56 protein-coding genes and 1 tRNA gene (2 of these 57 cut by a window edge) are annotated in these 54,367 nt (G+C 66.9%); 35 read left to right on the forward strand and 22 right to left on the reverse strand.

The window, feature by feature from the left end; all coding sequences use genetic code 11:
• Positions 1–451 carry the 3' portion of a haloacid dehalogenase type II gene (locus AC3RCC_RS11010; RefSeq protein ID WP_492258430.1) on the forward strand. It extends 275 nt beyond the left edge of the window, so only the last 451 of its 726 coding nucleotides appear in the window; its start codon lies off the left edge, out of view; it ends in the stop codon at positions 449–451.
• Positions 452–454: 3 nt separating this feature from the next.
• Here the strand turns inward: AC3RCC_RS11010 and AC3RCC_RS11015 are convergent, their stop codons facing one another.
• On the reverse strand, positions 455–1,000 hold the full coding sequence (locus tag AC3RCC_RS11015; RefSeq protein ID WP_291635892.1) for a DUF924 family protein: 546 nt from the start codon (positions 998–1,000) through the stop codon (positions 455–457).
• A gap of 161 nt (positions 1,001–1,161) precedes the next feature.
• On the opposite strand from AC3RCC_RS11015, the gene AC3RCC_RS11020 reads away from it, so the two are divergent.
• From AC3RCC_RS11020 to AC3RCC_RS11030, 3 genes are all read left to right on the forward strand, one after another.
• Positions 1,162–1,812, forward strand: coding sequence for a TetR/AcrR family transcriptional regulator C-terminal domain-containing protein (locus AC3RCC_RS11020; protein ID WP_492258431.1), 651 nt, complete (start codon positions 1,162–1,164; stop codon positions 1,810–1,812).
• Between the two features lie 34 nt (positions 1,813–1,846).
• Positions 1,847–2,866 (forward strand): ketol-acid reductoisomerase, encoded by a 1,020-nt coding sequence (gene ilvC, locus AC3RCC_RS11025; protein WP_291635896.1) that lies wholly within the window; start codon positions 1,847–1,849, stop codon positions 2,864–2,866.
• 161 nt (positions 2,867–3,027) lie between these two features.
• Positions 3,028–3,216 carry a hypothetical protein gene (locus tag AC3RCC_RS11030; RefSeq protein WP_291635898.1) on the forward strand — a complete coding sequence of 63 codons (189 nt, stop codon included), beginning with the start codon at positions 3,028–3,030 and terminating at the stop codon, positions 3,214–3,216.
• A 263-nt stretch (positions 3,217–3,479) separates the two neighbouring features.
• Here the strand turns inward: AC3RCC_RS11030 and AC3RCC_RS11035 are convergent, their stop codons facing one another.
• Both AC3RCC_RS11035 and AC3RCC_RS11040 read right to left on the reverse strand, forming a co-directional pair.
• Entirely contained in the window at positions 3,480–3,842 is a 363-nt protein-coding gene (locus AC3RCC_RS11035; RefSeq protein WP_492258432.1) for a ComEA family DNA-binding protein, read from the reverse strand.
• A gap of 201 nt (positions 3,843–4,043) precedes the next feature.
• On the reverse strand, positions 4,044–4,583 hold the full coding sequence (locus tag AC3RCC_RS11040; RefSeq protein WP_291635902.1) for a DedA family protein: 540 nt from the start codon (positions 4,581–4,583) through the stop codon (positions 4,044–4,046).
• 212 nt (positions 4,584–4,795) lie between these two features.
• Between AC3RCC_RS11040 and AC3RCC_RS11045 the strand changes: the two genes are divergently transcribed.
• From AC3RCC_RS11045 to AC3RCC_RS11090, 10 genes are all read left to right on the forward strand, one after another.
• Positions 4,796–5,671: an ABC transporter ATP-binding protein gene (locus tag AC3RCC_RS11045; protein WP_492258433.1), complete on the forward strand. Its 876-nt coding sequence runs from the start codon at positions 4,796–4,798 to the stop codon at positions 5,669–5,671.
• A complete protein-coding gene (locus tag AC3RCC_RS11050) occupies positions 5,668–6,456 on the forward strand; it encodes an ABC transporter permease (RefSeq protein WP_291635906.1) in 789 nt (262 codons plus the stop codon). The genes AC3RCC_RS11045 and AC3RCC_RS11050 overlap by 4 nt, the downstream gene beginning before the upstream one ends.
• Positions 6,457–6,594: 138 nt before the next feature.
• The gene (locus AC3RCC_RS11055) at positions 6,595–7,611 is read left to right on the forward strand and encodes an ABC transporter substrate-binding protein (RefSeq protein WP_492258434.1); all 1,017 of its coding nucleotides are present in this window, start codon (positions 6,595–6,597) and stop codon (positions 7,609–7,611) included.
• Positions 7,612–7,767: 156 nt separating this feature from the next.
• Entirely contained in the window at positions 7,768–8,820 is a 1,053-nt protein-coding gene (locus AC3RCC_RS11060) for a sensor histidine kinase (RefSeq protein WP_492258435.1), read from the forward strand.
• Between the two features lie 92 nt (positions 8,821–8,912).
• Complete coding sequence (locus tag AC3RCC_RS11065; protein ID WP_492258436.1) at positions 8,913–9,317, forward strand: nuclear transport factor 2 family protein; 405 nt, start codon at positions 8,913–8,915, stop codon at positions 9,315–9,317.
• A 94-nt stretch (positions 9,318–9,411) separates the two neighbouring features.
• Complete coding sequence (gene pdxY, locus AC3RCC_RS11070) at positions 9,412–10,260, forward strand: pyridoxal kinase PdxY (RefSeq protein ID WP_291647044.1); 849 nt, start codon at positions 9,412–9,414, stop codon at positions 10,258–10,260.
• Positions 10,261–10,264: 4 nt separating this feature from the next.
• On the forward strand, positions 10,265–11,392 hold the full coding sequence (locus tag AC3RCC_RS11075) for an endonuclease/exonuclease/phosphatase family protein (protein WP_291635913.1): 1,128 nt from the start codon (positions 10,265–10,267) through the stop codon (positions 11,390–11,392).
• Positions 11,389–12,294: a PhzF family phenazine biosynthesis protein gene (locus AC3RCC_RS11080; RefSeq protein ID WP_492258437.1), complete on the forward strand. Its 906-nt coding sequence runs from the start codon at positions 11,389–11,391 to the stop codon at positions 12,292–12,294. Before AC3RCC_RS11075 ends, AC3RCC_RS11080 begins: the two co-directional genes overlap by 4 nt.
• A gap of 13 nt (positions 12,295–12,307) precedes the next feature.
• Complete coding sequence (locus AC3RCC_RS11085) at positions 12,308–13,027, forward strand: NUDIX hydrolase (RefSeq protein WP_492258438.1); 720 nt, start codon at positions 12,308–12,310, stop codon at positions 13,025–13,027.
• Between the two features lie 80 nt (positions 13,028–13,107).
• Positions 13,108–15,180, forward strand: coding sequence for a M3 family metallopeptidase (locus AC3RCC_RS11090; protein WP_492258439.1), 2,073 nt, complete (start codon positions 13,108–13,110; stop codon positions 15,178–15,180).
• A gap of 117 nt (positions 15,181–15,297) precedes the next feature.
• Here AC3RCC_RS11090 and AC3RCC_RS11095 read toward each other — a convergent pair whose 3' ends face one another.
• Complete coding sequence (locus AC3RCC_RS11095; RefSeq protein ID WP_291635917.1) at positions 15,298–15,627, reverse strand: hypothetical protein; 330 nt, start codon at positions 15,625–15,627, stop codon at positions 15,298–15,300.
• Between the two features lie 111 nt (positions 15,628–15,738).
• Between AC3RCC_RS11095 and AC3RCC_RS11100 the strand changes: the two genes are divergently transcribed.
• From AC3RCC_RS11100 to AC3RCC_RS11110, 3 genes are all read left to right on the forward strand, one after another.
• The gene (locus AC3RCC_RS11100) at positions 15,739–16,221 is read left to right on the forward strand and encodes a hypothetical protein (RefSeq protein ID WP_492258440.1); all 483 of its coding nucleotides are present in this window, start codon (positions 15,739–15,741) and stop codon (positions 16,219–16,221) included.
• A gap of 285 nt (positions 16,222–16,506) precedes the next feature.
• The gene (locus AC3RCC_RS11105) at positions 16,507–18,069 is read left to right on the forward strand and encodes a 2-isopropylmalate synthase (protein WP_291635919.1); all 1,563 of its coding nucleotides are present in this window, start codon (positions 16,507–16,509) and stop codon (positions 18,067–18,069) included.
• Between the two features lie 159 nt (positions 18,070–18,228).
• Entirely contained in the window at positions 18,229–20,739 is a 2,511-nt protein-coding gene (locus tag AC3RCC_RS11110) for a tetratricopeptide repeat protein (protein ID WP_492258441.1), read from the forward strand.
• Between the two features lie 25 nt (positions 20,740–20,764).
• Here the strand turns inward: AC3RCC_RS11110 and AC3RCC_RS11115 are convergent, their stop codons facing one another.
• A complete protein-coding gene (locus AC3RCC_RS11115; RefSeq protein ID WP_291635921.1) occupies positions 20,765–21,247 on the reverse strand; it encodes an Lrp/AsnC family transcriptional regulator in 483 nt (160 codons plus the stop codon).
• Between the two features lie 122 nt (positions 21,248–21,369).
• Here AC3RCC_RS11115 and phhA point away from each other — a divergent pair, with 122 nt between their 5' ends.
• From phhA to AC3RCC_RS11130, 3 genes are all read left to right on the forward strand, one after another.
• Positions 21,370–22,233, forward strand: a complete 864-nt coding sequence (gene phhA, locus AC3RCC_RS11120; protein WP_492258442.1) for a phenylalanine 4-monooxygenase — start codon at positions 21,370–21,372, stop codon at positions 22,231–22,233.
• 381 nt (positions 22,234–22,614) lie between these two features.
• A complete protein-coding gene (locus AC3RCC_RS11125) occupies positions 22,615–23,892 on the forward strand; it encodes a solute carrier family 23 protein (protein ID WP_492258443.1) in 1,278 nt (425 codons plus the stop codon).
• Between the two features lie 201 nt (positions 23,893–24,093).
• Positions 24,094–24,169 (forward strand) — tRNA-Lys (locus tag AC3RCC_RS11130).
• A gap of 609 nt (positions 24,170–24,778) precedes the next feature.
• Here AC3RCC_RS11130 and AC3RCC_RS11135 read toward each other — a convergent pair.
• Complete coding sequence (locus tag AC3RCC_RS11135; protein ID WP_291635925.1) at positions 24,779–24,943, reverse strand: hypothetical protein; 165 nt, start codon at positions 24,941–24,943, stop codon at positions 24,779–24,781.
• A gap of 524 nt (positions 24,944–25,467) precedes the next feature.
• Between AC3RCC_RS11135 and AC3RCC_RS11140 the strand changes: the two genes are divergently transcribed.
• The gene (locus AC3RCC_RS11140; RefSeq protein ID WP_492258444.1) at positions 25,468–27,048 is read left to right on the forward strand and encodes an aldehyde dehydrogenase family protein; all 1,581 of its coding nucleotides are present in this window, start codon (positions 25,468–25,470) and stop codon (positions 27,046–27,048) included.
• A gap of 156 nt (positions 27,049–27,204) precedes the next feature.
• Here AC3RCC_RS11140 and AC3RCC_RS11145 read toward each other — a convergent pair whose 3' ends face one another.
• From AC3RCC_RS11145 to soxY, 8 genes are all read right to left on the reverse strand, one after another.
• Entirely contained in the window at positions 27,205–27,591 is a 387-nt protein-coding gene (locus tag AC3RCC_RS11145) for a c-type cytochrome (RefSeq protein ID WP_291635929.1), read from the reverse strand.
• Positions 27,592–27,689: 98 nt separating this feature from the next.
• Positions 27,690–28,967 carry an NAD(P)/FAD-dependent oxidoreductase gene (locus tag AC3RCC_RS11150; protein WP_291646884.1) on the reverse strand — a complete coding sequence of 426 codons (1,278 nt, stop codon included), beginning with the start codon at positions 28,965–28,967 and terminating at the stop codon, positions 27,690–27,692.
• A gap of 125 nt (positions 28,968–29,092) precedes the next feature.
• Positions 29,093–29,422 (reverse strand): c-type cytochrome, encoded by a 330-nt coding sequence (locus AC3RCC_RS11155; protein ID WP_291635933.1) that lies wholly within the window; start codon positions 29,420–29,422, stop codon positions 29,093–29,095.
• Positions 29,422–30,147 (reverse strand): c-type cytochrome, encoded by a 726-nt coding sequence (locus tag AC3RCC_RS11160; RefSeq protein WP_291635935.1) that lies wholly within the window; start codon positions 30,145–30,147, stop codon positions 29,422–29,424. The genes AC3RCC_RS11155 and AC3RCC_RS11160 overlap by 1 nt, the downstream gene beginning before the upstream one ends.
• On the reverse strand, positions 30,131–31,408 hold the full coding sequence (gene soxC, locus AC3RCC_RS11165; RefSeq protein WP_291646882.1) for a sulfite dehydrogenase: 1,278 nt from the start codon (positions 31,406–31,408) through the stop codon (positions 30,131–30,133). The genes AC3RCC_RS11160 and soxC overlap by 17 nt, the downstream gene beginning before the upstream one ends.
• Positions 31,409–31,455: 47 nt before the next feature.
• On the reverse strand, positions 31,456–33,153 hold the full coding sequence (soxB, locus tag AC3RCC_RS11170; RefSeq protein WP_492258445.1) for a thiosulfohydrolase SoxB: 1,698 nt from the start codon (positions 33,151–33,153) through the stop codon (positions 31,456–31,458).
• Between the two features lie 155 nt (positions 33,154–33,308).
• Complete coding sequence (gene soxZ / locus AC3RCC_RS11175; RefSeq protein ID WP_291635940.1) at positions 33,309–33,638, reverse strand: thiosulfate oxidation carrier complex protein SoxZ; 330 nt, start codon at positions 33,636–33,638, stop codon at positions 33,309–33,311.
• A gap of 52 nt (positions 33,639–33,690) precedes the next feature.
• Positions 33,691–34,146, reverse strand: a complete 456-nt coding sequence (soxY, locus tag AC3RCC_RS11180) for a thiosulfate oxidation carrier protein SoxY (protein ID WP_291635942.1) — start codon at positions 34,144–34,146, stop codon at positions 33,691–33,693.
• A 214-nt stretch (positions 34,147–34,360) separates the two neighbouring features.
• On the opposite strand from soxY, the gene soxA reads away from it, so the two are divergent.
• Both soxA and soxX read left to right on the forward strand, forming a co-directional pair.
• Positions 34,361–35,152, forward strand: a complete 792-nt coding sequence (gene soxA, locus AC3RCC_RS11185) for a sulfur oxidation c-type cytochrome SoxA (RefSeq protein ID WP_452117950.1) — start codon at positions 34,361–34,363, stop codon at positions 35,150–35,152.
• A gap of 14 nt (positions 35,153–35,166) precedes the next feature.
• Complete coding sequence (gene soxX, locus AC3RCC_RS11190) at positions 35,167–35,772, forward strand: sulfur oxidation c-type cytochrome SoxX (protein WP_492258775.1); 606 nt, start codon at positions 35,167–35,169, stop codon at positions 35,770–35,772.
• Between the two features lie 91 nt (positions 35,773–35,863).
• On the opposite strand, the gene AC3RCC_RS11195 is transcribed toward soxX, so the two are convergent.
• A complete protein-coding gene (locus AC3RCC_RS11195) occupies positions 35,864–36,436 on the reverse strand; it encodes a SoxW family protein (protein WP_291635944.1) in 573 nt (190 codons plus the stop codon).
• Positions 36,437–36,446: 10 nt separating this feature from the next.
• On the reverse strand, positions 36,447–37,157 hold the full coding sequence (locus AC3RCC_RS11200) for a cytochrome c biogenesis CcdA family protein (RefSeq protein ID WP_291647041.1): 711 nt from the start codon (positions 37,155–37,157) through the stop codon (positions 36,447–36,449).
• 81 nt (positions 37,158–37,238) lie between these two features.
• Between AC3RCC_RS11200 and AC3RCC_RS11205 the strand changes: the two genes are divergently transcribed.
• From AC3RCC_RS11205 to AC3RCC_RS11225, 5 genes are all read left to right on the forward strand, one after another.
• Positions 37,239–37,649 (forward strand): thioredoxin fold domain-containing protein, encoded by a 411-nt coding sequence (locus AC3RCC_RS11205; protein WP_492258446.1) that lies wholly within the window; start codon positions 37,239–37,241, stop codon positions 37,647–37,649.
• Positions 37,646–38,023, forward strand: a complete 378-nt coding sequence (locus tag AC3RCC_RS11210; RefSeq protein ID WP_291635949.1) for an ArsR/SmtB family transcription factor — start codon at positions 37,646–37,648, stop codon at positions 38,021–38,023. The genes AC3RCC_RS11205 and AC3RCC_RS11210 overlap by 4 nt, the downstream gene beginning before the upstream one ends.
• 35 nt (positions 38,024–38,058) lie before the next feature.
• Positions 38,059–39,135 (forward strand): YeeE/YedE family protein, encoded by a 1,077-nt coding sequence (locus tag AC3RCC_RS11215; RefSeq protein ID WP_492258447.1) that lies wholly within the window; start codon positions 38,059–38,061, stop codon positions 39,133–39,135.
• A 276-nt stretch (positions 39,136–39,411) separates the two neighbouring features.
• Positions 39,412–39,633, forward strand: a complete 222-nt coding sequence (locus AC3RCC_RS11220; RefSeq protein ID WP_291635953.1) for a YgaP family membrane protein — start codon at positions 39,412–39,414, stop codon at positions 39,631–39,633.
• 40 nt (positions 39,634–39,673) lie between these two features.
• A complete protein-coding gene (locus tag AC3RCC_RS11225; protein ID WP_492258448.1) occupies positions 39,674–40,300 on the forward strand; it encodes a rhodanese-like domain-containing protein in 627 nt (208 codons plus the stop codon).
• Positions 40,301–40,351: 51 nt separating this feature from the next.
• Here the strand turns inward: AC3RCC_RS11225 and AC3RCC_RS11230 are convergent, their stop codons facing one another.
• Positions 40,352–41,254, reverse strand: coding sequence for an MBL fold metallo-hydrolase (locus tag AC3RCC_RS11230; RefSeq protein WP_492258449.1), 903 nt, complete (start codon positions 41,252–41,254; stop codon positions 40,352–40,354).
• A gap of 217 nt (positions 41,255–41,471) precedes the next feature.
• Here AC3RCC_RS11230 and ybaK point away from each other — a divergent pair, with 217 nt between their 5' ends.
• The 5 genes from ybaK (at position 41,472) to AC3RCC_RS11255 (ending at position 46,257) form a co-directional block, all read left to right on the forward strand.
• Positions 41,472–41,945, forward strand: a complete 474-nt coding sequence (gene ybaK, locus AC3RCC_RS11235; protein WP_291635959.1) for a Cys-tRNA(Pro) deacylase — start codon at positions 41,472–41,474, stop codon at positions 41,943–41,945.
• 170 nt (positions 41,946–42,115) lie between these two features.
• Positions 42,116–43,105 (forward strand): TRAP transporter substrate-binding protein, encoded by a 990-nt coding sequence (locus AC3RCC_RS11240; RefSeq protein ID WP_291635961.1) that lies wholly within the window; start codon positions 42,116–42,118, stop codon positions 43,103–43,105.
• A gap of 93 nt (positions 43,106–43,198) precedes the next feature.
• Complete coding sequence (locus tag AC3RCC_RS11245) at positions 43,199–43,702, forward strand: TRAP transporter small permease (RefSeq protein ID WP_492258450.1); 504 nt, start codon at positions 43,199–43,201, stop codon at positions 43,700–43,702.
• On the forward strand, positions 43,699–44,985 hold the full coding sequence (locus tag AC3RCC_RS11250; protein WP_492258451.1) for a TRAP transporter large permease: 1,287 nt from the start codon (positions 43,699–43,701) through the stop codon (positions 44,983–44,985). Before AC3RCC_RS11245 ends, AC3RCC_RS11250 begins: the two co-directional genes overlap by 4 nt.
• Before the next feature lie 27 nt (positions 44,986–45,012).
• Positions 45,013–46,257, forward strand: a complete 1,245-nt coding sequence (locus AC3RCC_RS11255) for a Zn-dependent hydrolase (protein WP_492258452.1) — start codon at positions 45,013–45,015, stop codon at positions 46,255–46,257.
• Positions 46,258–46,437: 180 nt separating this feature from the next.
• On the opposite strand, the gene AC3RCC_RS11260 is transcribed toward AC3RCC_RS11255, so the two are convergent.
• Positions 46,438–47,475, reverse strand: a complete 1,038-nt coding sequence (locus AC3RCC_RS11260) for an L-idonate 5-dehydrogenase (protein WP_492258453.1) — start codon at positions 47,473–47,475, stop codon at positions 46,438–46,440.
• Positions 47,476–47,587: 112 nt separating this feature from the next.
• Between AC3RCC_RS11260 and AC3RCC_RS11265 the strand changes: the two genes are divergently transcribed.
• Positions 47,588–48,355, forward strand: a complete 768-nt coding sequence (locus tag AC3RCC_RS11265; protein ID WP_492258454.1) for an SDR family oxidoreductase — start codon at positions 47,588–47,590, stop codon at positions 48,353–48,355.
• An 18-nt stretch (positions 48,356–48,373) separates the two neighbouring features.
• Here the strand turns inward: AC3RCC_RS11265 and AC3RCC_RS11270 are convergent, their stop codons facing one another.
• Positions 48,374–49,114, reverse strand: coding sequence for a haloacid dehalogenase type II (locus AC3RCC_RS11270; RefSeq protein WP_492258455.1), 741 nt, complete (start codon positions 49,112–49,114; stop codon positions 48,374–48,376).
• A 103-nt stretch (positions 49,115–49,217) separates the two neighbouring features.
• Here AC3RCC_RS11270 and gpmI point away from each other — a divergent pair, with 103 nt between their 5' ends.
• Positions 49,218–50,732, forward strand: a complete 1,515-nt coding sequence (gene gpmI / locus AC3RCC_RS11275) for a 2,3-bisphosphoglycerate-independent phosphoglycerate mutase (RefSeq protein ID WP_492258456.1) — start codon at positions 49,218–49,220, stop codon at positions 50,730–50,732.
• Positions 50,733–50,755: 23 nt separating this feature from the next.
• On the opposite strand, the gene AC3RCC_RS11280 is transcribed toward gpmI, so the two are convergent.
• The 3 genes from AC3RCC_RS11280 to AC3RCC_RS11290 form a co-directional block, all read right to left on the reverse strand.
• Positions 50,756–52,705, reverse strand: a complete 1,950-nt coding sequence (locus AC3RCC_RS11280; RefSeq protein ID WP_492258457.1) for an FUSC family protein — start codon at positions 52,703–52,705, stop codon at positions 50,756–50,758.
• Positions 52,706–52,829: 124 nt separating this feature from the next.
• Complete coding sequence (locus AC3RCC_RS11285) at positions 52,830–53,729, reverse strand: DUF6662 family protein (protein ID WP_492258458.1); 900 nt, start codon at positions 53,727–53,729, stop codon at positions 52,830–52,832.
• A gap of 157 nt (positions 53,730–53,886) precedes the next feature.
• Positions 53,887–54,367: the 3' portion of an NUDIX hydrolase gene (locus tag AC3RCC_RS11290; protein WP_492258459.1), read on the reverse strand. Its footprint extends 92 nt past the window's final position; the window shows 481 of its 573 coding nt (coding positions 93–573); its start codon lies beyond the right edge, outside the window; it ends in the stop codon at positions 53,887–53,889.

The following is a 54,367-nucleotide window of genomic DNA, read 5'->3' on the forward strand; positions in this document are numbered from 1 at the left end:
CGGCTCGGTGCCGGACTGGCCGGCCTTCCCGGATTCCGCCGAGGCGCTCGCCTATCTCAAGCGGCATTACCGGCTGGTGATCCTCTCCAATGTCGACCGGGCGAGCTTCGCGGCCAGCAATCGCAAGCTCGGCGTCGCATTCGATGCGATCTACACTGCCGAGGATATCGGCTCCTACAAGCCCGATCCACGCAACTTCGCCCATCTGCTCGCGCATCTGGAGGCCGATCTCGGCCTTGAGGCCGGGGAGGTGCTGCACACCGCGCAGAGCCTGTTCCACGACCATGTCCCGGCGGAGCGGGCCGGGCTGGCGCGCGCCTGGATCGACCGGCGCTTCGGCATGGTGGGCAGCGGCGCGACGCAAGATCCCGCGACGCGGCCGCATGTCGACTTCCACTTCAAGAGCCTGGCCGAGCTGGCGCAGGCGCATCGCGAGGAGATGGGCGGCTGAGCTTCAGCCGCTGAAGCCGCCATCGTCGAGGAAGCGCCGCTCCTCGGCCGAGCTCTGCCGGCCGAGGACGGGGTTACGATGCGGAAAACGGCCGAAATCGCGGATGATGTCGCGATGGATCTCGGCGAATTTCACGCCTTCCGGGTCGTCGGCCGCCTCGCAGAGCGCGATGCAGCGCTGCTGGTCGGCGAGGTCCTCCGAATGCATGAACGGCATGTAGATGAAGCGTCGTTCCGGGTTCTCGAAAGCCTGGTCGAAGCCGCGCGCTATGGCGCGCTCGGCCACTGCGAGAGCCAGCGGGTCGGCGGCGAAGGCCTGCGACGAGCCGCGATAGAGATTGCGTGGGAACTGGTCGAGCAGGAGCAGCAGGGCATAGACGCCTTCCGGCGTCTCTTCCCAGGCGTTCAGCTCGCCGCGGGCGGCGGCCTCGACCTCGGCGAGGAAGCGCCGGCGGATCAGCGCGTCGAAGGCATCGTCCTTGGCGAACCATTTCTCCGGGCCGGCCTCGCGCCAGAAATCGAGGATCGCGGTGGCGGCGGGCGGGGTCATCGGCAGGCTCCGTCGGGTTTCGGCAATGTGGTTGGCTCTGCGCCTATATAGGCCGTGCCGCGCCGCAGGGTAGGCCGGCATCCCCCCGCCGCTTTCCGCTTGCACGCCCGCGGGCCCTGGGATAGATCACGGAACCGTAACGTACGGTACTGTTCCGGACCATGGTCGATTCCGCCACCGAAAACCAGGCAGAGGCTCTGACACCGCGACAGCTCGCGGTGCTCGATGCCGTGCTCGGGCTGATGGTGGAGAAGGGCGACCAGCTGACCATGGCCGCCGTGGCGCGGCGGGCGAGCTGCTCGAAGGAGACGCTCTACAAATGGTTCGGCGACCGCGACGGCCTCCTGACCGCGACGGTGCAATGGCAGGCCTCCAAGGTCCGCGCCGGCAATTACGACCGCCAGAAGCTCGACGCGCTGTCGCTGCGCGACAGCCTGATCAGCTTCGCCGCCAACTGGCTGCAAGTGATTTCGAGCCCGACCTCGATCGCCCTCAACCGGCTCGCCATCAGCCATGCCGCGACGCATGAGAGCAATCTCGGCGGCATCGTGCTCGCCAATGGGCGTTTCGCGATCGGCGAGCGGCTGCGGCCGTTGCTGGAGGACGGGCGTGCGACCGGACTGCTCGATTTCGACGATGCCGAGACGGCATTCCGGACCTTTTTCGGCCTGGTCGGCCGCGATGTGCAGATTCGCCTGCTGCTCGGCGACGCGTTGAAGCTCAGTGTCACCGAGATCGAGCGCGATGCGGCGCGTGCCGCCGACCAGTTCCTCGCACTTCACGGGCGGGCGAAACCCGCACCGAAAGCCTGAAGCAAAGAACCCAACCCAAGGAAGGACGCATCCAATGCGCGTTTATTACGACCGTGACGCCGACATCAATCTGATCAAGGGCAAGAAGGTCTGCATCGTCGGCTACGGCTCGCAGGGCCATGCGCACGCGCTCAACCTGCGCGATTCCGGCGTCAAGGAGATCATCATCGCCCTGAAGGCCGGCTCGGCCACCCGCAAGAAGGCCGAGGATGCCGGCTTCAAGGTCATGACCCCGTCCGAGGCCGCCAAGGTCTCCGACATCATGATGATGCTGACCCCCGACGAGCTGCAGGGCGACATCTATCGCGACGAGCTGCATGGCAACATGAAGGAGGGCGCCGCCCTTCTGTTCGCGCACGGCCTCAACGTCCATTTCAACCTGATCGAGCCGCGCAAGGACCTCGACGTGCTGATGGTCGCCCCGAAGGGCCCCGGCCACACCGTCCGTTCCGAGTATCAGCGCGGCGGCGGCGTGCCGACCCTGATCGCCATCCACCAGGACGCGACCGGCAACGCTCATGACCTCGGCCTCTCCTACGCCTCGGCCAATGGCGGCGGCCGCGCCGGCATCATCGAGACCACCTTCAAGGAAGAGTGCGAGACCGACCTGTTCGGTGAGCAGGTCGTGCTCTGCGGCGGCCTGGTCGAGCTGATCAAGGCTGGCTACGAGACCCTGACCGAGGCCGGCTACGCCCCGGAAATGGCCTATTTCGAGTGCCTGCACGAAGTGAAGCTGATCGTCGACCTGATCTATGAGGGCGGCATCGCGAACATGAACTACTCGATCTCGAACACCGCCGAGTATGGCGAGTACGTCACCGGCCCGCGGATCATCACCGACGAGACCAAGGCCGAGATGAAGCGCGTGCTGGCCGACATCCAGTCGGGCAAGTTCACCCGCGACTGGATGCTGGAGAACAAGGTCAACCAGACCTCGTTCAAGGCGACCCGCGCCCGCTATGCCGCGCATCCGATCGAGGAAGTCGGCGCCAAGCTCCGCGACATGATGCCGTGGATCAAGGCCAAGGCCCTGGTCGACAAGACCAAGAACTGATCCGGAGGAGGGTGGCGGGGCCGATCGCGGCTTCGTCTCCAGCCCATGGAAAATCAGGAACGGGCGCCCGCGAGGGCGCCCGTTTTACGTTTCGGGAGCGTCTCTGGAACCGGGCTGCCTCGCCGGCGTTGATGCTGCAGTCACAACAGCAGGAGCGTCCGATGATCCACGAGGAGACGCTGACGCAGCGGGCCGCCAGGCACGGCCGCCGACACCACCATGCGGGCCATGGGAGTTCCCATGCCGCGCATCCGATCTCGCGGCAGGAGCGGCTTTTTCTCGCTCTGCTCGGCGGCTGTCTCGGGCTCACCCTGCTCGCCAGCGCGATGCTGCAGCTGGTGAACGGCTGAACGCGCCCCGGCTGATCGCGGCCTGAGAAAAGAAGCGGAGATACGGCGAACGAAACGGCTTTCAACAGATGGAGGCGACCATGGAACCGGTGAGAACGCTGCATGAGTCACATGGCCTTCAACTCGGCCTTTCGCATCTGGCGCTGGGTGCCTCTTTCGCCCTGCTCCTGCTGATCGTGATCGGTCTGCTGTAGAAGGCCAATTCTCAGGTATCGGAGAAGCAGGAGGCCGGCCGCTTTCGCAGCGGCCGGCCTCGCTCAGTTTCAGAAAGTGATCTTGTCCTTGATGTCGGCCTCGACATTGGCCGGCAGGACGTTGCGCTTCACCAGATCGTCGAAATTCTTGAACTTCGCCTTGGCGCGCTCCTCGATGATCTTCTTCGAGCGGGCCTCGCCAATGCCCTTCAGCGTGTCGAGCTCGGCGGCGCTGGCGGTGTTGATGTTGATCTTCTTGGCCTGGGCCTGCGTCGCGGCGGGCGCTGCGGGTTTCGCGGCCGGAGCGGCGGGTGTCGTCATCGGGGCCGCCGGCTTGGCCGGGGTCGCAGGTTGGGTCGCGGTCTGCGCGAGGGCCGGGCCGGCGGCGAGGGCGAGCGCGGCGAGGCCGATGGCGAAGCGGGAGATGGTCATGGCATGGACTCCTGTTAAGTCCTGCCCGGAGGATTTCGAGCCGCGCGGATGCCGGGCCTTCCGCGCCGCCGCGTCGGTTGCGAACCGGGGGCCGGTTTCGACGCGATGGCCGGACTTTCGGCCGGCCAGCCTGAACGCGATCTGAGGGGGTCGTTCAGCTGGCGTTGTGTTTCGGCGGAACGTCTCGGAGGGGCGCCGTCGCTATTTGCCGGTGAACTGCATCATCATCTCCGTCGCGCGTCCGGCGCCATAGAGCAGGCCGAAGCCCCAGGCGAAGGAGGCGACGAAATTGGCGAGCTGGAAGAGCCAGAACGGCATCTGCACGATGCCGGCGACCAGCGCGATCACCGCCCGCACGGGCCCGACGAAGTGGCCGATGATGATGCCGAGAAAACCCCATTTCTCGAAGAAGTCGTGGCCCTTGCGCAGCAGATTGGGATTGTCGCGCAGCGGCCAGTAGTCGTCGACACGCGGGCCGAGCCGGAGGCCGACCCAATAGGACAGCCAGAAGCCGAAGGCCGCGCCGAGCGAGGCGGCGAACGAAAGCGGGATCAGGTCGAGGCCGGAGGCGCCGGCGACCGCGCCGAAGGCGGTGAAGAAGAGCGTGGCCGGCACCAGCCAGGAAAAGATCGCGACACATTCGGCGAAGGCGACAAAGAAGACGATCGGCAGCGCCCATTGCTGGTTGGTGCGCATGAACTCGACGAGAGCCTGAATCCATAGGTCGAGTTGCGCGGTCACCGGCCGGTCTCCTTCGAGGGAATGCAGCGATACAACAGAAGCTTCGGCGTTTCGCTAGCTGGCCGGCGTTAAAAAACTGCCGCGGCGCTCTGCTATCGTACGGGTTGCCTTCGCCGGATGATCGCCTACTCTCGCCGCCGACGGGAAAAATCGACCGGGGCAGCCGGTGCCTGCAAGGCGCGGCGCTGTACTCGGCGGGGGAAACGACACTGATGCAGTCTGAAGACAGCCCGCCGGGTGCGGCGGGCGCGGGGAGTGCCGCCTCGGCACCAGCGGTCCGCCTGAGCGGGCTGGACATCACCTTCCATCTCAAGGGCGGGACGCGCTACCAGGCGGTGAAGGCGATCGACCTCAGCGTCGCCAGCGGCGAGTTCGTCTCGGTGGTCGGACCGACCGGCTGCGGCAAGTCGACCCTGCTCAACGCCGCTGCCGGGCTGCTGACCCCCTCCGCCGGCAAGGTCGACATCTTCGGCAAGTCGCTCGTCGGGCTCAACCGGCGCGCCGGCTATCTCTTCCAACAGGACGCGCTGATGCCGTGGAAGACGGCGCTCGACAACGTCAAGGTGGCGCTGGAGCCGATGGGCGTCTCCGACGCCGAAGCCGACAAGCGGGCCCGCGACTGGCTGGCCCGCGTCGGCCTGCGCGCCTTCACCGAGCGCTACCCGCACATGTTGTCGGGAGGCCAGCGCAAGCGCGTGGCGCTGGCGCAGATGCTGATCCGCGACCCCGAGATCCTCTTGATGGACGAGCCGTTCGGCCCGCTCGATGCGCAGACCCGCCAGATCATGGGCAACCTCCTGCTCGACCTCTGGTCGCGGGATCGCAAGGCGCTGATCTTCGTCACCCACGATCTCGAGGAGGCGATCGCGCTTTCCGACCGGGTCGTGGTGATGTCGGCCGGCCCTGCCGCCGGCATCGTCGCCGACTACAAGGTGCCGCTGCCGCGGCCGCGCGACATCGCCGAGATCAGGCTGGAGAAGGCCTTCCATGAGATCCATCGCGACATCTGGTCGTCGCTGAGGATCGAGGTGCAGAAAGCCTATGCCATGGGCGAGGGCAAGGAACTGGTCGGGGAGGGAAACCCGTGAGCCGACTCAAGCTGCTCTTGCTGCAGATCCTGGTGATGGTCGTCGTCCTGGCGATCTGGCACGTGATCAGCAATTTCCCGATCTTCGGCGACGTCAAGACGATCCGCTTCTTCTTTTCGACGCCGTTCGACGTGCTGGCGCGGACCTGGAAGCAGCTCACCGGCGCCGAGATCTACTGGCATCTCAGCATCACCCTGACCGAGACCGTGCTCGCCTTCGTCATCGGCTCGGCCGCCGGCGTCTTCTTCGGCTTCGCCTTCGCCAGGAATGCGCTGCTGGCGGCGGTGTTCGATCCCTATATCAAGGCGGCGAACGCCCTGCCGCGCGTCGTGCTGGCGCCGATCTTCGCGCTCTGGTTCGGGCTCGGCATCTGGTCGAAGGTGGCGCTCGGCTTCACGCTGGTGTTCTTCATCGTCTTCTTCAACGTCTACCAGGGCGTGAAGGAGGTCTCACCGACCGTGCTCGCCAATGCCCGCATGCTCGGCATGAACGAGCGCCAGCTCTTCCGCCATGTCTATTGGCCCTCGGCCCTGACCTGGATGTTCTCCTCCCTGCACACCTCGGTCGGCTTCGCGCTGGTCGGCGCGGTGGTCGGCGAATATCTCGGCTCCTCGGCCGGGCTCGGCTACAAGATCCACGAGGCCGAGAGCGTCTTCGACGTCACCGGGGTGTTCTCGGGCATGCTGATCCTGGCGCTGTTCGTGATCCTGATCGACTCGCTGGTGACCATGGTCGAGAACCGGCTCCTGGTCTGGCGCCCCGGGCAGAGTTCGACGACGACCTGAACGGAGACGGAGGCGAGACGAAGGGCCGGTGGCCTTCGGGAATTGCACGCTGCGTGACCGCGGCCTAGGTTTTGGACAAGGGGCGGGGTCGCAAAAAGCTCCGGCCGGACAAGAAGATTTGGCAGGGAAGGAAACCAAATGAACCGCAGACATCTGATCGCTGCCGGCCTGGCACTGGCGGTATTCTCCACGCCGGCCTTCGCCCAGAACGCCGAGAAGCCGAAGCTGACGCTCGGCGTCGGCGGCAAGCCGCTGCTCTATTATCTGCCGCTGACGGTGGCCGAGAAGAAGGGCTACTTCAAGGAGCAGGGGCTCGACGTCGAGATCAATGATTTCGGCGGCGGTGCCAAGTCGCTGCAGGCCCTGGTCGGCGGCTCGGTCGACGTCGTCACCGGCGCGTATGAGCATACCATCCGGATGCAGGCCAAGGGCCAGGACATCCGCGCGGTGATCGAACTCGGCCGCTTCCCGGGCATCGTCATCGCGGCGCGCAAGGACCTGGCCGGCAAGGTCAAGTCGGCCGCCGATTTCAAGGGCCTGAAGATCGGCGTCACCGCGCCGGGGTCCTCGACGGCGCTGACCGCGCAATACGCCATGGTCAAGGCCGGGCTGAAGGCGACGGATGCGCCGATCATCGGTGTCGGCGGTGGCGCCAGCGCGGTCGCGGCGATGAAGCAGGGACAGGTCGACCTGATCTCGCATCTCGACCCGGTGATCTCCAAGCTGGAGGCCGATGGCGACATCACGACGCTGATCGATACGCGCACCGAGGCCGGCACGAAGGGCCTGTTCGGCGGCGCCAATCCGGCCGCGGTGCTCTATCTCAAGGCCGACTTCGCCGAGAAGAACCCGGTGACCACGCAGAAGCTGGTCAACGCGCTGATGAAGTCGCTGAAATGGCTGGAGACGGCTAAGCCCGAGGACGTCGCCGATCTCGTCCCGGCCGAATACCATCTCGGCGACAAGCCGCTCTATCTGCGCGCGGTCAAGAACTCGCTGGAGAGCTATTCGCGCACCGGCATCTCGACGCCTGATGCGATGAAGAGCATGTATGATTCGCTCAAGCTGCTCGATCCCGAGCTGGCGAAGTCGGATGTCGACCTGAACAAGACCTTCATCGACAGCTTCGCCAAGAAGGCCGGGGCGGGTTCCTGATCCGATAGGCATCGTCACCGGCGGCGAGCGGGAAGTCGCTTGCCGCCGGTCACGCGATGCTTTCAATAGGGAAGAAGCTCTCCCTTCGGCGACGCAGGTCGCCGCTCCAGGTGATATTTGAACAGCGGCACGCGGTTTCTCGATGGTGGCGGCGCGATGGCGGCGGCCATCGCAGCTCATGACTGGACGACGACGCTCGGGCCGCCGGAGAACTGGCCCGCCGCATTGCGGGTGGCGGTCGGGATGATGGTCAATTCGCATTTCCCGAAATGCATCGTCTGGGGTCCCGACCTCATCACCATCTACAACGACGCCTTCCGGCCGATCCTGGGGGATAAGCCGCCGGCGCTCGGCAAGCCGTTCAGCGAGGTCTGGGCCGAGGTCTGGCCGCAGATCGGTCCACTGGTCGAAAAGGCCTATGCTGGCGAGGCGACTTTCATCGAGGATTTCCCGCTCGTCATCGACCGTTATGGTCATCCCGAGCGCGCCTGGTTCACCTTCTGCTACAGCCCGATCCGCGACGAGAACGGCGCTGTCCTCGGGATGATCGATACGGTCGTCGAGACCACCGCCAAGATGCAGTCGGAGCGCAATTCGCGCCTGCTCAACGCCGAGCTGGCTCACCGGATGAAGAATGTGCTGGCGATGATCGGTGCGGTCGCCAACCAGACCTTCCGCTCGGCGAGCTCGCTCGACGAGGCGCAGGTAACCTTCGGCGAGCGGGTCGCCGCGCTCGGCGAAGCGCATACGATCCTGACCCAGTCGAGCTGGAGCGGCGCGCCGATCCGCGCGGTGATCGAAGGCGCCCTGGCGCCGCACCGCATCGCTGCAGGGCGCGTCCTGCTCAGCGGCCCGGCCCTGGAGCTCGGGGCCAAGCAGTCCCTGACGCTGGCGCTGGCGATCAACGAACTCGCGACCAATGCCATCAAATACGGTGCACTGTCGGGTGAGGGCGGCCAGGTCGCGATCTCCTGGCGAATCGGTTCGCCGGAAAGCGAGGAGCTTTTCGCCTTCGGGTGGAGCGAGAGCGGCGGGCCACCGGTGAATGCGCCGGCACGCAAGGGCTTCGGGTCGCGGCTGCTCGAGCGGGTGGTGGCGCTGGATTTCCAGGGCAGGGTCTCGCTGGATTATCGGCAGGAGGGCCTGCGCTACGCGCTGGAGACGACGATGTCGGCGATCGCAAATGCCGAGCCGGTCCACGCGAACTGAGCGGGTGGCAGCGCTGTCCCGGCGCCGGACCCGGAACTGGACTCTCCGCGGCGCTCGGAGCAGAGTATCGTCCTGACGTTTGGGAATGTGCCATGGGCGAGCACGCCGCCGTCGCCGAACTGATCAGAAGCGCTTACGCGGCCCGCCATCGCGGCGACCTCGATGAGCTGATGGGCTATTTCCACGAGCAGTGCAGCTATCGCCTCGCGGGCGGCCCCACCGCTTCCGACGTCTTCGTCCAGCCGCAGGGGCATGCCGCCGTACGTGCGCAGATGGCCGCGCTGATCGCCACCTATGTCTTCAGCAACATCGAGGAGCTCGCGCTGATGGTCGACGGCGATCGGGCAACGCTGCACTGGCGGGCCGATGTCCGATGCCTGCCGAGCGGCCGCACCGGCTCCTTCGAGATCATCGACCTGTTCACTTTCGCCGACGGCAAGCTGACCAGCGTGACGCAGTTCACCGACACGGCCGGCGTGGCCAGATTGTCGGCGTGAGGGGCGTGCAGGCACCCGCAAGATCGCTTTCGATTTGCGACGGGGCCGGGGAAGGCGCTAGACCATGCCCTCCTGCCACGAACCTGTCGTGCCCATGAACATCCTCTCGATCCAGTCGCATGTCGCCTATGGCCATGTCGGCAACGCCTCCGCCGCCTTCTGCATGCAGCGCCTCGGCGTCGAGGTCTGGCCGATCCATACCGTGCAGTTCTCGAACCATACCGGCTACGGCGACTGGAAGGGCCGGGTCTTCGATGGCGGCATGATCGACGAGGTGGTCGAGGGAATCGCCGAGCGCGGCGTGCTGCCCACCTGCGATGGCGTGCTCTCCGGCTATATGGGCTCGGCCGATATCGGCCATGCCATCCTCTCGGCCGTCGAGCGCGTGCGGGTCGCCAATCCCAAGGCGATGTATTGCTGCGATCCGGTGATCGGCGATGTCGGGCGCGGCATCTTCGTGCGGCCGGGGATTCCCGAATTCATGCGCGAGCAGGCGGTGCCGGCCGCCGATATCGTGACCCCGAACCAGTTCGAGCTGGAATTGCTGACCGATGTCGAGGTTCGCAATATCGGCGACGCCCACCGTGCCGTCGAGGCGCTGCGCGATGCCGGGCCGAAGGTCGTGCTGGTCACCTCGCTGATCACCGACGAGACACCGGACGATGCGATCGACCTGATGGCCGCCGATGCGCAGGGGGCGTTCCGGGTGCGCACGCCGAAGATCGACATCAGCGTCAACGGCGCCGGCGATGCCATCGCGGCCTTGTTCTATGTCCACTATCTGCGCGACGGCTCGGCGGCGAGCGCGCTCGCCAAGGCCTCGTCCTCGATCTACGGGCTGCTCAAGCGCACCAAGGATGCCGGCTCGCGCGAGATCCTGACAGTCGCGGCGCAGGACGAGTTCGTGGCGCCCTCGCACCAGTTCACGCCCGAGGCGGTCTGAACGCATGCGGCTTCGCCTCGGCACCTTCAACGTCGAGAACCTGCTGACGCGCCACCGCTTCGAGGCTGGCGGCCGCACCGAGACGGCGGCGGCGATGTCCTTGTTCAATTTCCCGCGTGCCGATGAGCGCGATGCGGTCGAGCGTTCGCTCGCGGTCGCGCTGGAAGACGACAAGCGCCAGATGACGGCGCTCGCCCTCGCCGAGGCCAATGCCGATCTCTGGATGCTGCAGGAGGTCGATTCGCTCGCCAGCCTGCAGGCCTTCTTCGCCAACTATGTCCATCGCATCGCCGATCACCGCTATGGGCATTTCACGCTGATCGACGGCAATGACCGCCGCAGCATCGATATCGGCTTCGCCGCCCGGCGCGACCTGTTGGCGCCCTCGCAGGTTTCGGTCCACTCCTATCGCGAGCTCAGCTTCGCCGAGGCCGGGGCCTTTTCGCCGGCGGTCGCGGCTTTCGGCATCCGCCCGGGCGATCGGGTCTTCGCGCGCGATTGCCTGGTGATCGCGCTCGATTTCGGCGACCGCGAACTGACCCTGTTCGGCTGCCATTTCAAGTCGATGAACAATGGCCGCGACGATGGCAGGCAAGCGACGCTGCCGATCCGCCGGGCTGAAGCGCTGGCGGTGCGGCGCCTCGTGCAGGAGCGTTTCGGCGCCGGCTGGCGGCAGGCGAATTGGGCGATCCTCGGCGATCTCAACGGCTATCGCATCGGGCTCGGGCCTTTGGCGGAGCCGGTCGACGAGGGCGATAGCGGTCTCGAGCCGCTGCTGGAGGATTTCGCCGTCGATCCGATGACGAGCCTGCCCGAGCATGAGCGCTGGACGCATTTCCGGCGCTACTGGTCGGACGCGCAGCAGAAGCTGCTCGAGAGCCACATGCCGCTCGACCATATCCTGCTGTCGCCGGCCTTGGCCGCGGCCAATCCGAAGCCCGTCATCCAGCTGATCCGGCGCGGCCTGCCTTATCGTGTGCCGCTCGACCCGCGCGAGGCCGATCGTTCGATGGGCAAGCTGGCCCTGACCAATGATCGCTATCCGCGCGTCGGCTGGGATCGGCCCAAGGCCTCGGATCATTGTCCCCTGACGATCGAGCTGACGATCCCGAAAGCCCAAGGAAGGTCATGATGCAGCGCCGCTTCGTCACGCTCGACGTCTTCGCTGCTCGCCCGCATGCCGGCAATCCGCTGGCGGTCGTGCTCGACGCCGACGGACTCGACGTCGCGGCGATGCAGGCGATCGCGCGCGAGTTCAATCTTTCGGAGACGGTCTTCGTCCTGCCGCCGACCGATCCTGCGCACCGGGCTGCGCTGCGCATCTTCACGCCGGAGCGCGAGCTGCCCTTCGCCGGACATCCGACCGTCGGCACCGCGGTGCTGCTGGCCCTGCGTGACGCTGCCGAGGGCCGACCCGCGGCGCTGCTCGTTCTGGAGGAGAAGGTCGGTGTCGTGCCCTGCGCCGTGGGCTGCGGTACGGCGCGCTCGGGCTACGCCACCTTCACCTTGCCGCGCCTGCCGGAGGAGGTCGAGTCGGCCGCGGCCCTGCCGCTGCTCGCCGGAGCGCTGGGGCTCGACCGGCGCGATATCGGCTTCGACGCGCATGTGCCCAGTGTGTTCTCGGCCGGGCTCGGCTTCACATTGGTGCCGGTGGCGACCCGCAAGGCGCTCGCGGAAATCCGCCTCGATACCAGCCTCTGGTCGCAGGCGATGCGACCGGTGGGCCAAGAGAACGCCTTCGCCTATTGCCGCGAGACGGCCGAAGCGGGCCATCATTTCCATGCGCGCATGTTCGCACCAGGCATGGGGGTCGTCGAGGATCCGGCCACCGGCTCGGCCGTCGCTGCATTCGCAGGGGCGGTGATGCGCTTCGAGAGGCCGGGGGATGGCGAGCATCGCCTGGTGATCGAGCAGGGCTATGAGATCGGCCGACCCTCGCAGATCGAGCTCGGGTTGACGGTCGTCGACGGCACGCTGGTCTCGGCGACGATCGGCGGGATGGCGGTGGTGATGAGCGAGGGACAGCTGCTGTGAGGAGACCGGGGCGGTGAACGGCGTCGAGGATGGCAATATTATCGCGCTCCGGGGGGTCGAAGCCCGGGTAGAGCCCTATGAATGGAGCTTCGCCAGCGAGCGAGCCGCCGAGATCGCCGAGCATTGGCGCAGTCTGAGCGCGGACAAGCCGGCGATGTTCAATGGCCGCGTCCTGCTGCAGCATCGCGGCGCGATCGAGGACGGGGTCTTCCATGCCGGCTATTTCGGTGCCGATTATGCGGCGCTCCTGGCCTGGCGGAGCTTCGGACTGCCGCCTCCGGCGGTCCGTAACGGTTTCGGCATGGCGGCGCTGCGCGCGGCCGATGGCGGCTTCCTCCTCGGCCGGATGGGCGAGCACACCGCCAATGCCGGCAAGGTCTACTTCGCGGCCGGCACGCCCGATGCGGACGACATCCTGCCCGATGGCACGCTCGATCTCGCCGGCAGCGTCACCCGCGAGCTCTGCGAGGAGACCGGGCTTTCGCTTGACGAGATCGCGGTGGCGGAGAGCTGGGACGCGGTGATCGTGCCCGGCCGCGTCGCCTTCATGCGCCCGGTTCGGATCGATCTGCCGGCCGAGGCGGCACGGGCGCTGATCTTGGAGCGCATCGCCGCGCAGCAGGAGCCGGAGCTCGCCGACATGGTGATCGTCCGCGAACTGGCCGATTGCGGCGAGCATGACATGCCCCCCTTCATGATCGCCTATCTCGCCCATATCTTCGGGCGGGACTGATCCGCCCTGGGAGGCGCGGCCCTGCCGCGCCCGGGCGAGCTTTCCTTTCGATCGATGCAGAAGCGCTGAAAGACCCGTTCATGACCGCATCCGAAGCCCTGAACCTGCCGGCCGGCAATCCCTTCGCGCAGGTCTGGGAGACGCCTTTCGGTTTGCCGCCCTTCGCCGAGATCCGCCCGGAGCATATCCATGAGGCCTATCCGGCGGCACTGGACAGGCACCGGGCCGAGATCGAGGCGATCAAGGCCGAGAAGGCGGAACCCGATTTCGCGAATACGATCGAGGCGCTGGAGCGTTCGGCCCGCGGGCTGAGCCGGCTCGGCGGCGTCTTCTACAATCTCGCCGGGGCGGACACGAACGAGGCTTTGCAGGCGATCGAACGCGAGATGTCGCCGGTGATGTCGCGTCACTGGTCCATGATCATGATGGACGAGGGGCTGTTCGCGCGGGTCGAGGCGGTTTTCCGTCGGCGCGAGAGCCTCGGCCTCGACGCCGAGCAGATGCGCTTGCTGGAGCGCACGCATCGCGGCTTCGTCCGCGCCGGCGCGCAGCTCGGGCCCGAGGACAAGGCGCGGCTCGCGGCGATCAACGAGCGGCTCGCCATGCTGGGCACCAGCTTCGGCCAGAACCTGCTCAAGGACGAGGCGGGCTATGCGCTGGTGCTGGAGAACGAGGCCGATCTCGTCGGTCTGCCGCCCTTCGTCGTCGCGGCGATGGCCCGGGCCGCGACCGATCGCGGCGAGGCAGGCAAGCATGCGGTGACCTTGTCACGTTCGGTGATCGAGCCTTTCCTGACCTTCTCGAAGCGACGTGATCTGCGCGAGGAGAGCTTCGCCGCCTGGAGCAGGCGCGGCGAGAATGGCGGCGAGACCGACAACCGCGCCATCGTCGCCGAGATGGTCAAGCTGCGGGCCGCGAAGGCGCGCCTGCTCGGCTTTGCCACCTTCGCCGATTTCAAGCTCGACGACAGCATGGCGAAGACGCCGGCGCGCGTGCGCGAACTGCTGGAGCTGGTCTGGAAACCGGCCAAGGCGCGCGCCGCGCAGGAGGCCGCCGACCTCGCGGCACTCGCCCGGGAGGAGGGCGAGAACGGCCCGATCCGCCCTTCGGACTGGCGCTATTACTCGGAGAAGGTGCGGCAGAAGACCTATGCGCTCGACGAGGCGGTGCTGAAACCCTATCTCCAGCTCGACCGCATCATCGCCGCGGCCTTCGACACCGCCGGCAAGCTCTTCGGGCTCGCCTTCGCCGAGCGCAAGGACCTCGCCGGCTACCATCCCGACGTCCGCATCTGGGATGTCACGGAGGCGGCGAGCGGCCGGCATATCGGGCTCTTCCTCGGCGATTATTTCGCCCGTGCCTCGAAGCGTTCGGGCGCCTGGATGAGCGCCTATCGCGGCCAGCGCAATCTCGACGGCGAGGTCCGGCCGATCATCGTCAATGTCTGCAATTTCGCCAAGCCGGCGGAGGGCAAGCCGGCGCTGCTCTCGATCGACGACGCCCGCACGCTGTTCCACGAGTTCGGGCACGCTTTGCACGGCCTGCTCTCGGACGTGACCTATGGCTCGCTGGCGGGAACCTCGGTCTCCCGCGATTTCGTCGAACTGCCCTCGCAGCTCTATGAGCATTGGTTCCTGACCAGAGAGGTGATGCAGCGCTTCTGCCTGCATGCCGAGACCGGCGAGCCGATCCCCGACGCGCTGATCGAAAGGATCCGGAAGGCTCAAACCTTCAACCAGGGCTTCGCCACGGTGGAATACACCTCGTCGGCGCTGGTCGACCTCGCCTTCCACTCGCTGGAGCTGCCGGCAGAGGTCGATCCGCTCGCCTTCGAGGCGGCAGAGCTTGCCCGGATCGGCATGCCCGGCGAGATCACCATGCGCCACCGCACCCCGCATTTCAGCCATGTCTTCTCGGGCGACGGCTATTCGGCGGGCTATTACAGCTATCTCTGGTCCGAGGTGATGGACGCTGACGCCTTCAACGCCTTCATCGAGGCGGGCGATGTCTTCGCGCCGGAAGTGGCCGGGAAGCTGCGGCGCTACATCTATTCGGCCGGCGATACGCGCGACCCGGCCGAGGCCTACACGCTGTTCCGGGGCCGGCTGCCGACGCCGGACGCCCTGCTCGAGAAGCGCGGACTGGCGGGATAGTCGGGAACTCGGGGCGTCATGGTCGGGCTTGTCCCGACCATCCGCGTCTTTGCTGGTCGCGTGTCGCTGCTCAAGCCGTCATGCTCGCCGCACGGGCGAGCATGACGGCGGGTGTTCTCACGGATAGCCGAATTTCGACTTGGTCGCGCGCAGCTGGGACAGCGCCCCGGCCTCGTTGCCGCCCGAACAGGTGGCGCGGGCCTTCTCGATCTCGGCGCTGACGCGGACATGGACGTTGCGGGTGGTGTGGCCGGTCTGGACGTCGTTGTCGACCACCGCCTGGAAGCGCTCGATCTCGCCGCCGCAGCCGCTGCCGGTCGGCATGCGGAAGGTGTTCGGGGTCACGCCGGTCGGCGCCTGCTCCGGCGAGGGGGCCGGCGGCGGGCCGGCGCTCTGGCAGGCGGCGAGCGCTAGGCAAAGGGCGGTTGCGAGAAGTCCAGCGCGCATGGTCGGCTCCGAAGCGGGATCGGCCGCGAGCATGACCGATTCCGTGCCGCCAGCCAATCATGAGCGGCCTGTGGACACAGTCTCGTCACCGGATTGCCGGATGCTGCCGCCATGACCATCGAAGCCCAGATCGTGCTCGCCGTCTTCGCCGACTATTTCCAGTTCTTCGTCCAGGACGAGGCGGCCAATGAGGATTTCGGTCCGCTCTGGACCGATGAGGCGGTCGAGCGCCTGATCGCTGCCGGCGATTGCAGCGTCGGGATCGGGACGGTGCGCAACATGTCGGTACCGGTCGCGCTGACGATCCACGCTGACGAGCCGGAGGATGATTTCCATGAGTGGGACCTGGTCAACGAATGCTCCCTCACGGTGCGTTCGGGCCGGATCGCGATTCTCGGCTGTACGGATGCGTTGCCGGAGGCGGCGCGGATTTCGCTCGCGCCCGGCCCCTATCGGCTGCGAGTCTCCTATTCGGGCCTCGACAGCCTGAGCGAGGACGGGCTCGACGGCGACGACTTCTACCGGCTGCAGCTCTGGCCGGCTCCGCTGGCCGGATTGCGGACCTTGAAGGAGAAGGCTGGCGCGAGCCGCTGATCGCGCCTTGCACAGCGGCCCGGAAATCGGTTACACAGCCTCATTCGAAGAGGAACGCCCGTGGCCGCATCCGCCACCCATGCCCTGAAGACCGACCGCGCGACCGCGCGGAGCGACGGCATGCGCGCTTCCCTCGTTCTTGGTCAGCTTCTTCTCCTTATCAGCCCCTGAGGGCCGGCCGGGCATGCATGCCTGGGCGCTCAGGGGAGTGACGAGAACCGAAATCCAGACCCTCCGCGCCGGATATCTCGCATAGCGGCGCGTTCCGAGCCAAGGAACAGCAGCATGACCGTCTCCAATAATGCTTCGTCGAAGGATCGCGTCCTGATCTTCGACACCACCCTGCGCGATGGCGAGCAGTGCCCCGGCGCGACCATGACCTTCGAGGAGAAGCTCGAGGTTGCCGACGTGCTGGACGCGATGGGCGTCGACGTGATCGAGGCCGGATTCCCGATCGCCTCCGATGGCGATTTCGAGGCGGTCTCCGAGATCGCCCGCCGGATCAAGCGCGCCACCGTGGCCGGGCTCGCCCGCGCCATCACCGCCGACATCGCCCGCGCCGGCGAGGCGGTACGCCATGCCGTGAAGCCGCGCATCCACACCTTCGTCTCGACCTCGCCGATCCATCTGCAGCACCAGATGCGCAAGACCGAGGACGAGGTGCTGGAGATCATCACCAAGACGGTGACGCAGGCCCGCAACCTGGTCGAGGACGTCGAATGGTCGGGCATGGACGCGACCCGCACGCCGATCGACTATCTGTGCCGGGCGGTCGAGACGGCGATCAAGGCCGGCGCGACGACGATCAACCTGCCGGACACGGTCGGCTATGCGACGCCGGACGAATACCGCGATATGTTCCGCCAGATCCGCGAGCGCGTGCCGAACGCCGACAAGGCGATCTTCTCGGCGCATTGCCACAATGATCTCGGCCTCGCCGTCGCCAATTCGCTGGCGGCGATCGAGGGCGGTGCCCGCCAGGTCGAATGCACCATCAACGGCATCGGCGAGCGTGCCGGCAATGCCGCGCTGGAGGAGATCGTCATGGCGCTGCGGGTGCGCGGCGACGTGCTGCCCTACGATACCGGCATCGAGGCGAGCATGCTGACCCGCGCCTCCAAGGCGGTCTCGACCGCCTGCTCCTTCCCGGTGCAGTACAACAAGGCGATCGTCGGCCGGAACGCCTTCGCCCATGAGAGCGGCATCCATCAGGACGGCATGCTGAAGCATCAGCAGACCTACGAGATCATGACGCCGGAATCGGTCGGCGTGACCAAGACCTCGCTGGTGATGGGCAAGCACTCCGGCCGTGCCGCCTTCCGCTCCAAGCTGAAGGAGATGGGCTACGATCTCGGCGACAACCAGATGGAAGACGCCTTCACCCGCTTCAAGGCGCTGGCCGACCGCAAGAAGCATGTCTACGACGAGGATATCGAGGCGCTGGTCGACGAGAACATCGCCACCGCCCATGACCGCGTGAAGCTGCTCTCTTTGACCGTCATTGCCGGGACGCGCGGGCCGCAGCGCGCGCTGATGAAGCTCGATGTCGAAGGTCGCGCCGTCACCGAGGAGGCCGAGGGCAACGGGCCGATCGACGCCGTCTTCAATGCGATCAAGGCGATCGTGCCGCATGAGGCGCGCCTGGAGCTCTATGATGTCCACGCCGTGACCGAGGGCACGGATGCGCAGGCCGAGGTCTCGGTGCGGTTGTCGCAGGACGGCGCTTCCGTCACCGGTCGCGGCGCCGATCCCGATACGCTGGTCGCCTCGGCCAAGGCCTATCTGGTGGCGTTGAACAAGCTGATCGCGCGCGGCGCGCGGACGCACGCGCAGGCCGCGGCCGAATAGGCCGCCCCGCCGAGGGCATGTTCTCAGGGCCGGTGTGCCGCGCTGTGACCGGCGCGGCACACCGGCCTTTTTTCTGGCCGGGACCGGGAACAAATTCTGGATTCGCGAAACGGATGCAGCTCTCATGCTGCGGGGGGCCATCGCGAGACCTAGTTGCCCATGACGTCGCGACGCCTTGTTCTCTTGGGCGCGCTCGCCCTGTTTCAGGCCGCTCCGGCAACGGCCCATACGGCGTTGCCGCCGGCATCCCCGGTCGCGCAGTCCGAGGAATATGCGCAGATCTGCATGGGCGAGATCGAGGCGCCGGACGCGGAGCGCCGGAGCGCCTGCGACGCTGCCCTGCAGGTCGAGCTAGGCCGTGCCGACCGGGCGGATCTGCTCGCCAGCCGCGGCTGGCTGGAGCAGGGGCGGGGCCGCAGGCAAGCGGCGTTGCGCGCTTTCGAAACTGCGTTGCGGATCAATGCCGGCCATCTCGCCGCGCTGCGCGGGCGGGCGGCGGTGCTCTCCGAGCTCGGCCGGCATCGCGAGGCCGAAGCAATACTCGCCTCAGGTCTCGAGGCCGGTCAGGCGACCGCCAGCCTGCTGGTCGACCGGGCCAATCTGCGCGAGCGACGCGGTGACCTTGCCGGGGCGCGCAAGGATCTCGATCACGGCCTGCGGCTCGATCCGTCCAGCGCCTGGGCGCGGCTGGCGCGGGCGCGGCTCCTGCAGCGCATCGGTGAGGACGAAGCTGCTCTGGAGGATCTCGACATGGCGCTCGAGATCGAGCCCGCGGTCGCCTCGCATCACTATCGCCGCGGTCTGTCCTTGTCCGCACTGGGGCGTCCGGCCGAGGCGGTCCAGGCGTTCGAGCGCGCCCTGCGTCTCGAACCGGCGGTGGCGCGGGGCTGGGTCGAGCGCGGCCGGGCCTTCGAATCCCTGCGGCAGATGGAGGCGGCGCTCGCGAATTATGAGCAGGCGCTGCGGCTCGAGCCGCGCAACGAGACCGCCCTGGCGCGTCGCGCTCTGGTGCTGCAACGCAGCGGCAGGCCGCTCCAGGCGATCTCGGCCTATGGCACGCTGATCGCCGCCTATCCGGAGACGGTCTTCGCCTTCAACAACCGCGCTCTGCTGCTGATCGAGCAGGGGCGGCAGGCCGAGGCGCTGGCCGATCTCGATCGGGCGCTGGTGCTGGCGCCGCGAGACGGCAACGGCCTGCGCAATCGCGCCCGCCTGCTGCTGTCGCTCGGTCGCAATGTCGAGGCGCTGCGCGATCTCGCCCTGGCCGGCCCCGGTCCCGATGCTTCCGGCTGGAACGCGCTGCGCGCCGATGCGCTGCTGGCGTCGGGGCGGGCGGAGTCGGCCAGGAAAGCCTATGAGGCCGCCTTGCGCGCGGATCCGAAGGACGTGGCGCTGCGCTTCGGCCTGGCGCTGGCCGAGGAGATGCTCGGCGAGAGGCTGGCGGCGCTGGCGGCCTATGGTGCGGTGCTGGCGCTCGACCCGTCGCATGAAGGCGCGATCGCGCGGCGGGAGGCGCTGCTTCCGGCGCTCGGACGTTCCATCGAGGCCTGGCCGATGCGCCTGGCCGCCTTCGTCCATGCGGCCAAGATCCAGTTCGGGCGGGAACGCGAGGCCTTCTGGCTCGCCTACAGCGCCGCCCGCACGCCGCCCGCCCCATCCGGCCGGAACGAGCTTGCCGAGCTCGATGCGGCTCTGGCGGTCGACCGGCTCGACCTGCAGCGCCTCGTGCGCCGCGCGCAATTCGGTATCGGCCAGCCACAACGCGAAACGCAGGCGCGGGAGGATATCGCGACGGCGCTCGGGCTCGACCCCGGCCACCCTGTCGCATTGATACTGCGCGCGCGGCTGCGTTTCCGCGAGGGTGCCTTCGCGGATGCCCTAGCCGACGCCGAAACGGCGCTGTTGCGGGCGCCGCGCTCGGTCGAGGCGCTGTTCCAGCGGGCCCGTGCATTGGAGGCGCGCGGGCAGGGCGCGGCGGCCTTGAAAGCCTATGACGATGTGCTCGCGGTTGCGCCCGCCAATCATGCCACACTGCTCAATCGCGGCCAGCTCCTGCAGCGTTTCCGCCAGTTCCAGCGCGCGCTCGGCGATTTCGACGCGGCGCTCCGTATCGACCGCAGCGATGCCGATGGCTGGCTCTCGCGGGCCGGGATCCGGGTGGCGCTCGGCGAGCCCGAGGCCGCGATCGCCGATTATCGCGAAGCGCTGGCGCTGGCGCCGAACCGTATCGACGTCGCGCTCGGCCTGACCCAGGCGCTGGTCAGCGCCGAGCAGCCGAGCCTGGCCATCGACGAGCTCGGCCGGCTGATCACGCGCTATCCCGAGCAGGCCGGTTTCTGGAACATGCGCTGTCTGATCCGCGCGGTCAGCGGGCAGGTGGCAGGTGCCCTGCCGGATTGCGAGGAGGCGCTGCGGCTTGCGCCGAACCAGAGCGGCGTCTTGCATACGCGCGCGCTGGTCCAGCTCAAGCGCGGCGATCTCGACGGCGCCATCGCCGATTATGACCGGGCGCTCTCGCTGGACGCCCGATTGGGACAGGCCTGGTATGGCCGGGCGATCGCCCATCAGCGCCGCGGTGACGAGGCCGAGGCGGCGTCCGATTTCGCTCGGGCGCGCGCGCTCGATGGCAGCGCCGGGGAGCGCTATCGCGCCTATGGTGTGACGCCCTGAGACGGTGGCGGGCGCGGGCCGCCTCTCAGATCGGCCAGCCGCGATCCGGCTTGATCGTCGCCAGCACGAAGGAGGAGCGCATATCGGCGACGCCGGGAAGCGTCAGCAGGCGCTGCATGGCGAATTCGCCATAGGCTTCGATGTCGCTGGCGACGATGTGGACGAGCAGGTCGCATTCGCCGGTCATCGCCTGGCAGGAGATGACCTCGTCGAAAGCCTGCAACTGCTCGATCAGCCGGGTACGCCAATCCGGATCGGATTGGGCGAGCTTGACCAGGGCATAGGCCTCGACGCCGTGGCCGAGCCTGCGGCGGTCGATCAGCGCCCGATAGCCGGCGATCACGCCGTCTTCCTCCAGCGCCCTCAGGCGACGCAGGCAAGGCGAGGGGGCCATGCCGATTTCCTCGGCGAGGGCGGCATTGGTCAGCCGTCCATTGCGCTGCAAGGCGCGCAGGATGCGCCGGTCGGTCGCGTCGAGGCGTGACGAGAAATTCGCCGGATGGGGCATGATCGGACCTCTTGGCGAAGTCGGTGCGCATATTCTGACGCATCTCCGCGCTGACGCGCAACAGAAAGTCAGGATGTGACTGGAGGAGCGGCGCAATATGGGGCAGCATTGGGAGATGCGCCATGACAACCGACCCGCTCAGCCGCTCGGGCTTGAGGCCTGACCAGGTTCCGGCCGATTTCGTCGTCGATCAGGGCTTCGACCGCTACAGTGGCGCCGACCATGGCACTTGGGCCCGGCTCTACCGGCGCCAGCATGATCTGCTTCAGGGCCGGGTCTGCGAGCCGTTCTTCGCCGGACTCACGGCACTCGGCATCGCCGCCGATGCGATCCCGGATTTCCGCGAGATCAACCGCGTCCTCAAAGCAGCGACCGGCTGGGAGGTGGTCGCGGTGCCGGGCTTGGTACCAGACCGGGTCTTCTTCACCCATCTCGCCGCACGCCGGTTTCCGGCGGGGTTCTGGATCAGGCGGCCGGAGGAGTTCGACTATATCGAGGAGCCGGACATCTTCCACGACATCTTCGGCCATGTGCCGCTGCTGATGAACCGCTCCTACGCCGATTTCGTCGCGGCCTATGGTGCGGCCGGTTTGCGCTATGCCGATCCGGCCGATCTGGCGCGGCTGGCGCGGCTCTACTGGTACAGCGTCGAGTTCGGGCTGATCGAGACGGAGGCGGGCCTGCGCATCTTCGGCGCCGGCATCGCCTCCTCGCCCGGCGAAACGCTCTATGCGCTGGAGAGCGCCAAGCCCAACCGCATCCGTTTCGATCCGGTCCGGGTGATGCGGACGCGCTACAAGATCGACGACTTCCAGCAGAGCTATTTCGTCCTGCCGGGCTTCGAGGCGATGCCCGACCTCGCCCCGGAGCCGCTGGAGCAGGCGATGGTGCAGGCGCGGGCACTGCCCGATCTCGGGGCCGAGGCCGTTATCGCAGGCGACAGGCTGGTCACGGCCGATGATCGGCAAAGGCGGCCGGCGGCCTGATCAGCAATGGCGTTATTCGGAGTGCCCGACCGGGCAGTCGAGCGGGGGGCTCCCTTCGATCTGCGCCGTCATTCCGGCTGGAGCGAAGCGGAACGCCGGAAACCATCGAAGGTCTCCGGTGCTCTGCGATGGAATCCGGGTCTGCGCCGCTACGCGACTTGCCCGGAATGACGACAGGGCCGGAGCGGTTCTGCGCTCGCTGAAGCAGCCTTTGAGCCGGCGCCCTCGGAACTGCCCGGGCGGGGGCCGGGTTTTCGGCTGGTTTTGTGACAGTGCGCCCTGTTTGCGGTGGACGGCGCCGGCCGCTCGCTTGGCGCCGGCCTGATTCTTGCCACTATTGCCTCCCGGTGCGCGCGGGCGCGATGGCTGGGAGCGGGCGAGATGGCTGGCTATTTTCCGAACTGGACTTTGAAGACCTCCGGCGACGTGATGCCGGACGAGCGCCTGCCGACCGGGCAGACCGTGATCGCCGGCTTGCAGCATGTCGTCGCCATGTTCGGCTCGACGGTGCTGGCGCCGATCCTGATGGGGTTCGACCCCAATGTCGCGATCTTCTTCTCGGGCATCGCGACGCTGCTGTTCTTCGTCATCACCGGCGGGCGGCTGCCGAGCTATCTCGGCTCCTCCTTCGCCTTCATCGGCGTCGTCATCGCCGCCACCGGCTATTCCGGCTCCGGTCCCAATCTCAACCTGCCTGTGGCGCTCGGCGGTATCATCGCCTGCGGCGCCGTCTATGCGCTGATCGGCCTGATCGTGAAGGGGGTCGGCACGCGCTGGATCGAGAAGCTGCTGCCGCCGGTCGTCACCGGCGCGGTGGTCGCCGCGATCGGTCTCAATCTGACCGCGGTCGCGATCAACATGATCTCGGCCAGCCCCTACACCAAATGGGTCGCGCTGTTCACCGTGGTCGCGGTCGCCATGATCGCCGTCTATGGTCGCGGCCTGGCCCAGCGGCTGCCCGTTCTGATCGGCGGCCTTGCCGCCTATATCCTCTATTCCGCGACGGCTTCCGCCTTCGGCGCGCCGCCGATCGATTTCGGCAAGGTCGCTGCCGCCGCTTGGTTCGGGCTGCCGAACTTCGTCGCGCCGGTCTTCGAGCCCAAGGCGATCGCCCTAATCGTGCCGGTCGCGATCATTCTGGTCGCCGAGAATCTCGGGCACATCAAAGGCATCTCGGTGATGACCGGGCGCAATCTCGACAACCTGATCGGGCGCGGCTTCTTCGCCGACGGCGTCGGCACGATGATCGCAGGCTCGGGCGGCGGCACCGGCGTCACCACCTATGCCGAGAACATGGGCGTGATGGCGGTGACGCGGGTCTACTCGACGCTGGTCTTCGTCGCTGCCGGCGTGATCGCGCTGCTGCTCGGCTTCTCGCCAAAGTTCGGCGCGGTGATCGGCACGATCCCCGTCGCGGTGCTGGGGGGGCTCGCGGTCGTCGTCTTCGGCCTGATCGCGGCGACTGCCGGCCGGATCTGGGTCGAGAACAAGGTGAACTTCGCCGATCCGAAGAATCTGCTCACCGTCGCGACCGCGCTGATTCTCGGTGCCGGCGACCTGAAGCTGCCGATCTTCGGCTATGAGCTCGGTGGCATCGGCACGGCGACCTTCGCGGCCATCGCGCTCTATCATCTTCTGGATCGCCGGAAGACTGCCTGAACACTGAGAAAGCAGCCGAAAACGGCCAAAAAATCGCTCCGACGTGCCATCTGGCGGACTCGTCCCCAAGGCGTGCCGGAGCTCTTCAAAGAAGTTTGCATATTTCTGTCGTAGACGGGTGGACAGGGCAGGGGGTGTTTGCTACATCGCCGCCTGTCGGGACGCGGTCCACGCCTCGCCGACGACGTCTTCGTGGCGTATGGGTGATTAGCTCAGTTGGTAGAGCAGCTGACTCTTAATCAGCGGGTCGTAGGTTCGAGCCCTACATCACCCACCACGATCTCAAAAGCCTAGGCGGCTAGGGCCGTCTGGCGTTTTCAAGAAGCATTGCATTTGTGGCGTGACGCTCGGTATCTGTGCGCCGCCTTCTCTGCTTCGTCCGATCCTCCGTGAAATCCAAAAAGCGCCGGCGGTTGTCGTGCAGGGAAGCCGGGCTGCAGATGGCGGCGCGGGCCTGGCTGCGTGGAAGCGCTATTGCCTTGCGATACCCGATTTTGTCTTCTGATTGTCGGAAGCATCCATTTGTCAGATCGGGACAACACCATGTACCTTATTGCCGTCGTGCTCATGGCGATTGCGAGCGGTAGCGCTGCTGCCGCCAGCTTCAAGGGTTATCAATGCTCCTCTGACTGCTCCGAGCACCAGGTAGGCTATAACTGGGCTTACAGTAAGGGGCTCCGAAAGAGCGCCGAATGCCCGGTGGTCGTCTGGAGGCAGTCGTTTTATGAAGGCTGCTTGGCGGCCGTAAAGGAGAAGGCATCACGGAGCCGCCGTCCGAAGGGACCCTGAAACCGCGACATGGATAAGGGGCTGGATCGCCAGTTCGCCTCCGAGAGGATGCGCGGCGTTTCCGTGTGGGCAGATCTCTCGCCCGCCGGCGCGCCGGTTATTTCCGCGACGCCAGGAGGCTTGCAAGCCAGCCGCTTTCGGATGTCCGCCCGTCCTCCGGGGTGAACTCGGCAGGGGGCTCGGTCGGAACGCGACACAAGATGTCGATCTCCTCGATCGACAGATCGAGGAAGACGAGCAGCATCGGATTGGGAGCGAACACGCCTCCCGCCTTCGGCCCCATCTGATCGTTCAACAGCTTCAGCTTTCGGCATGCCTCATCCCTTTAGGGCCTGCGGCAATCGCCGCAGCAACCCCCATTCGGGTGATGAACGCCAGCGCCGACGGAAAGCGCCGCCGATGGCCGGGCCCGTGACGGCCACCCTGCGGACGGACTCCCGACAAGACGGCGAGTCTCGTGCCGCTCTCTCTCCTGTGCGGAGGCTCGCTGCGCGCCAGCCTCCGCGATTCAGCGCTCCTATGGCGCTGGTCTGATGGCACGGCAGCGACTTGTTATCAGGGCAAGACGGAGGGGTGTAAAAGCCTCGATCTTCAATCGAGACGTGGTGGCGTCATTGTTGTTTTCTTGAGTGTTGCTATTTTATTGATGTAGCTTCAGTTTAGATGTTGTGGAGTCAAGTATAATCAGGTTTGACAGTCGAAATCTTCCTGTGCGATCTTTTGTTCATGGCGGCGCCGGGCGAGCTTGATCCGGATGCCAGTCATGGCCTTTCGGGAGACTGATCGATGGCGAGTTCGCTGCCTCGGGTGACCTATTCCAATATCGGCGTGGATTTCAGCGCGGTGTTCGCGCGACTCTCCACCAGTATCGAGACGGCGCTGGCAGCGCCGGCGGAACTCCATCCCAACCTGATCGGCGGCGCATGGGACCAGGCCGGTACGCAATACGAGGCGCGCAGCCCGATCGACGGCAAGTTGCTGGGCCGCTTCGTCGAAGCTGGGCCGGCAGAGGTCGGTCGGGCCGTGGCAGCGGCACGCCAGGCCTGTCGCGGCTGGGCCGCGACGCCATGGCAGGAGCGTGTGGCTCTGCTCCGGCGCGTCGCGGAGCGGCTGGAAGCCCATAAGTTCGCGGTCGCTGCCGCCTGCCTGCGCGAGGTCGGAAAATCCTTTGGCGAGGCGATGGGCGAGGTCGAGGAAGCCGTCGATCTCGTGCGCTATTATTGCGACGAGATGGAGCGCAATGACGGTTTCCGGCGGCCATTGCAGCGGGCCGTCGCGATCGAGGAAACCTCGGATGTGCTGCGCCCCTACGGCGTCTTCGCGGTCATCGTGCCGTTCAACTTCCCGGTTGCGCTCGGCATCGGCATGCTGACCGGGGCCTTGGTCGCCGGCAATGCGGTCGTGCTCAAGCCGAGCCCCTTTGCGGGATTGACCGGCGGCTGGCTCGCCCGGCTGTGCGAGGAGGCCGGGCTTCCCGCCGGGGTGCTCAACCTCGTCTGCGGCGGGGCCGTCACCGGCCAGGCTTTGGTCGATCATCCGGATGTCGCCGGCTATGCCTTCATCGGCTCGCATGCGGTGGGAACGAAAATCCTGCGCAGCGTCGCGGCCGGGCCGTTCAACCGTCCGGTGATCATCGAGATGGGCGGCAAGAATCCGAGTTATGTGACCGCCAGCGCCGAACTGGATGTTGCGGCCGAAGGCGTGATGCGTTCGGCCTTCGGACTGCAGGGCCAGAAATGCTCGTCGGGCTCCAAGGTCTATGTCGCGCGGGCTGTCTATGACGACTTCATGCGACGGCTGGTCGAGCGCACGGCCGCCCTGAAGATCGCCCCGCCGCTGCAGCCCGACGTGTTCATGGGTCCGGTGATCGACGAGAACGCCGCGACGCGCTACCGGAAAGCCTGCGAGGAAGCCGGGCGCGACGGAAAGATCCGCTTTGGCGGGGCGCGGCTCTCCGGCGGCGTCCATGATGGCGGCGCCTATCTGCAGCCGACGATCGTCGAAGGGCTTGCCCCGGGCCACAGGCTGAACAAGGACGAACTGTTCCTGCCCTTCCTCTCGGTGCAGCCCTATGACCGGCTGGAGGATGCGATCGCCGACGGCAACGACGTCCTCTACGGCCTGACGGCGGGCGCCTATGCGACCGACGAGGCGGAGCTCGAGCTCTTCCTCGATCGGGCCGAGGCGGGAGCGCTCTATGCCAACCGCGCCAGCGGCGCGACCACCGGCGCCTGGCCCGGCGTGCAGACCTTCTGCGGCTGGAAGGGCTCGGGTGTCGCCGGCAAGGGCGGGCTCGGCCCCTATTATGTGCCGCAGTTCATGCGCGAACAGAGCCGGACCATCATGCGCTCCGGCAGCGGAAAATGACGGGCTAGATCGCCGCGCGCCCGTTCGGACGCGGTCACGGTGATCTATCTTTTTGTTATTGCATCGGAGTTTTCCGAAAAGTGGATTCCACTGTTCGGTCCGATGCTAAAAGGGCGCGGCCGCCGATCTGGCGGCTCGCGCCCGCGAGCCGATCGCTCACTGCTTCTTGCCGTCCTTGCCGAACTGCTTGAGGAAGGCCGTCAGATCGCCGATCTCCTTGTCGTTCTTGATGCCGGCGAAGACCATCTTGGTGCCGGGGATCTTGGCCTTGGGGTCCTTGATGTATTCGGCGAAGATCGCCTCGTTCCAGGTGATGTCGGCGCTCTTGTTGGCGGTGGAGTAGCTGTAGCCTTCGACGGCGCCGGTATGCCGGCCGAACAGCCCGTTGAGATGCGGTCCAACGCCGTTCTTCGCGGTCTCGCCGATCTGGTGGCAGGCGCGGCACTTGTTCCAGGAACGCTCGCCGGCGGCGATGTCCTGGGCGTTCGCGGAGGTCGCGGCGAATGCCGCGGCAATCAGGGTCGCGCTGGTCAGAAATCGCATGCTTTGTCCTTGTCTCCGGGGGCTTGAAAAAAGAGGCCGCGCGGGGCGCGGCCTTCAGTCCGGCGCTGCGCGGGAGGTCGCGGCGCAGGTGTTCCTCGTCAGCTGAACATGTCGGCGGTGATGCCGGCATACCAGCCCATGTTTTCGGCCTGGTTCTCCTTGCGCAGCTCGGCGCTTTCGCCGGGCTTGGAGACGAAGGTCTCGGTCGCCGCGATCTTGCCGTCCTTGGGCTCGTAGCGGCCGCCGACCTTGATGGTGTCGTCGGGCGCGACCAGCGACCAGCAGGTGTTGACGTAGCGGGCCGGGAAGGTGCGGGCATTGGTCAGCTCGCCGCGGATCGTCATCGCCGCGACCTTGGCCTGGCTGTTGGCCGAGAAGGCGGATTTCGGCATGTCGCCGGCGATGCAGGCGTCGCCGAGCACGAAGATGTTCGGGTCGACGGTCGATTTCATCGTCGCGGCATCGATGGCGCAATAGCCGCCGGCCGGCGCCAGCCCGGCGCTGCGGGCGATCTCGCCGGCCATCTGCGCCGGGATGACGTTGACGAAGGCGCAGTCCTTGTAGGTCTCGAAGCCGGTGACGACGGTGTTGGTCTTCGGATCGACCGATTTGATCCCGTCATGGATCTTGGGGCCGAGCCATTCGATCATCGACCGGTAGCGCTTCTCCCAGTCGGCCTGGAAGACGCCCTGCTTGGAGAAGCTCTCCTTGGGGTCGAGGATGATGATCTTGGCGTCCTTCTTGCCGGCCTGCTGCAGCACATGCGCGAACATCGAGGCGCGCTCATAGGGGCCGGGCGGGCAGCGATAGGGGTTCGGCGGGGCGATCATCACGATGGTGCCGCCATTGGGCACGGCATCGAGCCGCTGCTTGATCAGCTGGGTCTGGCGGCCGGGCTTCCAGCCATGCGGCATCTGCTCCTCGACCTCCTTCGACCAGCCGGGAACGGAATCGTATTTCAGGTCGATGCCGGGCGAGACGACGAGGCGGTCATAGGGCAGGCGCTGCCCGGTCGAGAGTACGACCTCCTTCTTGTCGCGGTCGATCTGGGTCGCCCGCGCCCGTGCCAGCGTGATGCCGTGGTTCTTCGCCAGTGCATCGTAGCCGTGGACGATCTCCTCGTATTTGCGGAAGCCGCCGACATAGAGATTGGAGTGAAAGCAGGTCTGATAGCTCTCGTTCTCCTCGACCAGCGTCACCGCGATGGCGCCCTGGCTGTCCTTGGCGATGTAGCGCGCCGCCGTAGCGCCGCCGGCGCCGCCGCCGATCACCACGACGCGGGGCTTGGCCTGGCCGAGAACGCCCGGTGCTCCCAATGCGAAAGTTCCGGCTGCCGACAGGCCGGTCAGGACGACGGAGCGGCGATTGATCTGCATGTCTCTCTCCCCAGTGCTCGTTCGATCGACATCGTCCTGCGACATCGTCTTGTCGGTAGTCCCGGTGGCCTCTTGCGGACCTGTCCGATCTTCATCCGCCCCAGCCGCGGCGCGCAATCGCACGCTCAACGGCTCGGCTTCAGGCTTTCATAATAGGCGGCGAGCGCATCCATCTCCTCGCGCGTCAGGCGTCCGGCGATGGTCTGCATCACCTGGTTGTCGCGCTGCTTGTCGCGATAGGTGATCATCAGCGCGATGAACTGGTCGGCCGGGTGGCCGATAATGGCCGGGATGCCGCCGACCTGCCGGCCGCTGCTCTGATGGCAGGTCGTGCATTCGGAGGAGAGATATTCTCCCAGGGCCTTGTCGCCTGTGGCGCTGGCCGGACCGGCCGACAGCGCGAGCGCCGTCGCGACCGAGCCGAGCCAGGCCGGAACCGGAAAGGTGCCCGCCATCAGTCGACCTTCGGCGCCGATTTCGAATCGGGCGTCACGTCCAGGACCACGGCGCGCCCCGTGATCTTCGCCTCGGTCTTGCAGTTCGTCATGCAGGGCTCCTTGCCCCAGAACGCCTTCTCGGTGGTCTCGCGATCATCGTCGTAGAATGCGGCGGCGTTGGGCAGCTTCACCGAGGTGAAGTTCTTGTCCGTGAGCTCGAACTCCTCATCCTTCACGATGTCGTTCAGGTAGAGCAGATAGGCCGTCAGGGCGTAGATCTCGTCGGGGCTCAGCGACTGGGCGTTGCCATAGGGCATGGCGCGCCGGATGTAGTCGTACACCGTCGAGAGATCGGGCCAGAACGAGCCGATGGTCTTCTCGGGCCGGTCGGCCTTGAGCGAGCCCTGGCCGCCGGCGAGCACCGGCCAGCGGCCATTGCCCTGGCCGAACTCGCCATGGCAGCTCGCACATTGCGCCTGGAAGATCTCGTCGCCCTGCTTCACCGTGCCCTTGCCGGGCGGCAGGCCCTTGCCATCGGGACGCACGGCGATGTCCCAGGCCTTGATTTCCTCCGGCAGAGCCGGGCGGCCGAGGCCGAGCGCCGGCGTCTTGGCGGGCGAGGCGTGAGCAGGCGTGGCGGCAGGAGCCTGCGGTTTGGCGGTCTGGGCGATCAGCGGGCCGGCGCCGATAATGGCGAGACCGGCCAGGCCTGCGAGGAGAACCGGCTTAAGCGATCTCGACATTCTCGGTCTCCCCGTTCGCCTTCACATGCCAGGTCTGGATGCCGTTATTGTGGTAGATGGAGTTGACGCCCCGGACCTTGCGCAGTTCCTCCTTGGTCGGCTGAACATAGCCGGTGGAATCGATGGCTCGCGACTGGATCAGCAGCTCCTGGCCGGCCCAGTCGAAATCGACATAGAAGCGGGTCAGCGACTTATCGAGCACGGGCCCGTCGATCCTGGCCGATTGCCAGTTCCTGCCACCGTCGAGCGTGACGTCGACGCGCTTGATCGTGCCGCGCCCCGACCAGGCGAGGCCGGTGAGGACGTTGCGGCCCTTGTGCTTGAGCGGGGCCTGCGGCGAGGGATTGGTCACCACCGACTTGGCGTCCATGATGAAGGTGTAGCGGCGCGAGCGGCCATCGGCGAGCAGGTCGGTGTATTTCGAGGTCTCCTCGCGGGCCTGCCAGGGCATGTCGCCGACCTCGATCCGGCGCAGCCACTTCACCCAGATATTGCCTTCCCAGCCGGGCACCACGGCGCGCAGCGGGTAGCCCTGCTCGGGGCGCAGCGCCTCGCCGTTCATGGCGAAGGCGATCAGCACGTCGTCGAGTGCCTTCATCACCGGCAGGGAGCGGTTCATGCCGGAGGAATCGGCGCCTTCGAGCATCAGCCATTTGGCATTGGGCTTGAGCCCGGCCTCGGCGAGCAGCAGCTTCAGCGGCACGCCGGTGTACATGACGTTATGGATCATGCCGTGGGTGAACTGGCAGCCATTGAGCTGCGCCCCGCGCCATTCCATGCCGGAATTGGCGGCGCATTCCAGGAAGTGGACATGGTTCTGGCGTGGCATGCGCCTGAGGTCTTCCATGGTGAAGACCAGCGGCTTTTCGACCAGCCCATGGATCATCAGCCGGTGATTGGCCGGATCGATATCGGCGATGCCGCCATGATGGCGCTCGAAGCACAGCCCGGAAGGGGTGATGATGCCGTCGAGCTCGTGCAGCGGCGTGAAGTTGACCGAGGATTCGGGAGAGGCCGTCAGCCAGGAGACGTCGCGGCGCATGACATGCTTCTCGAAGCGCGAGGGCGTGCCATAGGGGCGCTTGTCGACGCCTTCGCCGAGATAGCGGTTCCAGTCCTGGACCTCGGTGATCAGCGGATCGGGAGCGGGCGCCTGGGCGCGCGCGGGCAGAGTGCTGGCGGCTAGGCCCGCGCCGGCCACCCCGGCTGCGCCGAGGAAGCGGCGGCGGCTGAGCGGCCCGGCCTGGTTTTCAGAGCTCATGGGCATACGTCCTGGTTGGGCGAGGGCAGGCGGCTCGAAAGACCGCGTCAGGCCCCGGTGACTTTGACGGCGTCGTTCGGCTTGATGGTGATCGTCTTGGTCGCGGCGACATGGTCGCGGACCACGTCCCAGATCGGCGGCCCCTGCGTGCCTTCGTTGACGCTGGCCCAGCCGGAGACGACGTATTTCTTCGCGGCCTCGATCGGCTGGCCGGACTTCAGATGCGTCAGGCCGGAGATGCGGCCGCCCATCGGCTTGCCGACATCGATCGCGTAGCCCATGCCGCCGACCCGGACCATGTCGCCGCCGCCCTGGAAATAGGGGTCCGGGTGGAAGATGTTGTCGGCGACGTCCTCGAGGATCTCCTTGAGCTGGGCGCCGGTCATCTCCATGCGGTAGCAGTTGGGATAGGTGATCGCGGTGGCGTTGGTGATCGCCTCCCAGGTGATGGCGTCGCCCGGCAGCAGGCTGCCGCCCCAGCGGAAGCCCGGCGAGAGCGCGATCTCGGCGTCGCGTTGGCTCAGCATCGCGTCGCAGATCAGATCGTCGAAGGAGCCGTTGAAATTGCCGCGCCGGTAGAGCAGCGACTCCGTCCGGCCGATCTCTCTGGCGAGATCGGCGGCGTAGGGCTCGCGGACCTTCCGGATCAGTGCCGCCATCTCGGCGTCGGGGGCGATGGCTTCGGAGAAGACCGGCATCAGCTTGAAGCGGATATCGGAGACCTTGCCATCCTTCACGGCGATGTCGAGCCGCGACAGGAATTTGCCATGCGAGCCGGAGGCGACGAGCACGGTGTCGCCGACGCGGATCATCCCCGGCATCGCATCATGGGTGTGGGCGGTCAGGATGATGTCGAGACCCTTGACCCTGGAGGCCAGCTTCTTGTCGACGTCGAAGCCGTCATGGGAGAGCAGCACGACGATGGCGGCGCCCTCGGCGCGGGCTTCCTCGACCTGCTTCTGGATTTCCTCCTCGCGGATGCCGAACTCCCAGTCCGGGAACATCCAGCGCGGATTGGCGATCGCGGTCCGGGGCAGGGCCTGGCCGATCACGGCGATCTTGACGCCGCCCCTCTCGAAGACCTTGCGCGGCGGGAAGACCGGCTCGTTCCATTCCTTGTCGCGGATGTTCTGGGCGAGGAAGGCGAAGGAGGCGCTCTCGGCGATCTCCTTGACGCGCTCGGCCCCGAGCGTGAACTCCCAATGGCCGACCATGGCGTCGGTCTTCAGCGCCGACATCACCTCGACCATGTCCTGGCCCTTGCTCTGAAGCGAGCTCCAGCTGCCCTGCCAGGTGTCGCCGCCGTCGAGCAGCAGAACCTTGTCGTCGCCGCGCTCGGCCCGGATCGCCTTGGCGAGCGTCGCGACGCGGTCGAGCCCGCCCATCCGGCCATAGGTCTTGGCCAGGCTGGTGAAATCATCGGAGGTCAGTGCGAAGGCGTCGGCCGAGCCGGCTGCGATCTTGAAATGCGCGCGGAACTCGGCGTCGACGAGATGCGGAGGCTGGCCCTTGGCTGCGCCGACGCCGAGATTGACCGAGGGCTCTCGGAAATGCAGCGGCATCAGCTGCGCATGGATGTCGGTGACATAAAGAAGCGTCACCGTGCCCAGCGGGTCGAAGCGCAGGATATCGGCCTGGGAGAGCTTCTGCTGCGCGGCCGCCCTGCCGAGCGGGCCAAGGCCGGAGGCCGTGGCAATCGCCGCCGCGGCCGCCGTGGCCTGAAGGAATTCGCGTCTCGAGATCATGACTCATCCTTTGGATGCGCGCACATCGCGATCCATGGGCTCTTCAAGTGGCGCTTGGGCCGTCATTGCGAGGGGCGAGGCGACGAAGCAATCCAGGAGCGGCAGAGCTCTGAGAGACTGGATTGCTTCGCTAGCGCTCGCAATGACGAGAGGGCTCAGCCGACCGTGATCTTGTTCTTGGCGGTGTATTCGGAGCCGTCATCATCCTTCCAGGTGAAGGTGAACTCGCCGGATTCCGTCGCCTTGAAGAAAAAGGACTGGTAGGGGTTGGCGGAAATAGCCGGCTGCCAGTCGGCCGAGAAGACCGGCTTGCCGTTGAAGCTCGCGCTGAACTTGTTCAGGATCTTGCGCGGGATCGTCTTGCCTTGCGAATCCTTGCGCTGGCCCGATTCCATCTCGTGCGAAATCAGGGTCTTGATCTCGATCAGCTCGCCGGCGGCGGCCTTGGCCGGCACGCGCACGCGCGGGGTGGGCTTGGTGGTCATGGGGGCATCCTCACCTTGAAGCGTCGTTGTTCTCGTTGAAGCGGCGGCGAAATCAGCCGCCGCAGCCGCCGATCGTGACCTTGATGTTGGCCTTGGCCATGTGCAGCGAGCCGTTCGACATCTCGGCGACGCAGATGATGTTCTGGGTCTGGGCGAGGCGCATGCGGGTGGCAGCCGAGGCCTTACCGCAGGCCGGCGTGAACGTGTAGCTCACAATGCCCGGCAGCGGGTTGCCGTCGGCATAGATGTGGACGGCCTTGACGTAGTCGGCCTCGGTCATCGGGCTCTCGACCTCGACGTTCACGGGCACGACCAGGCCGTTCTCGGCGATCTCAGGCACGTCGAGCTTGATCTTGCCTTCGCCCAGCTTCTTGTCGCCATAGAGCTTCTTGATCTCGGCCTCGACGGCCTTCTCATCGGCGAAGGCGAGGCGCGAGCCCAGCAGGCTGGCGAAGGCGGCAATGGCGCCGGCCGTGATCGTGCTGCGGCGCGTAAGCCCTGAAGACATCGGGTTTCCTCCTTTGAAATGTTCTTGTTTCGCTCTTGACGGCGGGGCCGGCTCGCGATCATTCTCACGTATCGTGATATTGTTTTTTGTGAATGTAAAGCCCCTCCAAAGAGAGAGGCGTACAGCACGGGCCGCGAAAACGCGGTTGCGAGAGGGAACGAAAGGGCAAGGGATGAAGCTCCCCATGATCGGGGCGGCCGTGCTGGCTGCCGCCATGACAATGGCCGCAGGCCATCTGACCGCGCAGTCGCCACCGCTCGACGATAGCGAAAAGGAAATCGAGCGCTATCGCCAGATGCTGTCGGACCCGTTCTCCAATCCGGGCTTCCTGGCGGTCGACCGCGGCGAGGTGCTCTGGGCGGAGAAACGCGGCACCAAGAACGCTTCGCTGGAGGCCTGCGATCTCGGCGAGGGGCCGGGCAAGCTCGAAGGCGCCTTTGCCAAGCTGCCGCGCTATTTCGCCGATGCCGACAAGGTGATGGACACCGAGCAGCGCCTGCTCTGGTGCATGGACAAGCTCCAGGGCCTCGACACCAAGGAGGTGGTGATGCGGCGCTTCTCCGGTCCGGCCCGGGCTTCCGACATGGAGGATCTCGTCGCCTTCATCGCCAACAAGTCGAGCGATATGAAGATCCAGCCGCAGCTTTCCCATGCCAAGGAAAAGGAGATGGCGGCGGTCGGCGAAGCGCTGTTCTACACCCGCGGCGGCGTCAACGATTTCTCCTGCGCCACCTGCCATGCCGAGGAAGGCAAGCGCATCCGCCTGCAGGGGCTGCCGAACCTTTCGGTGAAGGGAAAGCCCGCGCAGGAGACGATGGCTTCCTGGCCGACCTATCGCGTCTCGCAGAGCGCGCTGCGCACCATGCAGCACCGGCTCTGGGACTGCTATCGCCAGCAGCGCTGGCCGGTGCCCGGCTATGGCACCGACGCGCTGACTGCTCTCACCGTCTTCCTGCAGAAGCAGGCAGAAGGCGGCGAGATCAAGGTTCCGTCGATCAAGCGCTGAAGGGGCACGACATGATGAAGCACATCTTCGCCGGTGCCGCGCTGCTGCTTTCGGCCGGCGCGGCGCTTGCCGACGAGCGGCCGAGCCAGGCCGTGATCGACGCTTACCTTGCCGCGACCTTCGGCAAGGCGCCGCCGGAATGGCAGGCCCGGATCAAGCCGGACGAGTCGCTCGCCGTCTGCAACACGACCCGCAACACCCCGTCCTCGGCTGAATCCGAGGCGATGTTGAAGCGCGAATCGGCGCGCGTCTCCTATCCCGCCGACGGAAAATTCCTCGGCGACTGGAAGAAGGGCTATCAGGTCGCCAATAACGGGCGCGGGGGTCAGTTCTCCGACGCGCCGAACACCGTCTCCGGCGGCAACTGCTTCGCCTGCCACCAGCTCGACCCGAAAGAGGTCAGCTATGGCACGCTCGGCCCGAGTCTCGCCGCCTATGGCAAGGACCGGAAATACGATCCGGAGACGATCAAGGACGCCTATACCAAGATCTACAACTCGATGGCTGTGGTGCCCTGCTCGAACATGCCGCGCTTCGGCGTCAACAAGGTGCTCGACGAGCAGCAGATCAAGGATGTGATGGCCTATCTGTTCGACCCGGAATCGCCGGTGAACAAGTAGCGACAAAGGTGCAGGCGGGGGCGATCCGCTCTTGCGGCCGGGAAGACGGTGAAGGCGGGTCGCATCTGCGGCCCGCCTTCTTCGTTTCGGCTCAGCCCGACTTGACCGGATTGCGCTTCAGCCAGTCGGGGAAGGGCGCGCTGTCATAGCCCTTCTCGCGGACATAGCGGAACATCGCCAGGAATTGCGGCGGCTCGAGCAGGCCGGGCATGCGTGCGACTTCGCGGGCTTGTGGCTTGCGATCCTTCAGCCCGTCCGCATGTTCGGGCAGGAACTGGATCGTCGGGGTGAACCTGACCCCGTAGCGCTCGCCGAGCTGCTTCTCGCCGAGCTTACCGCCGTCGAAATCGGTGACCTCGCGCGCGCCGATATGGTTGAGGTGCAGCACCTCGAAATTCGCCTTGATGTAGCCTTCGATGGCGGGGTCGGCGAGATGGACCTCGTGCATGCGGCGGCAGGCCGGGCAGCCCTTCAGCCCCCACATGATGGCGAGCCGCTTGCCGTTGGCGGTCGCGCCCTGCAGGTCCTCGGCGAGGTCGAGGAAGCTCTCGAGATACCAGTCGAGATGGTAGAGCCCGTCCTCGCCCAGGGTGGCGGCGGCCGCCGCCGGTTTGGCCAGCGTCGCCGCGAGGGCGGTGCCCAGCAGGATTCTGCGCGTCAGCATCAGCCTCTCCCTATCCGATCGTGCCGAGGGCCGGAAATGTCTGGAGCAGCCAGCCGGCCAGGACCGGCATGGTGCCGGTCATGAACAGCAGGCCGGTGACGACGAGGGCCGCGCCCATGGTCTTCTCGACCACCGGCATGTGGCGGCGGAACCGCGCCATCAGATTGAGGAACGGGCCGGCGAACACGGCCGCGAGCAGGAAGGGCACGCCGATCCCCAGCGAATAGGCGGCGAGCAGGGTGGCACCGCGGGCGGCGGTTCCTTCCGCCCCGGCGACCATCAGCACCGTCGCCAGCACCGGTCCGACGCAAGGGGTCCAGCCGAAGGCGAAGGCGAGGCCGACGAGATAGGCTCCGATCATGCTCGCCGGCTTGCGCTCGGTCTGGAAACGCGCCTCGCGATAGAGCAGGGGGATCCGCAGCCAGCCGAGGAAATGCAGGCCCATGATCAGGATCAGCGCGCCGGCGATGATCGAAAGCGTCTCGAAATAGGCGGTGACGACGGTGCCGATGGTCGAAGCGGTGGCGCCGAGCGCGACGAAGACGGTGGTGAAGCCGAGCACGAAGGCGCCGGCCATCATCACGATCCGGCGCGACTGGCGGGCCTCGAGCCTGCCGCTCGAACCGGACAATTCGCCGATGCCGACCCCGGCCAGGAAGCAGAGATAGGGCGGCACCAAAGGCAGCACGCAGGGGCTGAGGAAGGAGAGCAGCCCGGCCATGAAGGCACCTGCGATCGAGATGTCGAACACGCCCTGATCCTGCCTCTGGTTTATATATCTGAATACGACTATGTTAACGGGATGAATGCAACCGCCAATGTCATGCGTGCCTTGCTTGTCGCCTCTGCGCTGCTGCTGCCGGCCATGGCGGCGCGCGGTGCGGAACTCCTGATGTTCGAGCGCGCGGGCTGCGTCTGGTGCGAGCGCTGGGACCGCGAGGTCGCCCCTGGCTACGACAAGACGGCGGAGGGGCGGGCGGCACCGCTGCGGCGGATCGACCTCGGCAAGGGCGGCGCGCCTGAGACTGGCCTCGCCAAGCCGGTGCGTTACACGCCGACCTTTGTGCTGGTTTCTGAGGGGCGCGAGATCGGCCGGATCACCGGCTATCTCAGCAACGACACGTTCTGGGGTTTGCTTGGCAAGATGCTAGCTGACATAGAAAAGACGATAGAGCGAACGAGCGGCCTGTCCGCGACAATGGAAAAGCAATGAGCGCGATCGTTTCCAAGGCTCTCGAGACCGAGCTGCGCGACGGCGAGGAGTTCTCGCCCGAGCTCGATGTCCTGATGCGCAAGGCACGCAAGGCGAGCGATTTCCTCAAGGCGCTCTCGCATGAGAACCGCTTGCTGCTGCTCTGCCTGCTCGCAGAACGCGAGCGCACGGTGACCGAGCTGGAGCATATCCTTTCGCTGCGTCAGCCCATGGTGTCTCAGCAATTGGCGCGGCTGCGGCTCGACCAGCTGGTGACGACGCGAAGGGATGGAAAGGCGATCTATTACAGCCTCGCCAACGACGATGTCAGGCGCGTGATCTCGGTGATCTACGACATTTTCTGCGGACCGCAGAAGCCGGCGAAAGAGGATTGACGACCGAAATGGTTCCCTCGCCTGTGCGCTGAGCCGTGGCGCCGCTCTCCCCTTGGGCTGTGACGCTGGTCGGCGTCGGGATCGGCGCCGCATGCGGCTTCACCGTGCGACGGGCGCGACTCTGCTCTTTCGGGGCGGTCGAGGATTTCTGGATCGGCGGCGATACCCGCCGGTTGCGGATATTCGGGCTGGCGCTCGCCATTGCGCTGTTCGGCACGCAGCTGATGATCTGGCGCGGTGATCTCTCGCCCGCGTTCTCGACCTATGTGCCGGGCGCGCTCGCCTGGTTCTCGATCCTCCTCGGCAGCACCTTGTTCGGCATCGGCATGGCGCTGGTCGGCACCTGCAGCTTCGGCTCGCTGATCCGGCTCGGTGCCGGCGATCTGCGCAGCCTGATCGTGATGATGGTCTTCGGCGCAGTCGCCTATGCGACGCTGCGCGGCATCCTGGCGCCGTTGCGGATCGACGTTCTGGAGCAGGTTGCGGTCGCCGTGCCGGGCTCGGTCCAGGGCGATCTGCCCTCGGTGCTGGAATGGCTGGGGCTCGGGGATCTGCGGCTCGCGCTCGGCATCGTCGCGCCGGCCTTGCTGATCGGCGCGGTGGTGATCGACCGGCGGCTGCGGCGCTCGCCACGCCTGTTGCTCGCGGGGGCGACGCTCGGGCTCGGCGTGGTCCTGGGGTGGTGGGCGACCGGAGTCGCCATCGACGAGTTCGCCCTCAACCCGCGCACGCAGAGCCTGACCTTCGTGTCGCCGGTCGGCCGCGCGCTCTATGCGGTGCTGACCACCCCGGTCGGGCTGTTCGATTTCGGCGTCGGCACGATCGTCGGCGTGATCTGCGGTTCCTTCGTCTCGGCGCTGTTCGACGCGGAGTTCCGCTGGGAGGCCTTCGACGACCATTACGAGATGCGCCGGCATCTCCTCGGCGCGGTGTTGATGGGTGGCGGCGGCGTGCTCGCCGGCGGCTGCACGATCGGGCAGGGCATCTCGGCGGGCTCGATGATGGCGCTGTCCTGGCCGCTGGCGATCGGCGGCATGATGATCGGCGCCAGACTCGGCATCGCCTTCCTGATGGAAGGTTCGATCCGTAACCTCTTCATCTTCCGGCGCTGAGCGGAGCGCGTTCGGCGTCACCCTGCGGCGATATGCGCCAGCAGTGCATTCCAGGCGGCTGAAAGCTGCGGCGATCCGGCGCGCCGTGCTGGCGACATGCAGGGCGGAGGGCCCGAAAGTCCGGAAATCGCTGTCTTGTTTGATCGACATCATCGAACGGCCGCTCGATGGCTTGCACAATCATGGTCACGGACCAGCCATGCCGCATAGCGGCCTATTGACATCCTATAATTCATATATATGAATATAAATATGTCATAACCATGGAGCGGGTCGATGAATGTCGGTGTCCTGGATCGCTGGGTGCGTTTCGTCGTCGGTATCGTGCTCGTCATGGCGGCCTTCGTCTCGCCGCTCGCCGAACTGGTCGCCGGCTGGGGCGCTTGGAAATACGCGCTGACGGTCTGGGGGGTGGTCATGCTGGCGACGGCGCTGTTCCGCTTCTGCCCGGCCTACACGCTGCTCGGCATCCGCACCTGCCCGCACCAGCCGCGCTGAGCGGCGCAGGCATAGCCGAGAACCGGTGAGGGATATCCGCATGAAACGCGAGATCGCCATCCTGTCGGCCATCGTCATGGCCGCCGCAATCTCTTCCGCCTCGGCGCAGGCTCCGGCTGCCCCCGGCGCTGCGCCGGCGGCAGCCTCGGCCGAGGTTCAGGCCACCATCCCCAAGGCCAAGCAGACCTCGCTCGGCCTCTATATGCGGCCGCGCGAGGCGGCCGAGACGATGGGCCGGGAGGGGGCCCGCACCTTGTTCGTCGATGTGCGGACCCGGGCGGAGATGATGTTCACCGGCTGGGCACCGATGATCGACGGTCACGTCCCCTTCGTCGAGGTCACCGAGTTCTGGGACTGGGACGACAAGGAAGGGCGCTACAAGCTCGATGCCAACCCGGTCTTCAGCCGGGACGTCGAACGGCTCCTCGCCGCCAAGGGCCTCACCAAGAACGACCGCGTCATCCTGATGTGCCGCTCCGGCGACCGTTCGGCCCGCGCCGTCGACAAGCTGGCAGAAGCCGGGTTCACCCAGGTCTACAGCCAGTATGAGGGTTTCGAGGGGGATGCTTCCCCTTACGGTCAGCGCACGGTCAATGGCTGGAGGAATGCCGGGCTGGCCTGGACCTACAAGCCCGACAAGGCGAAGTTCTACGCCGCGGGACGCTGAATTCGGGCGGCGCGCCGGCGAGGCCGGCGTTGCCGCATGGTTCCGTTCTGCTTAGCCGCCAGAGACGAAGCGATAGGCGTTGCCGTCGCGCTCGACGCGGCCGATGGCGCCATCGAGATGATAGCCGATCACCCGCGCCTTCTCGTTCGCGGCGCGGTCGAGCAGCCGGCGCCTTGTTGCGACCGCGAGGTCGGCGTCGTGGTCGGAGGCCGGGCGCCATTCCGGATGGGCGAAGGAGGCGATCCTGTGCGTCAGCGCATCGCCGAGAACGAAGACCGGGCCGCTCGCATCCTTGAGCTCAAAGGAGACGTGGCCGGGTGTATGGCCGGCCGTGTCGAAGGCGGCGACGCCCGGCACCCATTCCGAGCCGGCATCGTGCAGCTCCAGCGATTCTCCGAGCGCCTTGACGATGCGCTGCGCTCCGGCGGCGAAAGCGTGCCGGTCCTCGGGCAGCTTCTCGTAGACCTTGGGGTCGGTCCAGAAGGCGACCTCGCGCTTGTCGGCATGCCAGCGGGCGTTCGGAAAGAGAGGCGTGTCGAAATCGTCGAGCGCCCCCCAGAAATGGTCGGGGTGGAGATGGGTGAAGAGCACATGGGTGACGCTGTCGGGCGCGATGCCGGCGGCTTCCAGGCTGGCGGCGAGCTTGCCGGTTCCGGGCAGGAAGTTGGCGCCAGAGCCGCAATCGAACACGACGACCTGATCGCCCTGCCTGAAGCAGGTGACGTTCAGCACGCTGACGGTCGGGCCGCTCGCCTTGGTCGCCTGGGCGATCGCGTCGAGCGGGACATCGCGCGCCAGCATCGATTGCGGCATCTCGAAGCTGCCGTCGCTGAGGATCGAGATCGCCCGCTCGCCCTGTCTGGCCGTGGCGACCACCTGGGAAACAGCGCCCGAAACGGAGCCGGCCAGCGCAGCGGCCGTGCCGCCGAGCAGGATGTCGCGACGGTTCAGCATATGACCTCCCCATGATCTTGTTAGATGTATCTTTATCTTTGAATATATCGCCTTTCCGGAGGCGGGCAAGTCAGGTTGCGGCCCTTGTCGCCGGGCGGGCGGCGTCCGGTTGGCTTCCGGCCCGCAGCCGGCCGCATTGACGTCGCTCCGGCCACGGAAGATGGTCCGCGCCGCATCGGAAGGCTGTGGCCGCGGCGGTTGCGCCCTGGAGGCTGGAATGTCGAAGGCGACACGGGCGACGAAAGCGCTGGAGCAGGCGGGCGTCGCCTTCACCGTCCACAGCTATGATTACGATCCCGGGGCCGACAAGGTCGGCCTGCAGGCGGCGGAGGCGCTGGGCGAGCCGCCGCAGCGCGTGCTCAAGACGCTGATGGCGCTGGTCGACGGCAAGCCGGTCTGTGTGATCGTGCCCTCCGATCGGGAAGTCTCGATGAAGAAGCTCGCCGCGGCCTTCGGCGGCAAGTCGGCCCAGATGATGAAGCCGCCCGAGGCCGAGCGGCTGACCGGCTACAAGGTCGGCGGAATCAGCCCTTTCGGCCAGATGCGCCGGATTGCGACCGCGCTCGAGGAGCAGGCGCTGGCGCATGAGCTGGTCTATCTCAATGGCGGCCAGCGCGGCTTGCAGCTTAGGATGCGGCCGGCCGATCTGGTCTCGGCGCTGAACGCCATCACGGCGCCGGTGATCGCCTGAAGCAGCCGAAAACTGCGCTGTCCCAGCCCCGCACGGGGAGAGCGGATAGCTGAGCGCCGGGCTTGAGCACGGCCCGGATGCCAAGCATAGCCAATATCTATTTGCCAGCCATGCCCGTGCCTCAAACAATCACGGGCATATCTAGAAAACCGCATAGAGGGGTAAGAACCATGAAATTCGTCGGAATGACCGCGTTGGCGAAGGTCGCCGCGGTCCTCGGCTGTTTCGCCGCCGTGCCGGCCATGGCGCAGAACAAGGTCCAGATCCGGCTCGGCCATGTGCTCGCCGAGAGCCACAGCTGGAATGTCGCAGCCAAGGGCTTCGCCGAGGACGTCGCCAAGGCGACCGAGGGTCGCGTCACCATCCAGGTCTTCCCGTCGGGCCAGCTCGGCACCGAGAAGGACGTCGTCGAAGGCCTGCAGATCGGCACCATGCAGGGCGGCGTCATCGGCAGCGGCTCCTTCCAGCCGATCGAGCCGCGCATGGGCATCGTCGAGCTTCCCTATGCCTGGCCGACCCGTGAGAAGGCCTTCGCCGCCTTCGACGGCGAGATGGGCACCGAGCTCGCCAAGCTGCTCGCGGCCAAGAACATCGTCGTGCTGTCCTGGTGGGAGAACGGCTATCGCCACATCACCACCAAGAAGGCGCCGGTCAACAAGCCGGAAGACCTGAAGGGCGTGAAGATCCGCGTGACGCCCGACAAGGTCCGGCTCGACACCTTCCGCGCCCTCGGCGCGGAGCCGGCGCCGCTGGCCTTCGGCGAGCTCTATTCGGCGCTGCAGCAGGGCGTGTTCGACGCGCAGGAGAACCCGCTCTCGATCATCGATTCCTCGTCCTTTGCCGACGTCCAGAAATACGCCGCCCTGACCGGCCATGTCTGGGGTGCCGCCTGCCTCGTCGTCAGCAAGCGCATCTGGGATCAGGTCGGCCCGGCCGACAAGGAGGCCGTGCTGGCCGCCGCCGCCAAATGGCGCGACGAGCAGCGCAAGATGGTCACCGCCTCCGACCAGCAGCTGGTCGAGAAGCTGACCGCCAAAGGTATGACCGTCAACAAGGTCGATCCGACGCCGTTCATCGCCGCGGTCCAGCCGGTCTGGAAGTCGCAGGAGGCCGTTTATGGCCCGGCCCTGATGGCGCTGCTCGACAAGTACCGCAAGTAAGTCCGCAATCGCGGACCGGCAGGACGCCGCCAGGCGAAGGCCTGGCGGCGTCTCGCCTTCCGGCGATCCCATTCCTGCCGAGGAGAGGCTCTCATGACCCCCGACTCATCGCCTGCCGCGTCAAAAGGCGCGCTCGCCCGTATGGTCGACATCGTCGACCGGCTGACGTTGGGCGTGTCCTCCCTCGGCGTCGCGCTCTTCAGCGCCGTCGTGGTCTATGTCGCCCTCGGGCGCTATGTTTTCGGCACCACGCCCTATTGGTCCGAGGAGCTGCCGCGCAGCCTGCTGATCTGGAGCGTCTTCATCGGCCTCGTGCCGGCGACGGTGCGTGCCAGCCATCTCAATGCCGGCCTCTTGCCGCTGCTGGTGCGCAATGAACACCGGCGGCGCGGGCTGGAGCTGGTTGCCCGGCTGTTGACGGCGCTGTTCTTCGTCATCCTCGCCTATACCGGCTGGCAGCTCACCGAAGCCGGCCTCGACAGCCTGACGACCGCGCTGCAGATCCCCAACGCCGTGGTCTACGTCGCGCTGCCGATCGGAGCCGGCCTCTCGGCCATCGTCATCCTTCTGCCCCTGTTCAAGGAGCGCGCCCCGTGACGCTCGGACTTGCCCTGCTGCTCGCCAGCTTCACCGTGCTGGTGGCGCTGGACGCACCGATCGCGGTCGCGCTCGGCCTCGCCTCAGTCGTCTATCTGCTCGTATCCGATCTTGCGCCGCTGATCGTCGTGGCGCAGCGCGTCATCGCCGGCATCGATTCCTTTACCCTGCTCGCGATCCCGCTCTTCCTGCTCGCCGGCCTTTTGCTGCTGCACGGCGATCTGACGCCGCGCATCATCAGGCTCTGCAGCGCCCTGGTCGGGCGCGCCCGCGGCGGACTCGCCATCGTGATGGTGATGGGCTGCATGCTGTTCGGTGCGCTGTCCGGCTCCGGCGTCGCCGATGTCGTGGCGATCGGCACGATGATGCTGCCGGCGATGAAGGAGCGCGGCTACGATACCGGCTTCTCCTGCTCGCTGCTCGGCTGCGCCGGCTCGCTCGGCACGGTGATTCCGCCCAGCATCGTGCTGATCGTCTATGGCACCGCGACCAACACCTCGATCGGCGCGCTCTTCGTCGCGGCCATCATCCCCGGCATTCTGACCGGCCTCGGCCTGATGATCGTCGCCTATATCATCGCCCGCCGGAACGATTGGCGCGGTGGCGAGGCCTTCAACTGGGGCGAGCTCTGGCTGGCGCTGAAGGATTCCGCGCTCGCTCTGCTCGGTCCGGTGATCATCATCGGCGGCATTCGCGGCGGCATCTTCACGGCGACGGAAGCCGCCGGCATCGGCGTGCTCTATGCGCTGGTCGTCGGCGGGCTGATCTATCGCAAGCTCACCTTCCCCCTGATCTGGAACCTGGTGAAGCAGACGGCCGAGAGCTCGGCCTCGATCCTGTTCGTCATCGCCTGCGCCAGCATCTTCGGCTGGATTCTGGCGGCCGAGCAGGTGCCGCAGCTGATCGTCAACGCAATCTCCTCGGCGACGAACAGCGCCACCGTCGCACTCCTCTTGATGATGGGCGTGCTGCTGATCCTCGGCACATTCATGGAGACGATCGCGATCATCCTGATCCTGGCGCCCGTCTTCATCCCGATCCTGCGCGCCTATCAGATCGACCCGGTGTTCTTCGGCGTGCTGCTGACGGTGAACCTCGCCATCGGCGCCAACACGCCGCCGCTCGGCATCGACCTGATGGCGGCCTGCCGGGTCGGCGGCATCCCGATGTCGGCCTCGTTCCGCTATCTGCTGCCGTTCATCGGCTCGATGGTGGCGGTGCTGCTGCTGATGGTGCTGTTCCCCGGCATCGTGCTCGGCCCGGCGCGGCTGTTCGGCCACTGAGAATTTCGAGATAGTCAGGAGAGTGTGATGGCACTGCCAGCATCTGCGCGCGTCGATATCGAGCGCTATTGGGCGACCCTCGCGCGTTCGGCCGAGATCGGTCCCGGGCGGCCGGGCGGCCTCTCGCGTCTCGCGCTCGGCGATGCCGACAAGCAGATGCGCGACGAATTCGTCGGCTGGTGCCGCGAGGCCGGGCTGACGGTCCGCATCGACGGCATGGGCAATATCTTCGCCCGCCGCTCCGGCCTCGACGACAGCCTGCCGCCGGTGGTGATGGGCAGCCATCTCGACACCCAGGTCAATGGCGGGCGCTTCGACGGCATCGCCGGCGTGCTCGGTGGGCTCGAGGTCTGCCGGGCGCTCGACGCGCTCGGCCACCGAACCCGCCGGCCGCTCGAAGTGGTCAACTGGACCAATGAGGAAGGCAGCCGCTTCTCGCCGCCGATGGTCGGCTCCGGCTGCTTCGTCGGCGCCTATGGCCTCGACTGGGCGCGCGAGCGTCGCGACGATGACGGCAAGTCGATTGGCGAGGAGCTGGCGCGGATCGGCTATCTCGGCGAGATGGAGGAGAAGCCGCACGCCTTCGACGCCTATTTCGAGTTCCATATCGAGCAGGGCTATTATCTCGATCGCGACGGCATGCAGGTCGGTGTCGTCACCGGCGGCTTCCCGAGCACCGGCATGCTGGTCGAGTTCCGCGGCGAGACCGCCCATACCGGTCCCTGGCCGATGGAGCGGCGCAAAAACGCGCTGATCGCCGGCGCGCGCCTGCTGGTCGCCGTCGACGAGCTCGGCTGGGAATATGCCGGCAGCGGCGGCAAGGCGACGGCGGCGCGGCTGATCGCCTGGCCGAACAAGCCCGGCATTCTCTCAGACTGGGCCCAGACCGTCTGTGACGTCCGCCATCCCGACCCGGAAACCGCGCTGGTGATGGCCGAGCGGATGCGCCGTGCGGTCGGCGAGGCGGCTGCGCGGGCAGGGTGCGCTGCCGAAATCCTCGATGTCTGGAACTGGGGCGGGGCGATCTTCGCGCCGGAGCTGATCGACCAGGTGCGCAGCGCCTCGCTCGCCATGGGTTACCGGACGCAGGACATCCTCAGCCAGGCCGGGCACGACGCCTATTTCGTCGCCCGCCATGCGCCGACCATGATGATCTTCGCGCCCTGCAAGGGCGGCATCACCCATAACAACGCCGAAGATTGCGACCGGGACGATCTCGAGCCCGGCCTCAACGTGCTGCTCCAGGCGGTGGTCGCGCGCGCCGACCGCTAGAGCCTCGATCCGAAAGGCAGAGTCCGCTTTTCGGATGAATACGGAACCATGAGACAGAGATGGATCGCCGTGCGTCCGGAAGGACAGGCGGCGATCTGAGCGTGCTGTAGCTCCCGCCGCATGGTCATTCCGGCCCCGAGGCCTCGAACCGGAATGCCGTGCCTCTCGGGGCAAGCCTCCTCAGTCGAAGGCGAGCTGTACCTTCATCGCCTTCGACTTGTCGGCGGCGAGATCGAAGGCCTCGACGGCACGCGCGATCGGGATCGAGGCGGTGAGCAGCGGCGAGAGGTCGATCCGGCCCGAACCGATCAGCGCCACCGCCCAATCGAATTCCTCATGGAAGCGGAAGGAGCCGCGCAGCTCGAACTCCTTGGCGACGACGACGTTCATCGGCAGGGTGAAATTGCCGCCGACGCCGATCTGCACGATGACGCCACCGGGGCGGACGACGTCGAAGGCGCCGGTCAGGGCGTGCTGGTTGCCGGAGGCCTCGAACATCACGTCGAAGCTGCCCTTGTCGGCGCCGTAATCGGCCTTGAGCCGGTCCGGCTCGGCCATGACGTTGATCGCGGTGGTCGCGCCCATCTTGAGGGCGATCGGCAGCGGTCCGTCGACCACGTCGGTGACGACGATCTCGCCGGCGCCGGCGGCGCGGGCGGCGACGACGGTCAGCACGCCGATCGGCCCCGAGCCGGTGACCAGCACGCGCTTGCCGAGCAGCGGGCCGGCGCGCTTGGCGGCATGCAGGCAGACCGCGAGCGGCTCGGCGAAGGCCGCTTGCGCTGCGCCGACATGGGCGGGGAGCTTCACCGCCTGGCGCTCCTCGATGACCAGCTCTTCGCGGAAGCCGCCCTGGACATGGGGAAAGCGCATGGCGCTGCCATAGAACAGCATATCGAGGCAGTGCTGCTGCTGTCCGGCCTGGCAGTAGCGGCAGCGCCCGCAGGAGCGGCTCGGATTGACCGCGACGAGATCGCCCGGAGCGACGCGCGAGACCTCGGCGCCGACCGCCTCGACGATGCCGGCGATCTCGTGGCCGAGGATCATCGGCTCGCGCACGCGGATCGTGCCGAAGCCGCCATGCAGGTAGTAATGCAGGTCCGAGCCGCAGATGCCGCCGGCCTTGATCCGCACGCGCACATCGAGCGGGCCGAGTTCGGGAGTCCTGGTCTCCTCGACGCGGAGATCCTTCTCGGCATGAATGACGACGGCGCGCATCGAAGCTCTCCCTGGGGACCAGCGGCTATGCGGTCCCGGCGATTGTCTAATCGTTTTAAAACGCTTACCCAAGCCGGGACGAGGTGCCAAGCCACGAGACCGGGAGGATAGGATGTCGCTCAATCTGTTCAAGCTCGATGGGCGTATCGCCCTGGTCACGGGCTCCGGCCAGGGCATCGGCCTCGCCATGGCCGAGGGCTTGGCGGCGGCTGGAGCGCATGTCGTCCTCAACGGTCGCGACAAGGCCAAGCTCGAAGCGGCGCGGGGTGCGATCGCCGCCGCCGGGCACAAGGTTTCCATCGCTCCTTTCGACGTCACCGACCAGAAGGCGGTCGAGGCCGGCGTCGCGGCGATCGAGGCCGAAATCGGGCCGATCGACATCCTGATCAACAATGCCGGCACACAGAAGCGCGGCGCCTTCGTCGACTTCCCGGCGGAGGACTGGCATTTCCTCGTCGCGACCAATCTGCATTCGGTGTTCTACGTCACCCAGGCGGTGGCCAAGCGCATGGCGCCGCGCAATCGCGGCAAGATCGTCAGCATCGGCTCGGTGATGAGCAAGCTCGGCCGGCCGACCATCGTGCCCTATACCGCGACCAAGGGCGCAGTCGCGCTGATGACGCAGGGTCTCGCCGCCGAGCTCGGCAAGCACAACATCCAGGTCAACGCGATCGGCCCCGGCTATATCGTCACCGAGCTCAACAAGGCCCTGATCGCCGACGAGACCTTCTCCAACTGGGTCAAGAGCCGGACCCCGGCCGGACGCTGGGGCGAGACCAGCGAACTGATCGGCGCGGCGATCTTCCTGTCCTCGGAAGCCTCGGATTATGTCAGCGGCCATCTGCTGATGGTCGATGGCGGCCTGACCAGCGTGGTGTGAGCCGGCACAGCAGCGCCGTCAGCGCCGCGCAGCCACATAGGGCACGAGCTCCGTCAGCGCCGAAATGGTGAGATCGGCGGGCTCGCCGAGCTGTTCGGGCTGCATGCGCAGCGCCTTGAACATCGCGGCCGGGCCGATCGCGCCGCTCGTGAGTTCGGCGCGCAGCGCGGCGGGCGCGATCCGCTCGATGCGGGCGACGGTGAGGCCATAGGCCTTGGCGCCTGCGATGTCGAAGCCGTTGGAGGAGACGAACAGAATCTCCTCGCGGGAGAGGTCGAGCCTGTCCTCGACGAGGCGGTAGCCGCGCGGATCGGGCTTGTAGGCTCTGATCTCGTCGACGCTGATCACCGTCTCAAGCAGGCCGTCGATCCTCGCCTGCCTGGTAAGGTTGGTCAGCATGGACGGGCTGCCATTGGAGAAGATGGCGAGCCGTGTCGGCGCGAGGCCTTTCAGCGCGTCCAGCGCTTCCGGGTAGAGGGCGAGCGCGTCATAGGCGGCGGCGATGCGGACGATGAGCTCGGGCGTCGCTTCGAGCCCGAGCGTCTTCAGCGTGAAGTCGAGCGAGGCCCGGGTGACGCTCCAGAAATCCTCGTACCGGTCCATCAGCGAGCGCAGCCAGGTGTATTCGAGCTGCTTCAGCCGCCAGATCTGGGTGATCGTGCCACCATGGCCGGGAAAGGCCGCCTCGGTCAGCCCTGCGACGGACTGCACGTCGAAGAGCGTGCCATAGGCATCGAACACCACTGCCTTGATCGTCATACGCGCGCTCCTCCCTCCGCTTGCGCCACCTTAGCGCTCGCCTTGGCCGCGCGGAGCGTGATATCCGCACAAGCACCTTTTCGCAGATGCACAGGTTGCCAAGATGTCCAGCCGTCCCGTCATGCTGATGATCCTCGATGGCTGGGGCTGGCGCGACGACGCGAACAACAACGCGGTTCGTCTGGCGAAGACGCCGAATTTCGATCGGTTCTGGACGTCCTCGCCGCATGCCTTCCTGCGCACCAGCGGGCTCGATGTCGGCCTGCCCGAGGGCCAGATGGGTAATTCCGAGGTCGGCCATCTCAATCTCGGCGCCGGGCGCGTCGTGATGCAGGATCTGCCGCGCATCAACCAGGCGATCACCGACGGCACGCTGAAGCAGGCGCTGGCGGCGAGCGGCCTCGTCGCGAAGCTGAAGGCGAGCGGCGGCACCTGCCATCTCATCGGCCTGGTCTCGCCCGGCGGCGTGCATGCCCATCAGGACCATGCCGTGGCGCTGGCGAAGCTGCTGGTCGAGGCCGGCATTCCGGCCGTGATCCATGTCTTCACCGATGGCCGCGATACGCCGCCGCGCTCGGCCGGCGACTATGTCGCGGCGCTTCAGGCGACCCTGCCGGAGCAGGTCAAGGTCGCGACCCTGTCCGGGCGCTATTACGCCATGGACCGCGACAACCGCTGGGAGCGGGTCGAACTCGCCTGGAAGGCGATGGCGCTCGGCGAGGGCGAACAGATGCCCGGCGCGGCCGCGGCGATCGAGGCGGCCTATGCCGCCAATGTCAGCGACGAGTTCATCAAGCCGGCGGTGATCGCGGGATTCGGCGGCATGAAGGATGGCGACGGACTGCTCAGCTTCAATTTCCGGGCCGACCGCATCCGCGAAATTCTCGCGCCGCTGCTCTTCGCCGAGTTCAGCGGATTCCCGCGGCCGAAGGCGCCGAAGCTCGTCGCTGCGGTCGGCATGACCTCCTACAGTTCCGAGCTCGATCCGCTGATGCCGGCGCTGTTTTCCCCGCAGAGCCTGGCGAATGGGCTCGGCGAGACCGTCGCCAGGGCGGGGCTGAAGCAGATCCGCTTCGCCGAGACCGAGAAGTACCCGCACGTCACCTATTTCTTCAATGGCGGGCGCGAGGAACCCTATGAAGGCGAGGCGCGCAGCATGACGCCGTCGCCCAAGGTCGCGACCTATGACCTCCAGCCGGAGATGTCGGCGCCGGAGCTGACGGAGAAGGTGGTCGCCGCCATCGAGAGCGGGACCTATGACCTGTTCGTGCTGAACTTCGCCAATCCCGACATGGTCGGCCATACCGGCGTGCTCTCGGCCGCGGTCAAGGCGGTCGAGACCGTCGATGCCGGCCTCGGCAAGATCGCGGACGCGATCCTCGCCAAGGGCGGCGCGCTCTTCGTGACGGCCGATCACGGCAATTGCGAGCTGATGGTCGATCCGGTGACCGGAAACCCGCATACCGCCCACACCACCTTCCCGGTGCCGGCGATGGTGATCGGCAGCGGTGCCAAGGCGCTGGCCGAGGGGCGTCTCGCCGATGTCGCGCCGACGCTGCTCGCCTTGCTCGGACTGAAGCAGCCGGCCGAGATGACGGGCTCGTCGCTGCTGCGCTGAAGGCTCAGCGCGGCTTTCCGGAATCAGCCGGGAGCGCCGGCCGCCGCATCCGGGCGGCCGCCCTGATCCTGGAAGAATGAAGCCTGGGCAGCGAGGGCGCGGCTCGCGGCGCGCAGCGATTCCGGCTCGCCGCGCCCTGCCTCGTCGAGGCGGCTCGCGAGTTCGTCCAGGGCCTGCACCGCTCTGCCGGGCTGCTCTGCCGCATTGGCGATGCGCGCCAGCGCCAGCCTGATCGCGTGTGCGGTGGCCGGGGCGAGGTCGGTTTCCGCCAGCATGGCGCGCAGGCGCAGCACCGCCATGCCGACCGCGAACACCGCGATGCCGCCATCCTCCTGCGTGCCCGCCCGCTCGCCCGCCTGTTGCGACAGGCGCACCAGCCGCAGCAGCCGGTGATTGAGCCGGGCCCGCCAGGTCGCGGCGCGCAGCGCCGCCTCGGGCGCGCTGCAGAGATCCTGCAACTCCCTCAGCATCATGCCGGCGAGCACCTGCAGGCGCTGGCGTGCATCGGTCGGGAAGATGGTGCGGAAGGCGATCAGGGTCAGGAACGGCGCCGACACGACGGCGAGCGCGGTGAAGACGGTGCCGGTGAGATCCCCCTTGAGCGGCAAGGCGGGCTGCGACAGCAGCAGCAGGGCCATGCAATAGTCGATCGAGCCGAGCATCGTGCGGCGATGGGCCATCGGCAGGGCGCCGAGCATGATGAAGGGCATCAGCATCAGGACGAGCTCGAGCTCGCTCGTCGCATGCGGCCAGATAAGCCAGCGGCAGGCGAGCGCTGCGAGGGCGCCGCAGGCCTGGCCGACCAGCACCTTGCGCATGATCAGCGCCGGATTCTCCCAGGTCGAGAACAGCGTCACCATCACCGAAGTTCCGAGCAGCAGTAACGCGCCTGCCTGCCAGCCGGTGACCACCCAGAGCGTGCCCAGCCCCAGCATGATGCCGCCGGCGCGCAGGGCCGCCTGCCGGGCGCCGACCCAGTCGCGATGCAGGATGATCGGATGCTCGATGCGCGCCGGCCGGATTTCGCCGTCGCTGACGCCGATCCGCTCCTTCGCGGCGGCCTCCAGGCGCAGGATCGCATCCCGCAGGGGCGGGTGCTCGCTCGCGAGATCGGCCGCCTGTTCGAGCAGGGGCAGAATCTCGGTAACCGGGGCCGCGCCTTCCAGGGCGCCGGCCGCCTGTTCGAGCAGTTTTCCGACCGGCTCGACACGCAGCGTTTCCGGCGCGGTCCTGAGCCAGACCAGGGCCGAGACAAGCGCCGAGATCAGGCTGCGTATGCTGCGGGCCGAGCGGCGCGAGCGGAGCGAGCCGGCGCCGTGAGGTTCGAGCGCCTCGTCGAGCAAGGCGAGCTGTCGCAAGGTCTGCCGCTGCTCCTCGGCGCCGGGCCGCGTCCCCGAAAGCAGGCTCGTGAGCTGCCGCAGCACGCGGATGGCCAGTTGCCGCGCTTCGCCGGCGACGGCGTCCTCGCCCTCCTTCGGTGCGAAGAGAAGCCCGACGACCAGGGCCGTCACGATCCCGGTCAGTACGGTCAGCAACCGGTCCGCAGCCAGAAGGAGAACATGATCGGGGTGGCCGATATCGAGCAGCACCACCATTGCCGCCGAGAAACCGGCGATGAGGGCGCCATAGGAGACGAAGCCGCGCAGCAGATTGCCGGCAAAGGCGCAGAGCCCGACCCAGAGCGCCAGCCCGAGCATGACTGGCAGCGGCAGGCCGCCGGAGAGCAGCATCAGGACGACGCCGACCGCGGTGCCGGCGAGCGTGCCGACGCCGCGGAAGAAGGCCTTTTCCAGGAGCATGTTGCGGGCCGGCTGGGCCGAGGCGAAGACGGTCATCGCCGACCATTGCGGGTGCTCGAGCCCGAGCGCCCAGGCGGCCAGCAGCGCGAGGCAGGCGGCGAAGCAGGTGCGCAGCGTGAAGCCGAGGCGCCCGGTGTCGAAACCGAGCCTGGCGAGGGCGGGAAGCGGGTTCATGTGAGTTTTTATCAGATCGCGCGTGCCGCGGCGTGCGGCACGGTCCGCAGCGAGGCTTCTACCATCGCAGCCCGTTTGTCATCGCATGGCGGGGAAAGTCGGATTCACATTGCCGAGCGTGGGGTCAGAAATTGTAGGCGGCTTTCAGCTTCACCAGGTGCTGGCTGAAATTGCTGATGTCGAGATCGCCGGGCTGGCCCTTGGCCTTGCCGGCGAGTTGGACATTATAGGCCGCCGAGATGGCGAGCGCCTTCGTCGCCTGCCAGTAGATGCCGGGGCCGGCGAAGGTGGCGTAGCCGAGATTGTCGCCGAGGCCGAGTTCGTTCTGACGGCGCTGATGGCGGACCTCGCCGCTGAGATAGAGCCCGTCGGCGACCTGCCAGGCGAGCGAGCCGGCGAGCGTCAGGGTCGATGAGCGCTGATAGGGGCTCGGGCCGGTCCAGGTCAGATCCTGCGAAAGGTTGAGGGCGGCATAGAGCTTGCCCCGGATGAGCGCCGTGTCGGCATAGAGGCGCAGGCCGGTGTTGTAGGTGGGGAAGGGGCCGGCACCGGTCGGGTCGGTGCGATTGAAGCTGGGATCGACGACGATGGTGAGGCCGAGGCCGTGCAGGTCGCGGCCGAGCAGGCGGTATTTCATCTCCAGGCCCGCGCCGAGCCCGCGCGCATCGGCCTTCGTGCCGGCGATGGTCGCGTCGGTGTAGCCGCCGAGCAGGTAAGGGCCGATCTCGACGCAAGGCCAGAGGCCATAGGAGCCCTGCAATTGCAGTCCGTGCACGGACTGCCGGCCGTCGCGAGCGCCGAAGCCGCCGCCATAGCTCAGGCTGGCGCCGAAGGAGCCGGGGTCGGCGACCTCCGAGCCGGTGGTGAAGCCGAAGGCGTCGATCGGGATGCTGTCGCTTTCGGTGCAGGCCGAGAGCGCAGGCGGGGCGGCCGGTGCCGGCTTCCGAGCGGGCAGGTCGGCGGCTGGTGCGGGCGCCAGGGCGGCCGAAGCGGCGAGGGCGAGGAGAGCGAGCCGGAGCGGCATGCGGCGGGCGCTTTCGAAAGGGCGGCGAACCGGGCCAGCATGCGCCCGCGCATTCGCTGCCGCGAGAGGCCGGCCGGCGCGATTGCTGCATTGCGCCGGATAGTTGCCGCTGCGCAACATCGGCTCGCGCAGGGGCGGCCTCGTGGCGGCCCCGAACTCAGGCGGACTCGGCCAGCCCCTGCAGCCGCGCGAAAGCGACCGGAGCGATCTCCGCCAGCTCCGCGACCGGTTTCCAGGCGGCGGCATGAACCTCCTCCTCCTGCGCGACCAGCGGCAAAGCGGGGTCGGCCAGGAAGAGGTATTGCAGGTCGTGATGGATATGGGCGGGTTCGCCGCGCGAGGGCTTGCCGGGAACCTCATGGCTGTCGATGGCGAAGGGCAGGTCGCCGCTGCGATGCCAGGGGTGCAGGGAAAGTCCGGCGACGCCGGTTTCCTCCACCGCCTCGCGGGCCGCCGATTCGTGGAAGCGCGGCGCCGGCTCGTAATGCCCGCCGGGCTGGAGCCAGCGGCCGATCACGACATGGTCGATCAGCAGGATGCGGGCGTGGTCCGGCGAGAGCACGAAGGCGCTGGTGGTGACGTGCCCGGGAAAGGTGTCGCGCTCGGCGAGGGCATGACGCTCGCCGATCTGCCAGCGC

The sequence above is a fragment of the Allobosea sp. GW823-FHT01F03 genome, from assembly GCF_058798075.1.

Coding starts and splice junctions, on each gene's coding strand:
- AC3RCC_RS11015 (WP_291635892.1), bottom strand. CDS start 1,000: ATGACCCCGCCCGCCGCCACCGCGATCCTCGATTTCTGGCGCGAGGCC.
- AC3RCC_RS11020 (WP_492258431.1), top strand. CDS start 1,162: ATGGTCGATTCCGCCACCGAAAACCAGGCAGAGGCTCTGACACCGCGA.
- ilvC (WP_291635896.1), top strand. CDS start 1,847: ATGCGCGTTTATTACGACCGTGACGCCGACATCAATCTGATCAAGGGC.
- AC3RCC_RS11030 (WP_291635898.1), top strand. CDS start 3,028: ATGATCCACGAGGAGACGCTGACGCAGCGGGCCGCCAGGCACGGCCGC.
- AC3RCC_RS11035 (WP_492258432.1), bottom strand. CDS start 3,842: ATGACCATCTCCCGCTTCGCCATCGGCCTCGCCGCGCTCGCCCTCGCC.
- AC3RCC_RS11045 (WP_492258433.1), top strand. CDS start 4,796: ATGCAGTCTGAAGACAGCCCGCCGGGTGCGGCGGGCGCGGGGAGTGCC.
- AC3RCC_RS11055 (WP_492258434.1), top strand. CDS start 6,595: ATGAACCGCAGACATCTGATCGCTGCCGGCCTGGCACTGGCGGTATTC.
- AC3RCC_RS11060 (WP_492258435.1), top strand. CDS start 7,768: ATGGCGGCGGCCATCGCAGCTCATGACTGGACGACGACGCTCGGGCCG.
- AC3RCC_RS11065 (WP_492258436.1), top strand. CDS start 8,913: ATGGGCGAGCACGCCGCCGTCGCCGAACTGATCAGAAGCGCTTACGCG.
- pdxY (WP_291647044.1), top strand. CDS start 9,412: ATGAACATCCTCTCGATCCAGTCGCATGTCGCCTATGGCCATGTCGGC.
- AC3RCC_RS11075 (WP_291635913.1), top strand. CDS start 10,265: ATGCGGCTTCGCCTCGGCACCTTCAACGTCGAGAACCTGCTGACGCGC.
- AC3RCC_RS11080 (WP_492258437.1), top strand. CDS start 11,389: ATGATGCAGCGCCGCTTCGTCACGCTCGACGTCTTCGCTGCTCGCCCG.
- AC3RCC_RS11090 (WP_492258439.1), top strand. CDS start 13,108: ATGACCGCATCCGAAGCCCTGAACCTGCCGGCCGGCAATCCCTTCGCG.
- AC3RCC_RS11095 (WP_291635917.1), bottom strand. CDS start 15,627: ATGCGCGCTGGACTTCTCGCAACCGCCCTTTGCCTAGCGCTCGCCGCC.
- AC3RCC_RS11100 (WP_492258440.1), top strand. CDS start 15,739: ATGACCATCGAAGCCCAGATCGTGCTCGCCGTCTTCGCCGACTATTTC.
- AC3RCC_RS11105 (WP_291635919.1), top strand. CDS start 16,507: ATGACCGTCTCCAATAATGCTTCGTCGAAGGATCGCGTCCTGATCTTC.
- AC3RCC_RS11110 (WP_492258441.1), top strand. CDS start 18,229: ATGACGTCGCGACGCCTTGTTCTCTTGGGCGCGCTCGCCCTGTTTCAG.
- AC3RCC_RS11115 (WP_291635921.1), bottom strand. CDS start 21,247: ATGCCCCATCCGGCGAATTTCTCGTCACGCCTCGACGCGACCGACCGG.
- phhA (WP_492258442.1), top strand. CDS start 21,370: ATGACAACCGACCCGCTCAGCCGCTCGGGCTTGAGGCCTGACCAGGTT.
- AC3RCC_RS11125 (WP_492258443.1), top strand. CDS start 22,615: ATGGCTGGCTATTTTCCGAACTGGACTTTGAAGACCTCCGGCGACGTG.
- AC3RCC_RS11140 (WP_492258444.1), top strand. CDS start 25,468: ATGGCGAGTTCGCTGCCTCGGGTGACCTATTCCAATATCGGCGTGGAT.
- AC3RCC_RS11145 (WP_291635929.1), bottom strand. CDS start 27,591: ATGCGATTTCTGACCAGCGCGACCCTGATTGCCGCGGCATTCGCCGCG.
- AC3RCC_RS11150 (WP_291646884.1), bottom strand. CDS start 28,967: ATGCAGATCAATCGCCGCTCCGTCGTCCTGACCGGCCTGTCGGCAGCC.
- AC3RCC_RS11155 (WP_291635933.1), bottom strand. CDS start 29,422: ATGGCGGGCACCTTTCCGGTTCCGGCCTGGCTCGGCTCGGTCGCGACG.
- AC3RCC_RS11160 (WP_291635935.1), bottom strand. CDS start 30,147: ATGTCGAGATCGCTTAAGCCGGTTCTCCTCGCAGGCCTGGCCGGTCTC.
- soxC (WP_291646882.1), bottom strand. CDS start 31,408: ATGAGCTCTGAAAACCAGGCCGGGCCGCTCAGCCGCCGCCGCTTCCTC.
- soxB (WP_492258445.1), bottom strand. CDS start 33,153: ATGATCTCGAGACGCGAATTCCTTCAGGCCACGGCGGCCGCGGCGGCG.
- soxZ (WP_291635940.1), bottom strand. CDS start 33,638: ATGACCACCAAGCCCACCCCGCGCGTGCGCGTGCCGGCCAAGGCCGCC.
- soxY (WP_291635942.1), bottom strand. CDS start 34,146: ATGTCTTCAGGGCTTACGCGCCGCAGCACGATCACGGCCGGCGCCATT.
- soxA (WP_452117950.1), top strand. CDS start 34,361: ATGACAATGGCCGCAGGCCATCTGACCGCGCAGTCGCCACCGCTCGAC.
- soxX (WP_492258775.1), top strand. CDS start 35,167: ATGAAGCACATCTTCGCCGGTGCCGCGCTGCTGCTTTCGGCCGGCGCG.
- AC3RCC_RS11195 (WP_291635944.1), bottom strand. CDS start 36,436: ATGCTGACGCGCAGAATCCTGCTGGGCACCGCCCTCGCGGCGACGCTG.
- AC3RCC_RS11200 (WP_291647041.1), bottom strand. CDS start 37,157: ATGGCCGGGCTGCTCTCCTTCCTCAGCCCCTGCGTGCTGCCTTTGGTG.
- AC3RCC_RS11205 (WP_492258446.1), top strand. CDS start 37,239: ATGAATGCAACCGCCAATGTCATGCGTGCCTTGCTTGTCGCCTCTGCG.
- AC3RCC_RS11210 (WP_291635949.1), top strand. CDS start 37,646: ATGAGCGCGATCGTTTCCAAGGCTCTCGAGACCGAGCTGCGCGACGGC.
- AC3RCC_RS11220 (WP_291635953.1), top strand. CDS start 39,412: ATGAATGTCGGTGTCCTGGATCGCTGGGTGCGTTTCGTCGTCGGTATC.
- AC3RCC_RS11225 (WP_492258448.1), top strand. CDS start 39,674: ATGAAACGCGAGATCGCCATCCTGTCGGCCATCGTCATGGCCGCCGCA.
- AC3RCC_RS11230 (WP_492258449.1), bottom strand. CDS start 41,254: ATGCTGAACCGTCGCGACATCCTGCTCGGCGGCACGGCCGCTGCGCTG.
- ybaK (WP_291635959.1), top strand. CDS start 41,472: ATGTCGAAGGCGACACGGGCGACGAAAGCGCTGGAGCAGGCGGGCGTC.
- AC3RCC_RS11240 (WP_291635961.1), top strand. CDS start 42,116: ATGAAATTCGTCGGAATGACCGCGTTGGCGAAGGTCGCCGCGGTCCTC.
- AC3RCC_RS11245 (WP_492258450.1), top strand. CDS start 43,199: ATGACCCCCGACTCATCGCCTGCCGCGTCAAAAGGCGCGCTCGCCCGT.
- AC3RCC_RS11255 (WP_492258452.1), top strand. CDS start 45,013: ATGGCACTGCCAGCATCTGCGCGCGTCGATATCGAGCGCTATTGGGCG.
- AC3RCC_RS11260 (WP_492258453.1), bottom strand. CDS start 47,475: ATGCGCGCCGTCGTCATTCATGCCGAGAAGGATCTCCGCGTCGAGGAG.
- AC3RCC_RS11265 (WP_492258454.1), top strand. CDS start 47,588: ATGTCGCTCAATCTGTTCAAGCTCGATGGGCGTATCGCCCTGGTCACG.
- AC3RCC_RS11270 (WP_492258455.1), bottom strand. CDS start 49,114: ATGACGATCAAGGCAGTGGTGTTCGATGCCTATGGCACGCTCTTCGAC.
- gpmI (WP_492258456.1), top strand. CDS start 49,218: ATGTCCAGCCGTCCCGTCATGCTGATGATCCTCGATGGCTGGGGCTGG.
- AC3RCC_RS11280 (WP_492258457.1), bottom strand. CDS start 52,705: ATGAACCCGCTTCCCGCCCTCGCCAGGCTCGGTTTCGACACCGGGCGC.
- AC3RCC_RS11285 (WP_492258458.1), bottom strand. CDS start 53,729: ATGCCGCTCCGGCTCGCTCTCCTCGCCCTCGCCGCTTCGGCCGCCCTG.